The organism is Nocardia sp. NPDC056000, from assembly GCF_042269265.1.
GTDB lineage: Bacteria > Actinomycetota > Actinomycetes > Mycobacteriales > Mycobacteriaceae > Nocardia.
The window spans coordinates 281070-338740 of record NZ_JBHJXS010000008.1 but is presented as its reverse complement, the minus strand read 5'-3'; the positions used below and the strand labels follow the sequence as shown (position 1 = coordinate 338740).

At 68.7% G+C, this 57671-nt stretch carries 13 protein-coding genes (2 of these 13 cut by a window edge); 4 read left to right on the top strand and 9 right to left on the bottom strand.

Annotated elements, in window-relative coordinates:
* A protein-coding gene (locus ACFC4D_RS24770) for a TetR/AcrR family transcriptional regulator (RefSeq protein WP_376066858.1) crosses the window boundary here: on the top strand, positions 1 to 526 show its 3' end. It extends 683 nt beyond the left edge of the window; only the last 526 of its 1209 coding nucleotides appear in the window; its start codon lies off the left edge, out of view; it ends in the stop codon at positions 524 to 526.
* Positions 527 to 547: 21 nt separating this feature from the next.
* Here ACFC4D_RS24770 and ACFC4D_RS24765 read toward each other — a convergent pair whose 3' ends face one another.
* The 5 genes from ACFC4D_RS24765 to ACFC4D_RS24745 all read right to left on the bottom strand — a co-directional run bounded on the left by ACFC4D_RS24765 (position 548) and on the right by ACFC4D_RS24745 (position 50894).
* Positions 548 to 754: a hypothetical protein gene (locus ACFC4D_RS24765; protein WP_364642617.1), complete on the bottom strand. Its 207-nt coding sequence runs from the start codon at positions 752 to 754 to the stop codon at positions 548 to 550.
* Positions 755 to 2003: 1249 nt separating this feature from the next.
* Positions 2004 to 2222: an MbtH family protein gene (locus ACFC4D_RS24760; RefSeq protein WP_375964537.1), complete on the bottom strand. Its 219-nt coding sequence runs from the start codon at positions 2220 to 2222 to the stop codon at positions 2004 to 2006.
* A gap of 15 nt (positions 2223 to 2237) precedes the next feature.
* Positions 2238 to 30878 carry a non-ribosomal peptide synthase/polyketide synthase gene (locus ACFC4D_RS24755; RefSeq protein WP_376066857.1) on the bottom strand — a complete coding sequence of 9547 codons (28641 nt, stop codon included), beginning with the start codon at positions 30876 to 30878 and terminating at the stop codon, positions 2238 to 2240.
* Positions 30878 to 49036, bottom strand: coding sequence for a non-ribosomal peptide synthase/polyketide synthase (locus ACFC4D_RS24750; protein WP_376066854.1), 18159 nt, complete (start codon positions 49034 to 49036; stop codon positions 30878 to 30880). The genes ACFC4D_RS24755 and ACFC4D_RS24750 overlap by 1 nt, the downstream gene beginning before the upstream one ends.
* A gap of 505 nt (positions 49037 to 49541) precedes the next feature.
* Complete coding sequence (locus ACFC4D_RS24745; RefSeq protein WP_364642629.1) at positions 49542 to 50894, bottom strand: GAF domain-containing protein; 1353 nt, start codon at positions 50892 to 50894, stop codon at positions 49542 to 49544.
* Between the two features lie 167 nt (positions 50895 to 51061).
* On the opposite strand from ACFC4D_RS24745, the gene ACFC4D_RS24740 reads away from it, so the two are divergent.
* Positions 51062 to 52309 (top strand): cytochrome P450, encoded by a 1248-nt coding sequence (locus ACFC4D_RS24740; RefSeq protein WP_376066852.1) that lies wholly within the window; start codon positions 51062 to 51064, stop codon positions 52307 to 52309.
* Here the strand turns inward: ACFC4D_RS24740 and mftF are convergent.
* Entirely contained in the window at positions 52283 to 53683 is a 1401-nt protein-coding gene (gene mftF / locus ACFC4D_RS24735; protein ID WP_364642635.1) for a mycofactocin biosynthesis glycosyltransferase MftF, read from the bottom strand. The genes ACFC4D_RS24740 and mftF overlap by 27 nt on opposite strands.
* A gap of 193 nt (positions 53684 to 53876) precedes the next feature.
* Here mftF and mftR2 point away from each other — a divergent pair, with 193 nt between their 5' ends.
* Both mftR2 and ACFC4D_RS24725 read left to right on the top strand, forming a co-directional pair.
* The gene (mftR2, locus tag ACFC4D_RS24730) at positions 53877 to 54500 is read left to right on the top strand and encodes a mycofactocin system transcriptional regulator MftR2 (RefSeq protein WP_375964527.1); all 624 of its coding nucleotides are present in this window, start codon (positions 53877 to 53879) and stop codon (positions 54498 to 54500) included.
* Between the two features lie 73 nt (positions 54501 to 54573).
* A complete protein-coding gene (locus ACFC4D_RS24725; protein ID WP_375964525.1) occupies positions 54574 to 55629 on the top strand; it encodes a 2Fe-2S iron-sulfur cluster-binding protein in 1056 nt (351 codons plus the stop codon).
* Between the two features lie 66 nt (positions 55630 to 55695).
* Here the strand turns inward: ACFC4D_RS24725 and ACFC4D_RS24720 are convergent, their stop codons facing one another.
* The 3 genes from ACFC4D_RS24720 to ACFC4D_RS24710 all read right to left on the bottom strand — a co-directional run.
* The gene (locus tag ACFC4D_RS24720) at positions 55696 to 56232 is read right to left on the bottom strand and encodes a transglycosylase SLT domain-containing protein (protein WP_364642644.1); all 537 of its coding nucleotides are present in this window, start codon (positions 56230 to 56232) and stop codon (positions 55696 to 55698) included.
* 223 nt (positions 56233 to 56455) lie between these two features.
* Positions 56456 to 57196, bottom strand: a complete 741-nt coding sequence (locus ACFC4D_RS24715) for a DNA alkylation repair protein (RefSeq protein WP_376066850.1) — start codon at positions 57194 to 57196, stop codon at positions 56456 to 56458.
* Between the two features lie 121 nt (positions 57197 to 57317).
* Positions 57318 to 57671, bottom strand: partial view of a hypothetical protein gene (locus ACFC4D_RS24710; RefSeq protein ID WP_376066848.1) — the final stretch only. Its footprint extends 870 nt past the window's final position; 354 of the gene's 1224 nt are visible here — the last part of the coding sequence; the start codon falls outside the window, past its right edge; the stop codon is at positions 57318 to 57320.

Below are 57671 nucleotides of genomic sequence, written 5' to 3'. Positions count from 1 at the left end.
GCTCTTCCATCAGCGCGGATACCCCAATGTGAGCGTGGAGGACATCGCCTCGGCGGCCGATCTGTCCGCGGCGTCGGCGGTGTACCGGTACTACCGGAGCAAGGGTGATCTGCTGGCGGCGGCCTTCCGGCGCGCGGCCGATCGGGTGTCCGGGGCGATCGGACCGGCGGTGTCGTCATCCGCGACTCCGGCCGAGGCGCTCGGCAAGCTCGTCGACCTCTATGTCGCGGGCTCATTCGCCGAACGCGAGCTGACCTATGTGTATTACGCGGAGTTCAGCCATGTTTCGCCCGATGAGCGCACCATGCTGCGCAATGTGCAGCGGCTGATCGTGGCCGAATGGGTGCGGCTGCTGGTTGCGGTGCGCCCGGAACTGTCCGAGGGCGAGGCCAGAATCCTGGTGCACGCCGGGTTCGGACTGGTGGTCGATATGGGGCGCGTCTTCGGTGACGATCCGCGAATCTGCCCGCAGGAAAGGGTGATCCGGCTGATGGAGGTCACCCTCTTCGGTGCGGCGCGAGCGTAACCGCGCCGCACCGGCGGGGTCTTATGCCGGGGTGAAGACGGACATCGGGGTGAACGGCGCGTAGTCGGCCACGTGCCCGTCCTCCCACTCCCACAATGAGATCGGATCAACGGCGACGCCGCTCTGCAGAATGAGGCGCCAACCGGCTTCCTCGCGCTGCCAGATATCACCGTCGCGGTCCCAGTAGAGACCGACGGTACGCGGCTCGACCGTAATGCTCCGGCTCATGGTGTTCCTCTCCGTGACCGCTGGCTGCTCAGTGGATTCCGTAACCGTCATCATTGGAAATCCCTTCGTTGCGCGCTATCGAAAAGTATTCGCTCCCACACTTCCGGGCCTGTTTCGCGGCGACTATGCCTTGCCTTCCGCACAAATATATTTGCCAAACATTCGCGGATGCAGGAAGTGAAGGGGGTGAGTCGAATTCGCCGAAGAATAAAGCTCCACTTTTCGGAACCGCTATCCGGCCGGAATGCCGGACCGACATGCGGAATCATGTCGAACCCGATCGGCCGCGGCGCAAACCACCACATCATAAGATGTCCGAATTATCCGGTTGCGCACCGCGACTCGCGCACGAATCGGTCGACACACCGCGAGAACTTCCACACGAGCGAGGGCCGGATACCGCCGAAAACCGCGTCCGTATTAGATACCAATCGGTTGCAAATATCGGGTATCGCGGGCCGCCCGGACGCCGGGATCGGGAACTCCGCAAATGCCGGCGCCCCGGCGCATTCGATGTCATCGACCGCCGCTATCCGATGCGCGGATATCACCGCACTGTATCGATCGGCGCGAGCGGGACTACCGGAGCGAGGTAGCTGAGATACTCACAATGCCTGGACGCCGCGATGTACCGGTCCGGCAGGGAGTGGTGGAACGGTACATCGCGGCGCTTATTCAGGTGGAATGTGGGGTCGCCAGGGCGTTGCGCGCTGGCGGCCTCACGACCTTTCCGGTCGCTATTGCGGCGGGAAGGTGTAGGAGGAGCCGGTGCCGAGCATCTTGGCCAGGGTGGCGAAGAGGTCGTTAACCATGCTGCCAGAGAACATTTGGGCTCCTAGACGACCGGGGTGGTCACCGGCGGGGTGGGCTGGGTTACCGAGGTGGATGAACCCGAGCCGACCAGGTGGGCGAAAGCCATGAGCAGGTCGGTGAAGCCGCTGCCACTGAGCATTGTGTTTTCCTTTCGAAAGGTGTTGGGGGGCTACGGATCAGTGCGGGGTGTAGCTGGCGGTCGAGCCACCGCTCAGGAACTTGAGCAGGGTGGTCAGGATGCCGCCGATGTCGACGCCGCCGGTGGGATCGGTAGCAGGAGGAGTGGTCATGTGTTTCCTTTCTTCGTTCGCGGACAGACCCCCGAAAACTGTTCGCCTGGATCACCAGTGAATGCGCCGGGACCGCCGCACGGGGCGCGCTCGCGCCCCGAGTCCTTACTGCGGAGTTGTTGGGCCGCAGAGATTTTCGAACCGAATCAGTCGACCTCGGTGGCCATGGCGTCGGCCAGGGATTTGGGGCGCATATCGGTCCAATGGGTTTCGACGTAGTCGAGGCAGGTACGACGTTGCGCCGGTCCGTGCGCGATGGTCCAGCCACCGGGGATGGCGGCGAAGATCGGCCACAGCGAATGCTGCGCCTCCTCGTTCACCAGTACGTAGAACTGCGCGTCGTCGTCATCGAAGGGATTGCTCATCGCGAAGTGCCTTTCTCACAAGGGATTCGAAGAGTGGTTCAGCACCCGGGCGATATCGGCCAGCGCCGCGGGTTCGGTCATGCGCCAGTGCGTGGCCTGCACCGCGTGGGTGTGCAGCACACCGTCGATGGCATCGGTCCAGGTGGACACGCCTTCCGTGCAGCTCGGATCATCAAGGGCGGCAGCGAAATACCGCAGTTCACCCTTGAAGCGCTCGGGCCGGTACGCGCCGATGAGCGCGAGCGAGTCGACACCGGTGCGCACCATCCGGGTCAGCCGGTCCGTGCCCAGGGAGGCGAACGGTTCGGGAAGTCCGGCCAGCTTCTCGGCCAGCTCCTCCGGATCCATATCACCGTCGCCCAGTTCGACCTGTCCGGCGAACAGACCGCCGAGCACCTCGGCGACCGGAATGCGCACCGGCCCGGTGGCTTCGGTGTCCCCGCCGAGCCAGCTGTCCAGAATGGCCAGCGTCGGCACCTCCTGTCCCAGCGCCTGGAGCTGCACCGCGACCGAATGCGCCAGTACGCCGCCGAGCGACCAGCCGAGCAGGTGGTACGGGCCCTCGGGCTGTACGGCGCGAATCTCCCGCACGTACCGCGCCGCCCATTCGTCGATGGAGGCCGGCAACGGCACATCCGAGGCCAGGGTGGGCGATTGCAGACCGTAGATCGGGCGGTCCTCGTCCAGGTGTGCGGCCAGACCGGCGAACGACCAGGAGATGCCGCCGACCGGGTGGATGCAGAACAGCGGTTCGCCGGATCCGCCGGTGCGCAGCGGCAGCAGCACCTGGAAGGCACTCTCGCCCAGACCGCCGGTGGCCCTTTCCAATTCGGCGACCAGGGCCGCCGGGGTGGACGCGGAGAACAACCAGGTCACCGGAACACGCTCACCGACAGCGGCACTGAGCCGAGCCGCCAGTTGTACGGCAACCAGCGAGGTTCCGCCGAGCTCGAAGAAGTTGTCATCCAGGCCGATTCGCTCGGACTTCAACACCTCGGCGAAGGCCGCGCAGACCTTGATCTCCAACTCGGTTTCGGGCGACCGGAATTCGCGGCCGGTGAAGACCGGCTCCGGCAGCGCCCGGCGTTCCAGCTTGCCATTGGCGTTGAGCGGATATGCCTCGAGCACGATGACCTGGGCCGGAACCATGTAGGCGGGCAGGGCCTCCGCCGCGGTGGACCGCAGTCCGGCGGGATCGATGACCGCGCCGGGCACCGGCACCGCGTACGCCACCAGCTGATCGCCCAGCGCCGTCGGCACCACCAGCACCACCACCTGGCTCACCGCCGGATGCGCCAGCAGCGCCATCTCGATCTCGCCGAGCTCGATGCGCTGGCCGCGGAACTTCACCTGGAAGTCGGTGCGGCCGATGTACTCCAGCGCTCCGGCGGCGTTCCAGCGCACCAGATCGCCGGTGCGGTACATGCGCGCGCCGACACCGAACGGGTTGGCCACGAACCGATCCGAGGTCAGATCCGGTCGGCGCTCATAACCGCGCGCCAACTGGTCGCCGGCCAGGTAGAGCTCGCCGGGCACCCCGGCGGGCACCGGACGCAGCCGCGCGTCCAGGACGTAGACCTGGGTGTTCCACTGCGGTAGGCCGATCGGAACCGAGCGGGTCTCGCCGCCGGTCGCCTTCCAGTAGGTGGTCGAGATCGCGGCCTCGGTCGGGCCGTACAGGTTGTGCACCTGCACCCCGGCGCCCAGCGCCAGTGTCGAGGTCACCGTCTCCGGCGGCAATGCCTCACCGATGACGAACACATCGCGCAGGGTTGTCAGCGAACCCGCCGGGGTGTGCGCGGCGAAGACCGTGAGCATGGAGGGCACGAAGTCCACCATCGTGACGCGCTGGGCCGCGATGACATCCGCGATGTAGGCGGTGTCCAAGTGTCCGCCGGGCGCGGCGATGACCAGCGTCGCCCCGACCCGCATGGTCATGAAGATGCTCCACAGCGAGACGTCGAAGGTGGTCGCGGTCTTGAACAGATACGCGTCCGCCGGCGTCATCGGATATTCGGCGAGCATCCACTCGATCTGGTTGTGGATGGCCCAGTGCCCGGTGGCGACGCCCTTGGGCCTGCCGGTGGAACCCGAGGTGAAGATGATGTAGGCCAGGTTCTCATCGGTGATGGGGCGCAGCAGTTCCTCCGGCCGTACCGGTGCGGCCGAGAACCGGTCCAGCTCGAGCTCGTCCAGGTTCAGTACCGGAACGCCCGCGGGCGCGCGCACCGCGTCGGCGGTGTTGGTGAGCAGGCAGACCGGCTGGGCGGTGTCGAAGATATTCGCGATGCGGTCGGCGGGATGGTCCGGATCCAGCGGTACGTACACCCCACCCGCCGACAGCACGGCATAGAGTCCGACCACCAGATCCAGCGAGCGCCGAATCGCTACCGCCACAACGGATTCCGTGCCGACACCCTGGGCGATGAGCAACCGGGCCAGTCGATTGACCCGCTCGTCGAATTCGCGATAGGTGAGCTCGATGCCCTCGTAGACCACCGCGATCGCGTCCGGGTGCGCGGCCACCGTCCGGCGGTAACCGGCGAGCAGCGGCTCGTCGACGATCTCATGTCGGGTTTCGTTGCGGCCCAGGAGGATTCGATCCAGCTCGGCGCGATCGAGAATATCGATATCACCGACCGGGCGGGTCGGATCCGCCACGATGGCGGCCAGCAGGCGACCGAGTCGCTCGGTGAACCCGACCGCGGTGCTCGCGTCGAACAGATCACCGGCGTACACGAGATTGCCCGCGATACCGGCGGGCGTGCCGTCCTGCTCGTACCCGTCGGACAGGATCCAGTGCAGATCCAGTGCCGCCATCACATTGTCGAAGTCGACCTCGGAGACGGTCAGCCCCGGCAGCTCGAGCCGGGTGCGCGCCAGGTTCTGGAACGACAGGCCGACCTGGAAGAGCGGATTGCGCGAGGTCGATCGCACCGGGTTGAGGACCTCGACCAGACGCTCGAAGGGCACGTCGGCGTGCGCGAACGCCTGGATATCGATCTCGCGCTGGCGGGTCAGCAGTTCGGTGAACGCGGCCGCGGCGTCGACCTCGGTGCGGAACACCAGCGTATTGCCGAACATGCCGACCAGATCGTCGAGCGCGGCCTCGCCGCGACCCGCGATCGGGGTGCCGATGGCGATATCGCCGGTGCCGGACAACCGGGCCAGCAGCAGTGCGATGGCGGTGTGCACCACCATGAACAGCGTCGCGCCCTGTGCGCGGGCGAGTTCGACCAGCGCACGGTGGGTTTCGGCGTCGATGAGCACCGGCGTCTTGCCGCCCTCTAGGGACTGCGATGCCGGACGCGGCCGATCGAACGGCAGATCCAGCTGATCGGGCAGTCCCGCCAGCGCCGACTTCCAATAGCCGACCTGGGTGGCGAACAGCGATTCCGAATCGCTTTCGTCGCCGAGCACCTCACGCTGCCAGATGGCGTAATCGGCGTACTGCACGGGCAGCGCCGTCCAGCCCGGCTGGACACCGCGTGACCGGGCGGCGTAGGCGGTCATGAGATCCCGGGTCAGCGGGCCGACCGAGGAACCGTCGCCGGAGATGTGGTGCACGACCATGGCGAGCACGTAATCGTTTCCGGCGCCGTCGATATCGAGCAGCAGCACCCGGACCGGCACCTGCACGGTGACGTCGAAGGTGATGCGGGCCAATTCGTCGAGCACGGCCTCGAGTTCGGCGCCGGGGACGACGCGCAGTTCGAGCTCCGGGGTCGCCTGCGCGGGGGCCAGGATCACCTGGGCGGGGCGCGCGGCGTCCGACTCCCCCGTCATCGGGTAGACGGTGCGCAGAATCTCGTGCCTGGCAATCAGATCCGCGATGGCGGTCCGCAGCGCGGGCACATCCAGCGCACCGGACAGCCGGACCGCGATGGGCACGTTGAAGGCGGCGGATTCGGTGTCGAACTGGTTCAGGAACCACATGCGCTGCTGGGCCGGGGACAGCGGAATCGCCGCCGGGCGCGACCGGGCCACCAGGGCCCGGCGGTCACCCGCACCCGACTGCCGCGCGACATTCGCGGCCAATCCGGCGACGGTGGACGCCTCGAAGAGCGCGCGCACCGGAATGCGGCTGTCCAAGGCCGCGCCGATCCGGGCGACGATCTGCGTTGCCAGCAGCGAGTTTCCGCCGAGGGCGAAGAAATCGTCATCCGCGCCGACGCGTTCGACGCCCAGCACATCGGTGAACACGCCCGCCACGATCTCCTCGATCGGGGTGGACGGCGCACGGAAGGCAGTGGTCTCGAACTCGGGCTCCGGCAACGCCTTTCGATCCAGTTTGCCGTTGAGGTTCAACGGCAACGCGTCCAGCACCACGAACGCCGCAGGCACCATGTACGACGGCAGAGTCGCCGACAATGTCGACTTCACCTGAGCCACATCGACATTCGCGTCGGAAGGAACAAGGTAGGCGACCAGGCGGTCACCGGTGCGCTGATCCGACTTGGCCAGCACCGCGACCTGCGCGATCTCCGGCAGCGCCAGCAGCGCGGCCTCGATCTCGCCGAGCTCGATGCGGAAACCGCGGATCTTCACCTGGAAGTCCGTACGACCCCGATAGTCCAACTCGCCCTTGGCATTCCAGGCCACCAGGTCACCGGTGCGGTACATGCGCTCGCCCGCGCTGAACGGGTTGGCCACGAAGCGATCCGAGGTCAGATCCGCGCGGCCGAAGTAGCCGCGCGCCAGCTGCGTACCCGCCAGGTACAGCTCACCGGAGACGCCGACCGGCACCGGACGCAGCCGTGCGTCCAGCACGTACACCCGGCTGTTCCATTCGGGCGCGCCGATGGACACCGCGGTCTGATCCGCATCGGTGACCCTGTGATTGGTGATCGAGACCGCAGCCTCGGTGGGGCCGTACAGGTTGAACAGCTCGGTGCGCGGACGCTCGGCCAGCACCCGCTGGGCCAGCGCGCCCGGCAACGCCTCACCGATGGCGAGGATGCGCCACAGCGAATCCGGCAGCCCGTCCGCCAGCAGCGCGTCCAGCATGGACGGCACCACGTGCAGCGTGGTCACCCACTCACGAGCCATGAGCTCGTTCAGGTACGCCGGATCCTTATGCCCGTCCGGCTGCGCGATGACCAGGCGGCCACCGCAGGCCACTGCCGACCAGAACTCCCACACCGAGAGATCGAAGGTCGCGGCCGTCTTGAGCAGCACCGCATCGGCCGGATCCAGACCGAATTCGGTGACCTTCCAGAGCAACTGGTTCACGACCGCCGCATGCGGCAGCGCCACACCCTTGGGACGACCGGTGGAACCGGAGGTGAAGATGACGTACGCGGTATTCGCGGACGTCAGCTCCCGCACCCGCTCGGCAGCGGTGATCGACTCGTCCGAGTATCCGGACAGATCCAGCTCATCGATACGCGCTACCGATGCGGATTCATGCTCGAAGCCGTCCCGCGAGGTCGTCAGAACCACTGCCGGAGCGGCGGTTTCGAGGATGTAACCGGTGCGATCGGCGGGCTGATCCGGATCGATCGGCACATACGCCGCACCGGACTTGGCGACGGCGTACATCGCGACCACAAGATCGGTCGAACGCCGGATGGCAAGCGCCACACGGTCTTCCGCACCGATACCACGCGCGATCAGCTCACGCGCCAAACGGTTCACCCGGGCATCGAGCTCGGCGTAGGTCAATTCCTCGCGCCCGGTGGCGGTATCGGCGACGAGTGCGATCTCCTTCGGATCGCCGGCGACAACTCGGTCCAGCAGGGTGGCCAGGGTCGCCTCGGTGTCGACCGGCTGCGCGGTGCCGTTCCAGGACTCCAGGATTCGGACACGCTCGTCGGGCGCGAGCAGTTCCAGCGCGCCGACCGCGAGCTCCGGGGTGGCGACCACCGCGGCCAGCAGGCGTTCGAAGCGCCGGGCGAATCCGGCGACGGTGTCGGCGTCGAACAGCGCGGTCGCGTAGGTGAGCGAGACCGCGAGTCCGGCGGGCGTGCCGTCCGCGTCATAGCGGTCCACGACCACCAGGTGCAGATCGAACTGCGAGATGGCGGTCTCGAAATCGACCGCGCCGACCCGCAATCCGTCGAGTTCGAAGGCGGCGGGCTCGGTGTTGTTGAACGAGAAGCCGACCTGGAACAGCGGATGCCGAGCGGTGGAGCGCTCCGGGTTGAGCACCTCCACCAGGCGCTCGAACGGCACGTCGGCGTGCGAGAAGGCAGCCAGATCGCGGGCGCGGACCTGGTTCAGCAGGGCGCTGAAGCCGAGCGCGGGATCGATCTCGGCGCGCAGCACCAGCGTGTTGACGAACATGCCGACCAGATCGTCGAGCGCGTCCTCGCCGCGACCCGCGACCGGTGTGCCGACCGCGATATCGGCGCTCCCGGACAACCGGGACAGCAGCAGCGCGAAGGCCGCGTGCACCACCATGAACAGCGTCGAGCCCTGGGCGCGGCCCAGTTCGGCGAGCCGGGCGTGCAGCCCGGCGTCGATGCCGAAATTGATCTCGTCGCCGACGGTTGAAGCCACCGCCGGACGCGGTCGATCGCCGGGCAACTCCAACTGATCCGGCAGCCCGGCCAGGGCCTCGGTCCAGAACCGCAGCTGCTGTGCCAGCAGCGATTGGGCATCGTCTTCGGAGCCGAGCCGATCCCGTTGCCAGAGCGCGTAATCCGCGTACTGCACCGGCAGTGGCTCCCACGCGGGCACGGCGCCCGCGTGCCGGGCGGCGTAGGCGGCCATGACATCGCGGGCCAGCGGGGCCATGGAGGCGCCGTCGGCGGCGATATGGTGCAGCACCACGACCAGCACGTGCTCATCCGCGGCATTCGAGGGCAGGTAGAGCCGGGCGCGCAGCGGTACCGCGGCGGTGACATCGAAGCCCTCGGAAACGAATCCGCTGACGACGGTGAGCAATTCGCTCGCCGCCACCGGAATCGGGCTGAGCCGCGGCCCGCGCGCCTCGGCGGCGGACAGGATCACCTGCACCGGACCGGATTCGGTGAGCGGGTACAGCGTGCGCAGCACCTCGTGCCGGGCCACCACATCGGCGAACGCGGCGTCGATGGCGGCGATGTCCAGCTCACCGGTGAGCCGGATGGCGAGCGGCATATTGTAGGCCGCCGATTCACCGTCGAACCGGTTCAGGAACCACATACGCCGCTGTGCCAGCGAAAGCGGCACCGGACCCTGCTCGCGGCGCGACACGAGCTCCGGACCGGTCGCGACGATTTCGCCGGAGGTGCTGATGACAGCGGCCAATCCGGCCACGGTCGGATGCTCGAACACGGTGCGCATGGCCACCGCGACACCCAGGCGCGCGGACAACCGGGCCGAAAGCTTCACCGCGCTCAGCGAATTGCCACCGAGTGCGAAGAAATCGTCATCCAGGCCGACCGGATCGGCGGCCCCGAGCAGTTCGGCCATGACGGTCGCGATGGCTCGTTCGGCGACCGTGACCGGTGCGCGGAACTCCGCGGTGCGGAATACCGGTTCCGGCAGTGCCTTTCGATCCAGTTTGGCCGTCGGGGTGAGCGGAATGGCGTCGATCACCATGATGGCGGCGGGCACCATATAGGCGATGAGCGAGCGGCCCGCGAAGGCGCGCAACTCTTCGGTGTCGACGACGCGGCCCGGTGCGGGCACCACGTAGGACACCAGCGAGATATCGCCGGAACGACCGGTGTGGCCGATGGTGACCGCGAAATCGACGCTCTCATGGGTGGTGAGCACGGTGTCGATCTCGCCGAGTTCGATGCGCAGGCCGCGCACCTTGACCTGATCGTCGGAGCGGCCCAGGTATTCGAGCACCGGGTAGCTGATACCGCCGACCGAGCGCCGCACCCAGCGCACCAGATCACCGGTGCGGTAGAGCCGCCCGCCGGGCTCGCCGAACGGGTCGGCGATGAAGCGGTCCGCGGTGATATCGGCGCGACCGTGATAGCCGCGCGCCAATCCCGGTCCGCGCAGGTACATTTCGCCGACCGCGCCGTCCGGCACGGGGCTCAGCCGGGCATCCAGCACCACCGCGCCGAGACCGTGCGCGAGCCCGCCCAGCACCACGCCGTCGCCCGGCCGCAGCGGCGAGCTCATATGCGTGGTTATGGTGACCTCGGTCGGCCCGTACGAGTTGTACAGATCGCGGCCGCCGCCCCAGCGTTCCACCAATTCCGGGCCGAAGCTCTCGCCGCCGACCGACAGGTGCCGCAGGCCGCGCAGTCGCTCCGGATCGAGGGTTTGCAGCACCGACGGGGTGATGAGCGCGTGGGTCACCCGCTGACGGTGGATGAGTTCGCTCATCTCCTCGCCGCCGAAGACGTCGGCGGGCGAGATGACCAGTGCCGCGCCGACCGGCAGGGCCATCAGCAGTTCCATCAGCGAGGCGTCGAAGCTGGGCGAGGCCCGGTGCAGAACGCGGGCCGACGCGGAGGTCGGCGCGTGTTCCTGATGGATGGCCGCGACGCCCGGCAGACCGGCGTGGCTGACCACCACACCCTTCGGGCGGCCGGTGGAACCGGAGGTGTACATCATCCAGGCGGCGTTGCCGATGCGCACCGGGCGCACCGGTTCGGTGTCCGCGATGGGGTTCGCGTCGAAGGCGAGCAGATCGCGGGACAGCGATTCGCCGTCGAGCACGATCCAGGTCGCCTGCGCCGGAAGCTGTTCCACGTGCGCGGTGAGCGTCAGCCCGAGGGTGGCGCCGGAATCGGCCAGCATGTAGGCGATGCGCTCGGCCGGATAGGTGGGGTCGACCGGCAGGAAGGCCGCGCCGGTCTTGGCGACCGCCCACAGCGCCACCACGGAATCGATGGAGCGGGGTACCGCGACGGCGACGAAATCCTCCGCGCCGACGCCGAAGCCGATGAGCAACCGGGCCAGCCGCGAGGAGCGCTCGTTCAGCTGTCCGTAGGTGAGCGTCTCACCGCTCGAAATCAGCGCCGTCGCTTCGGGATTCAGCTCGACCGCGGCCCGCATGAGCTCGGCGAGGGTGCGCGGCGGCAGCGCCCGCGGGCCACGCCGGGCCAGCAGTTCGGCGCGCTCCACCGGAGCGAGCAGTTCGATCTCGCCGATGGTCACCGCCGGATCGGTGGTGACCGCGCCGAGCACCCGGCCGAAGCGGCGCAGCAGATCCGCCGCGGTCGCCTCGTCGTACAGATCGGTGGCGTAGGTGACCTCGACGATCAGATGGCCGTCATCGTCGAGTTCATCGCCGATGGAGAAGGTGAGGTCGAATTTGGCGATGGTGTCGTCGAATTCGACGTTCTCCAGCACCAGTCCGGGCACGCCGTGCGTATCGCCGTCCAGGTTCAGGTAGTTCAGCGTCACCGTGAACAGCGGATGCCGGGACCGATTGGTTTCGATGCCGAGCTCGTTCACCACGCGCTCGAACGGCACCGTGGCATTGGCGAAGGCGGCCAGGTCCACGGTCCGGCTCTCGGCCAGCAGGTCGGCGAAGGGGCGGTCCAGGGCCGGGCGGGTGCGCAGCGCCAGGGTGTTGACGAACATGCCGACCAGGTCGTCCAGGGCGGCCTCGCCGCGGCCGGCGACCGGGGTGCCGATCACGATGTCCTCGGTGCCCGAGAGCCGGGCCAGCAGTACGGCCAGCGCGGCGTGATACACCATGAACGGAGTCGCGTTGTGCCGCTTGGCAACCGCGCGCACTCGTTCGCCGACATCGCCGCCGATGCGACCGCGCACCACCGCGCCCGCATAGGAGGAGACCGCCGGACGGGGCCGGTCGGTGCGCAGCGGGAGCTCGTCCGGCAGTCCGGCGAGCTGTTCGCGCCAGTACGAGAGTTCCGGTGCGGCAACCGTTTCCAGCACGTCGTGCTGCCACAGGGCGTAATCGGCGTACTGCACGGCCAGCGGTTCCCACTGCGGTGCGGACCCGGAGGTGCGCGCCAGATACGCCAGAATCACATCGCGCAGCAGCGGATCCATGGACGCGCCGTCACCGGCGATGTGGTGCAGCACCGCGACCAGTACGGTGCTGTGCTCGGATTCGCGCAGCAGCACCGCGCGCATCGGCAGTTCGGTGGTGATATCGAAACCGGTGGAACCGAATTCGTAGATGCGCGGCAGCACCGAACCCCTGACGAGTTCGACCGGCAACTCGATGGCGGTGCCCGCGGGCAGGATCACCTGGTGGCCCTCGCCCTCGGCGTCCATCGGGTAGATGGTGCGCAGCACCTCGTGCCGGGTCATCACATCGGTGAGGGCGGCGCGCAATGCCGGAATGTCGAGATCGCCCATCAGCCGGATGGCGGCCGGGATGTTGTACGCGGCCGATTCCGGATCGAGGCGGTTCAGCAGCCAGATACGAGTCTGCGCCAGTGACAACGGGATTCGATCCGGTCGCGGCGCCGCGGTCAGCGGCGGCAGGGTGCGGCCACCGCCCGCGACCCGGGTGGCCAGTTCGGCAACGGTCGGGGCCTCGAAGATCTCGCGCACGCCGATCTCGCAGCCGAAGGCCGCGTTGACGCGCGCCACCAGACGCATGGCCAGCAGCGAGTTACCGCCCCGGTCGAAGAAATCGTCATCGGCGCCGATCGGATCACCGCCGAGCAGATCGTGCAGCAGTCCGGCCAGCATCGACTCCGAGCCTTCCCGCGGTGCGCGGAAAGCGGTTGCCGCGGCGGTGAATTCGACCGGCGGCAGGGCCTTGCGGTCCAGTTTGCCGACGCTGGTGCGCGGCATATCGTCGAGCACCACCAGGTGCGCGGGCACCATGTACGCGGGCAACTGCTCGCGGATATGCGCCAGTACCGCTTCGGCGGAAAGACCGGGGCCGGAGACATATCCGACCAGGGCATCGGCGCCGGCGGAGTCCTTGGCGAGCAGCACGGCGGCATTGGCGACGCCGGCGGCCGTCAGCAGGGCCGCCTCGATCTCGCCCAGCTCGATGCGCTGACCGCGCAGCTTCACCTGGAAGTCGTTGCGGCCCAGGTACACCAGATCACCGGAGCGGTTCCAGCGCACCAGATCGCCGGTGCGATACATGCGCGCACCGGGCACGCCGAACGGATCGGCGATGAAGCGTTCCGCGCTGAGCGCACCGCGGCCCTGATAGCCGCGGGCCAGCTGATCACCGGCGAGGTACAGCTCGCCGATGACGCCGGTCGGCACCGGGCGCAGCCGGGCGTCCAGCACGTACGCGCGGGTGTTCCAGTTGGGGCGGCCGATGGCGACCTCGTAATCCGGATCGGCGTCGGTGAATTCGTGGTAGATGGTCGAGACGGCGGCCTCGGTGGGTCCGTAGGCGTTGTGCACCGCACCGCCGACGTGCTCGCGCAGCGCGGCGAGCAGTTCGGCGGGCAGCGCCTCACCACCGGTGTGCAGATGCCGGAACGAACCCAGCGCGGATCCCTGGCCTTCGGCGACCAGGGCGGCCAGCACGGACGGCACATGCTCGGCGATGGTGATGCCGTGCTCGCGCATCTTCCCGGCCAGGTAGTCCAGGTCCAGGTGCCCGCCGGGCTTCAGCAGCACCAGCGGCGCGCCCACCAGCGCGGGCAGGAAGCACTCCCACACCGAGACGTCGAAGGACAGCGGCGCGCGCTGCATGATGCGGTCGGCGGCGGTGACGCCGTAGCGGTGTTCGAGCCAGTACAGCTGATTGACGATGGCGTGGTGGCTGGTGGCCACACCCTTGGGCAGACCGGTCGAGCCGGAGGTGAACAGCACGTACGCCAGGTTGTCCGGGCGCAGCGGCACGATCCGCTCGGCATCGGTGACAGGTGTGTCCGCGTAGCCGCTCAGATCCAGATCCGCGACGGCCACGGTGCGCACTCCGTCCAGTGCGGGCGGGAGCAGCTCGTCGACCGCCAGGACCAGGGTGGTTTCGGCGGTGCCGAGAATGTGCGCGAGGCGATCCGCCGGATGCGCCGGGTCCACCGGCAGATAGGCCGCACCCGCCGCGACCACGGCGTACAGCGCGATGACCATATCGAATCCACGCTGCGCGGTCACGCCGACGATATCGTCCGGGCCGACGCCCTGGCCGATCAGCCAGCGCGCCAGTCGATTCGCGCGGGCGGCCAGTTCGCCGTAGCTCAGGGTTTCGTCCTCGAGCACCACGGCCGTCACCGCCGGATCGACGGCGGCGCGCCGATCCAGCAGATCGGCGAGGGTCTCGCGCGGGATCATCCGCGCGGTGGCGTTGCGGTCCGACAGCACCACGCCGCGCTCGGCCACCGACATGAGTTCCACATCGGCGGCGGTGGTGCGCGGATCGGTGAGCAGGGCGCGCAGCACTCGCTCGTAGCGGACCAGGAATTCGCCGATGGTGTTCTCGTCGAACAGATCTCGGGCGTAGTGCACGTGCACGTCGAGTCCGGCGGGCACACCGTCGGCGAAATGCTCGTGCAGGGTCCAGTCCATATCGAACTGGATGGGCGGCACCCCGGCGTCGAGTCCGGTGATGGACAGCCGCTGCAACCGGAACTCCGGCTTGGCGTGGTTCTGCAGCGTGAACGCGACCTGATAGATCGGCGAATGCGCCTGGGAGCGTGCCGGATTCAGCGCGTCGACGAGTGCCTCGAAGGGCAGCGCGGCGTGATCGAAGGCAGCGAGATCGGTATCGCGCACCTGCGCCAGCACCTCACCCAGGGCAGCGCCGGGGCGAATCTCGCTGCGCAGCACCAGGGTGTTGACGAACATGCCGACCAGATCGTCCAGCTCCTGCTGGCCGCGACCCGCGACGGGGGTGCCGATGACGATATCGGCGCTTCCGGACAGCCGGGCCAGCAGCACGGCCAATGCGGTGTGCAGCACCATGAACGGGGTCACCCGGTGCTCCGCCGCGAATTCCACGATATCGGAATGCAATTCGGCGTCCAGGGTGCCGAGCAGCGCCGCGCCGCGGGTGCTCGCCACGGCCGGGCGGGGACGGTCGGTGGGCAGTGTGAGCAGTTCGGGCGCGCCCGCCAGGCGGCGCTTCCAGTAGCGCAGTTGCCGGGCCAGCACCGACTGTTCATCGGTGACCGCTCCGAGCGCCGCCCGCTGCCAGAGCGCGTAATCCGCGTACTGCACCTGCGGCACACCGAGATTCGGGACGGTATTGGCACAACGGGCCACGTACGCCTTGGCCAGATCCCGGGCCAGGGGTGCGAAGGACCAGCCGTCGGCCGCGATGTGGTGCACCACGAACAGCAGGATGTGCGTCTGCGGGTGTTCATCGGCGAGTTCGAGCAGCCGCACCCGGATCGGCACCTCGACGGTGACGTCGAAAACGGTGGCGGACACCGATTCCACCAGTGCGGGGAGTTCGGCCGCGGCGATGGTCTCCGGCTCCAGCTCCACCAGATGCGTTCCGGCGGGCAGGATCAGCTGTGCGGCCTCGCCGTCGCGCTCGGGATACAGGGTGCGCAGCGTCTCGTGCCGATCGATCACATCGGCGATGGCGGCCTGTAGCGCGGGCACGTTCAGCGCACCGGTCAACCGCAGGGCGAAGGGGATGTTGTAGCCGCCGCCCTGTGCGTCGAAGCGGTTCAGGAACCACATCCGCTGCTGTGCGATGGACAGCGGGATGCGGCCCTCGCGCGGCTGCGAAACCAGCGGGGGCAGTGGCAGATTCGCGTCCGCTTCGTTCGCGAGCGCGGTCACCCGGGCGGCGAGTTCGCGCACCGTGGCGGCATCGAAGACGGTGCGCACCGGCACCGGCGTGGTCATGGCCTTGGACAGGCGCGCCGCCAACTGGGTGGCGATCAGCGAATTGCCGCCGAGGGCGAAGAAGTCATCGCCCGCGCCGACTCGTTCCGCGCCGAGCAGATCGGCGAAGATCGCCGCGACCAGCGCCTCGACCTCGCCGTCCGGGGCCTCGAACGCGGCCGCGGTGATCTCGGGAGCGGGTAGCGCGTTGCGGTCCAGCTTGCCGTTGGCATTGAGCGGGAAGGATTCCAGCACCACCAGGGCCGACGGCACCATGTACGAGGGCAGCGCCGCGGACAGGTGGGTGCGCAGGGCCGCCACATCGACCGACCCGGCGGCGGACGGAACCACATAGCCGACGAGCAGATCGCCGGTGCGCGCGTCCGAACGCAGCACCACCACCGCCTGGGCGACGGAGTCGTGCGCGGTGAGCACCGCCTCGATCTCACCCAGTTCGATGCGCAGGCCGCGCAGTTTGACCTGGAAGTCGGTGCGGCCCAGGTATTCCAGCTCACCGTCGGCGGTCCAGACCACCAGGTCACCGGTGCGATACATGCGCTCGCCGGGGGTGAACGGATTGGCGACGAAGCGGTCCGCGGACAGCTCCGGACGGCCCAGATAGCCGCGGGCCAGCTGCTCGCCCGCGAGATAGAGCTCACCCGCGATACCGGCGCCCACCGGGTGCAGGCGCGAATCCAGTACGTACACCCGGGTGTTCCACACCGGGCCGCCGATGGGCACGGTGACCGTGTCGGCGTCGGTCACCTCGTGATAAGTGACATCGACGGCGGCTTCGGTGGGACCGTACAGATTGTGCAGCGCCGCTCCGGTCAGCGCGCGCAGTCGCTGTGCGGTCGGGGCGGGCAGGGCTTCACCGGAGGCGAAAACCGTACGCAGCGAGACGCATTCGGCCACACCCGGCTCGGCGACGAACACCGAGAGCATGGACGGTACGAAATGCGCCGTGGTGACGCCCTCCTCGGCGATGATCCGGGCCAGGTAGGCGGGATCGCGATGACCTTCCGGCTTGGCCAGCGCCAGGCGGGCGCCGGTCAGCAACGGCCAGAAGAACTCCCAGACCGAGACGTCGAAGGTGGCCGGGGTCTTCTGCAGCACGACGTCATCGGCGGCCAGCCGGTATTCGGACTGCATCCAGACCAGGCGGTTCACGATCGCCGAATGCGGCACCGCGACACCCTTGGGGCGACCGGTCGAACCCGAGGTGAAGATGACGTAGGCGATGTTGTCCGCGCGCAGCGGGCGGCGGCGTTCGGCGTCGGCGATCGGATCGGCCGCGTAGCCGGACAGGTCCAGCAGGTCGATGCGCACCTGCGCGGTATCGATGGACAGATCCGCACCCGAGGTCAGTACGGCGACGGGGTCGGCGGTGGCGAGAATGTATTCGATGCGCTCGGCGGGCTGATCCGGATCCAGCGGCACGTACGCGCCACCGGCGGTGAGCACGGCGTACATGCCGACGACCAGATCCAGGGAGCGGCGCATGCCCAGGGCGACAAGGGAATCGGGTCCGACACCGTGTGCGATGAGGTGCCGGGCCAGCTGGTTCACCCGTTCGGCGAATTCGCCGTAGGACAGACCCGTCCCGTCGAAGCTCACCGCCGTGCGCTGTTCCGAACGTGCGGCCTGCGCCTCGAACAGCGAAACCAGGGTGGGGGCGACGCCCTCCAGCCACAGATCGGCATCGGTGTCGTTCCAGCCGTGTAGCACCCGCGACCGCTCCGCGGCGTCCAGCAGTTCCACATCGCCGATGCGGGCGGCCGGATCGGCCGCGACCGCCGCCAGCATGAGCAGCAGACGGCGTCCGAACGAATCCGCGTACTCGGCGTCGAAAAGGTCGGTGGCGTAGACGAGTTCGGCGCGCATCGGCTCCGAATCGGCGCCACCGCCGAGTGCGAGCTGGAGATCGAACTTCGCGCCCTGCTGATCCAGGCGGTATTCGGTGACGGCCAGGCCCGGCAGTTCGAGGGCGGTGCCGCCCTGGTTCTGGAAGGACAGCATGACCTGGAACAGCGGATGCCGGGCCTGCGAGCGAGCCGGGTCGAGCGCCTCGACCAGACGCTCGAACGGCACATCGGTATGCGCGAAGGCTTGCAGATCGCGCTCGCGCACCGACTGCAGCAGTTCGGTGAAGGTCGCGCCGGTGTCGACCCGGGCCCGCAGCACCAGGGTGTTGACGAACATGCCGACCAGCGCGTCCAGCGCCTGCTCACCGCGTCCGGCGACCGGAATGCCGACGGCGATATCGTCGCTGCCGCTGAGCCGGGCCAGTAGCGCCGCGAAGGCGCTGTGCACCACCATGAACAGCGTGCTGCCGTGCGATCGCGCGACGCGATGCAGTGCGGTCACCACATCGGCGGGCACCTCGAACCGGTGCGTACCGGCCTGTCCCGAAGCCACCGGCGGGCGCGGGCGGGTGGAGAGCCGCAGCTCGTCCGGCAGGGCGGCGAGCGCAGCGCTCCAGTAGTCGAGCTGACGCGCCAGGACGGACTCCGGATCGGATTCCGAGCCCAGTGCCGCACGCTGCCACAGTGCGAAGTCCGCGTACTGCACCGGCAGCGAATTCCACCGCGGCGCTTGCCCTTCGCTGCGCGCCGCATAGGCGGCCATGACATCGCGAGCCAGCGGGCCGAGCGACCAGCCGTCGCCCGAGATGTGATGCAGGACCACCACGAGCACATGTTCGGCACCCGAGGGCAGCGTGAAAAGCGCTGCGCGCACCGGGATCTCGGAGGTCACATCGAACGGCGTGCCGACGAGTCCGGCAATGCGACGGGCCAGTTCGTCCTCGGTCACCGGAATCGGGGTGAGATCACCGATCGACTGCCCGGGCGGCAGCACGACCTGAACGCCACTACCGCTCTCGGTGGCCGGGTAGACGGTCCGCAGCACCTCGTGCCGGTCGATCACATCACCGACGGCCAGCCGCAGCGCCTCGGTGTCCAGCACGCCGAAACCCGCAGCGTCCGAACGCAACCGCACGGCCAGCGGAATATTGTCCACCGCCGATTCGGGATCGAATCGGTTCAGGAACCACATGCGCTGCTGCGCCAGCGACAGCGGCAATTCGGCCGGGCGCTCCCCCGCCACCAGCGGAGGGCGGTTGCTGCCCGCGCCCGCGCGGGATTCCAGCAGCGCCGCCAGCGCGACGACGGTGGACGCCTCGAACAGATCACGCACCGACAGCTCGGCGGTGACGGCGGCCGACAATCGGGCGGTCACCTGGGTGGCGAGCAGCGAATTGCCGCCGAGCCCGAAGAAGTCGTCGTCGAGACCGACCGAACCCAGCGCGGGCTCGACGCCGAGCACCTCGGCGAAGGTGCCCGCCACGATCTCCTGAATTGGAGTCGCGGGCGCGCGGAACGTCTTGGCCTCGAACACCGGCGCGGGCAGCTGCCTGCGGTCCAGTTTGCCGGAGGCGTTGAGCGGCATGGCATCCAGCACCACGTACGCGGCCGGAACCATGTACCCGGGCAGCACATCCGCCAGCGCGGCACGCACCTGTTCCACTCGCGCGCGATCGGTGGCGGCCGCCGAAACAGATACGCCGTCAACGACGCCCGCACCGGTGGAGCTCACCTCGGTCGAGGCCGGTGCGGCGGAATCCACGGGGACCAGGTAGGCGACGAGCTGGTCACCGAGACGGTCATCGGAGCGGACCACGACCACGGCCTGGGCGATGGAATCCTGTGCGGTCAAAGCGGATTCGATCTCGCCGAGCTCGATGCGCAGGCCGCGCAGTTTCACCTGGAAATCGGTGCGGCCGAGGTATTCGATCTCACCCTCGGCATTCCACTTCACCAGGTCGCCGGTGCGGTACATGCGCTCGGAGGTGCCGAAGGGGTTGGCCACGAAACGATCCGCCGACAGGTCCGGGCGACCGAGGTACCCGCGAGCGAGCTGATCGCCCGCGAGGTACAGCTCACCCGCGACACCGGGGGCCACCGGGTGCAGCCGTGCATCCAGCACGTACAGCCGGGTGTTCCACACCGGGCGGCCGATCGGCACGGAAAGGGTGTCGGTGTCGGCGATCTCGTGGAAGGTGACGTCGACGGCGGCCTCGGTCGGGCCGTACAGGTTGTGCAGGCGGGCACCGGTCAACTCGCGCAGGCGCTGCGCGGTCGAGGCGGGCAGTGCCTCACCGGAGGCGAATACCTGACGCAGCGCGGTGCGTTCGGCCGTCGCCGGCTCGGCGACGAAGAGCGCGAGCATGGACGGCACGAAATGCGCCGTGGTGATGCCCTCTTCGGCGATGACCCGGGCGAGGTAGGCCGGATCGCGGTGGCCATCGGGCTTGGCGACGACCAGACGCGCACCGGTCTGCAAGGGCCAGAAGAACTCCCACACCGACACATCGAATGTCGCCGGAGTCTTCTGCAGCACAGCGTCATTCGCATCGATCGGATACTCCGACTGCATCCACAGCAGGCGGTTCACGATGGCGCGATGCTCCACCGCGACACCCTTGGGGCGGCCGGTCGAACCGGAGGTGAAGATGACGTAGGCGGGGTGCGACGGCAGCAGCGCGGTGCGGCGTTCCGCATCGACGATCGGCGTGCTCGGATATCCGGTGAGGTCGAGGGCATCGACCGCCAGGACCGGGGTGAAGCGGCTGGCCTGGAAGTCATCGCGCCCGGTGGTCAGGATGACGACCGGGCGGGCCGTATCCAGCACGTATTCGATGCGGTCGGCGGGCTGATCCGGATCGAGCGGGACGTAGGCCGCACCGGACTCCAGCACCGCGTACATGGCGATGACGAGATCCAGCGAACGCCGAATGGCAAGCGCGACGGTGGTTTCCGGGCCGACACCCTGGGCGATGAGGTGGCGGGCCAGGCGGTGTACCCGGGTGGCGAGTTCGGCGTAGGACAGAGTTGTCCCGTCGAAGCTGAGCGCGGGTGCGTCGGCACTGGTCAGGGCCTGCGCCTCGAACAGCGACACCAGGGTCGCCGCGGTGTTCTCGGGCAGCGCGGGCCGGAGTTCGACGGTGCTGGAGTTCCATTCGGAGAGCACCAGATCGCGCTCGGCGGTGCGCAGCAGCTCGATATCGCCGATCGGCTCGCCGGTCTCGGCGATCGCGGCGTGCAGTACGCGCAGCAGGCGGTCCGCCAGTGCCGCGATCGTGTCGGCGTCGAAAAGCTCCGTGGCATAGGTGAATTCGGCGGCGAGGCCGTCGACACCGGGCACCTCGGAGAAGTTGAGCTGCAGGTCGACCTTGGCCGAGGCCACCTCCACCGGCAGCCCGGTGACATCCAGACCGGGCACCTCGAAGGTGGTGCTGCCGGTGTTCTGGAACGACAGCATCACCTGGAACAGCGGGTGCCGGGCCTGCGATCGGGCCGGATCGAGCAGTTCCACGAGCCGCTCGAAGGGCAGTTCGGCGTGCTCGAACGCGGTCAGGTCGACGTCCTTGATCCGGGCCAGCAGCTCGGGGAAGGTGGCGCCGGAATCGACGGCGGTGCGCAGCACCAGGGTGTTGACGAACATGCCGACCGCGTCGTCCAGCACCGCCTCACCGCGCCCCGCGACCGGGGTGCCGATGGCGAGATCGTCCTGTCCGGACAGCCGCGCGAGCAGGGTGGCGAAGGCGGCGTGCACCACCATGAACAGGCTGGCCCCATGCCTGCGGGCCAGGCCGTTCAGCGCGTCCAGCAGCTCGGCGTCGATCGAGAAGCCGTGCACGTCACCGCGATACGAGGCGACGGCCGGGCGGGGGCGATCGGCGGGCAGTTCCAGCTGATCCGGCAGGCCGGCCAGGGCGCCGGACCAGTACGCGGCCTGCTGGGCGATGATCGAATCCGGATCGTCCTCGGAGCCGAGCACCGTGCGCTGCCAGAGCGCGTAGTCGGCGTACTGCACCGGCAGCGGATTCCACCGCGGTGCAAGGCCTTCGGTACGCGCGGTGTAGGCGGCCATGATATCGCGGGCGAGCGGATGCACGGACCAGCCGTCACCGGCGATGTGGTGCACCACCAGCGCCATGACGTGCGTGGGCGTTTCGGCGTCGGTCACCCGGAACAGCCGGGCGCGCACCGGAACCTCCACCGTCACGTCGAATCCGGCGAGCACCAGCTCACGGACGCGGGCGGGCAGTTCGGCCGCGGTGACCGGTTCCGGTCCGAGGTCCGGCAGCCCCCGTCCGGCGGGCAGGATCACCTGCACACCGTGCCCGGTCGCGGTCTCGGGGTAGATGGTGCGCAGCACCTCGTGCCGGTCCACCACATCGGCGACCGCGGTCAGCAGCGCGTCGACATCGAGAGCGCCGGTGAGCCGCACCGCGAGCGGAATATTGTCGACGACCGATTCGGTGTCGAAGCGGTTCAGGAACCACATGCGGCGCTGCGCCAGCGATAGCGGGATCTCATCCGGGCGCGGACCCGCGACCAGCGCGGGCCGTGCGCCCGCACCGGCGTGATCGCCGACGTCGGCGGCCAGCGCGGTGACCGTGCTGTGCTCGAAGAGCGCGCGCAAGGGCACCCGGGTGTCCAGGGCCGCGCCGAGCCGCGCCACCAGACGGGTGGCGATGAGCGAATTTCCGCCCAGTTCGAAGAAGTCGTCTCCGGCCCCGACCGGGGCTTCCAGCCCGAGCACCTCGCCGAAGATGCGGGCGACGATGCGCTCGGCCCGGGTCGCGGGAGCCTGGAAGGCGCGGGAGGTGAGCACGGGCGCGGGCAGCGCGAGGCGGTCGAGTTTGCCGGAAGCATTGAGCGGCAGCGCGTCCAGTACCACGAAGGCGGCGGGCACCATATAGGCGGGCAGGCGCTGATCGAGGGCGATCTTCAGCAGATCGATCTCGATGCGGGCATCGGCCTCGGGTACCAGATAGGCGACCAGGCGGTCACCGGTGTTGTGGTCGGAACGCACCACGACCACCGCCTGTGCGATGGAATCCTGTGCGGTCAAGGCGGATTCGATCTCGCCGAGTTCGATGCGCAGTCCGCGCAGCTTCACCTGGAAATCGGTGCGGCCCAGGTATTCCAGCTCACCTTCGGCGTTCCACTTCACCAGGTCGCCGGTGCGGTACATGCGCTCGGACGCGCCGAACGGGTTGGCCACGAAGCGATCCGAGGTCAGATCGGGGCGGGCGGCGTACGCGGTGGCGAGCTGCGCCCCGGCGAGGTACAGCTCGCCGGGAACGCCGACGGGAACGGGGTGCAGGCGCGCGTCCAGGACGAACAGCCGGGTGTTGAACACCGGCGCGCCGATCGGTACCGACACCGCATCGGCATCGGTGACCTCGTGGTGGGTGACGTCGACGGCGGCCTCGGTGGGGCCGTACAGATTGTGCAGCGCCGCACCGGTCAGCGCGCGCAGCTGCTGCGCGGTCGGCGCGGGCAGCGCCTCACCGGAGGCGAAAACCATACGCAGCGAGTCGCATTCGGCGGCCGCGGGCTCGGCGACGAACACCGCCAGCATGGACGGCACGAAATGCGCGACGGTGACACCGCGGTCGGCGATGAGTTCGGCCAGATACGCCGGATCGCGATGCCCGTCCGGCCTGGCCACGATTAGTCGGGCACCGATCTGCATGGGCCAGAAGAACTCCCACACCGAGACATCGAAGGTCGCGGGGGTCTTCTGCAGCACCACATCGGCGGCGGTCAGGCCGTACCGGGCCTGCATCCAGACCAGGCGGTTGACGATGGCGGCGTGCGAGACCGCGACACCCTTGGGGCGACCGGTGGAACCGGAGGTGAAGATGATGTACGCGGTATTCGACGGCCGCGGCGGGGTGACCCGTTCGGCATCGGTCAGCGGGGCATCGGAATAGCCGGACAGGTCGAGGGTATCGATGCGAACCTGCTGCGCCGCAACCTCTTCCAGGTCGTGGCCGGAGGTCAGCACGCACACCGGGCGCGCGGTCTCGACGATGTAGCGGGTGCGGTCGGCCGGGTGATCGGGATCGAGTGGGACGTAGGCGCCGCCGGCGGTGATGACGGCGTACATGCCGATCACCAGGTCCAGGGAGCGGCGCATGCCGAGGGCCACCGATGATTCCGCGCCGACGCCCTGGGCCACCAGGTAGCGGGCCAGTTGATTGACGCGGGCGGCGAATTCGGCGTAGGACAGGACTGTCCCCTCGAATTCGAGCGCGGGGGCGTCGGGGCTGGTCAGGGCGCGGGCCTCGAAGAGGGAGACCAGGGTCGCGGTGGTGTCGACGGGGGTGGCGGTGTCGTTCCAGCCGTGTAGAACCAACTCCCGCTCGGTGGCGTCGAGGAGGTCGATATCGCCGATGCGGACGGTCGGGTCTGATGCCACCGCCGCCAGCACGCGGGTGAGGCGGGTGGTCAGGGCGGTCGCGGTGGCCGGGTCGAACAGTTCGGTGGCGTAGCGGAGGCTGCCGGTGAGGGCGTCGCCGGGGACGGTGGAACGCTCGTTGATGACCAATTGGAGATCGAACTTGGCTACCGAGTCGGGGAGTTCGACGGGGGTGACGGTCAGGCCCGGAAGCGTCAGATCCGTTGTCGCGCCGCGGTCTTCGCCGAAGCTGAGCATGACTTGGAAGAGCGGATGCGCGCCGGTGGAGCGGTCCACCACCAGATCGTCGACCAGGCGCTCGAAGGGCAGGTCGGCATTGGCGAAGGCGGCCAGATCGGTGTCGCGGGCGCGGGTGAGCAGTTCGGTGAAGGGGGCGGCGAGGTCGACCTCGGTGCGCAGCACCAGGGTGTTGACGAACATGCCGATGAGCGCGTCCAATTCGCGCTCACCGCGGCCGCCGACGGGGGTGCCGATGGCGATATCGGTGCTGCCCGCCAGGCGCGCCAGGGTGGCGGCGAAGGCGGCGTGCAGCACCATGAACAGGGTGGCCTGCCGGGTGGCGGCGAGGTCGCGCAGGGCGGCGAGGATATCCGGGCCGAGTTCGAAATCGATTGCGCCGCCGGTGTTCCGGGGCTGGGCGGGACGCGGGCGGTCGGTGGGCAGGGCCAGCTGGGCGGGGAGGCCGGCGAGGGTGTCGCGCCAGAATTCCAGCTGCTGGTGCGCCAGATCGCCGGGGGTGGTGTCCGAGCCGAGCAGCGCGCGCTGCCACAGGCTGTAATCGGCGTACTGGATGGCCAGCGGCTCCCAGCCGGGAGCCTGTCCGGCCAGGCGGGCGGTGTACGCGCGCACCACATCGCCGAGCAGGGGCGTCATGGACAGGGCATCGCCCGCGATGTGGTGCAGGACGATGACCAGCACGTACTCATCGGAGTCGAAGGGCGCGTCCGCACCGCGATCCACCACGAGCAGGGCGATGCGCGAGGGGAGTTCGCGGACCACGTCGAACGGGGCCTCGGCGATGGCGGTGACGGCGGCGACGATCTCCGATTCGCGGACCGGCACCGGGTTCAGGGTGAGACCGACATCGGCGGGATCGAGGGTCTTCTGGTACGGGCCGAATTCGGTGTCCGGGAAGTAGGTGCGCAGTGCGTCGTGCCGGGCCAGCAGGTCCAGCATGGCCTGCTCCAGCGCGGTCACATCGAGACGGCCGGACAGGCGCAGCACGATCGGCAGGTTGTAGCTGCTGGGGAGTTCCTGTTCGCTCTCCAGACGATTGAGGAACCACAGCCGCTGCTGGGCGGAGGACAGCGGGACACGATCGACGCGCGGCTGCGGGACCAGCGCGGGACGCTTTGCGGCACCGGCCAATTCGCCGACGGCCGCGGCGAAACCGGCCACGGTGCCCGCGTCGAACAGGGTGCGCACCGGAATGCGCACGCCCAGTTCGGCTCCGGCGCGGGCGGTCACCTGGGTGGCGTAGAGCGAGCTGCCGCCGAGGGCGAAGAAATCGTCGTCCAGGCCGATCCGCTCCAGGCCCAGCACCTCACCGAAGACGCGGGCGACCAGGCGCTGCGCGGCATCGACGGGGGCGCGGAAACGCTTGGCGGCCAAGGTCGGAACGGGCAGTGCGCCGCGATCCAGCTTGCCGCTGGTGCCGAGCGGGAACTCGGTGAGCTCCACGATGACGGTGGGCACCATGTAGGCGGGCACCAGTGCGGTGAGGCGGGTGCGCAGCGCCTCGGTGTCGAGTTCGGTTCCGGCCGTGCGGATCACGTATCCGGCGAGGTAGTCGCCGGTATCGCCCGCGATCACCCGGACCGCGGCCTGCGCGACCTCGGGGGCGGTCAGCAGCGCGGTCTCGATCTCGGCGAGTTCGATGCGCTGACCGCGGAACTTCACCTGGAAATCGATGCGGCCCAGGTAGACCAGTTCACCGTCCTGGGTCCACTTCACCAGATCGCCGGTGCGGTACATGCGCTCGCCGCCGAACCCGAAGGGGTTGGCCACGAAGCGATCCGAGGTGAGGTCGACGCGGCGGTGGTAGCCGCGCGCCAGCTGCACACCGGCCAGGTAGAGCTCACCGGGGACGCCGATGGGGGCGGGGCGCAGGCGCGAATCCAGGACGTAGACCTGGGTGTTCCACTCCGGTTCGCCCATGGGGACCGCGTGCGGCTCATCGCCCACCTCGCGGTAGGTGACGGTCACCGCCGCCTCGGTGGGGCCGTACAGATTGTGCAGATCGGCGTCGCAGACCGCGCGGAACGCCGCGACGGTCTCCGGCGGGAACGCCTCACCGGCGACGAAAACCGCACGCAGGGAATCGAGTTCGCCCGCCTCGGCGTGGGCGGCGAAGACCGACAGCATGGACGGCACGAAATCGGTGAGCGTGACACCGTGCGCGGCGACGGTTTCGGCGAGGTAGCGGGCATCGCGATGCCCGTCCGGCGCGGCCAGCACCATGGTGGCACCGGCGCGCAGCGGCAGGAAGTAGCCCCACAGCGAGACATCGAAGGTGGAGACGGTCTTCTGCAGGTAGACATCCTTGCGGCCGATACCGTATTCGGCCTGCATCCACGCCATCTGGTTGGCGATGGCGCGATGGCTCACGGCGACGCCCTTGGGCTTACCGGTGGAGCCGGAGGTGAACAGCACGTACGCGGGGTGCTCCGGATGCAGCACCGCGCGGCGCTGGCGATCGGTGATCTTGGCGGCGGAGTACTCGGCGAGATCGAGTTCATCCACGCGGTGCAGCGGGACGTCGATATGCGCGGGCAGCGCGAAACCGTCACCGGCGGTGGTCAATACGAGCTGCGGTTCGGCGGTGCCGAGAATATGGCCGATGCGCTCGATCGGATGCGAGGGGTCGACGGGGACGTACGCGCCACCGGCGCGCAGTACCGCGTACATGGCGAAGATGAGCTCCACCGAACGGCCCATGGCCAGCACGACCAGGGATTCGGGACCGACACCGGATTCGATGAGCAGGCGAGCCAGTCGATTGGCGCGCTCGTCGAGATCGGCGTAGGTCAGCTCGGTCGTGCCGAATACCAGGGCGCGCGCCGCGGGGGTGCGCTGCGCCTGGGCGTCGAAACCGGCGTGCAGGAACAGATCCGGGACCTTGTGGCCGGTGGCGTTCCAGGAGTCGACGACATAGTCGAGTTCACCGGCGTCCAGCAGTTCGAGATCGCCGATCGCGCGCTCGGGCGCGGCGGTGGCGGCGGTCAGCAGGCGGGTGAATTTGGCGGCGAACTCCTCGACGGTGGGCGCGTCGAACAGTTCTGTGGCGTAGTTGAATTCGGCGCGATAGCCCTCGCCGTCCTCGGCGACGGTCAGTTGCAGGTCGAATTTGGCGAAACCGGCGTCGAATTCGACGGTTTCGGTGTCCACCCCGGGAAGTTCGGGGGTGGAGACGCCCAGGTTCTGGAAGACCAGGGCGACCTGGAACAGCGGATGGCGATTGCGGGCGCGGGCCGGATTGAGCACCTCGACCAGGCGCTCGAACGGCACATCGCGGTGCGCGAACGCGCGCAGATCACGTTCGCGGGCAACCGAGACCAGGTCGGCGAAGGACAGTTCGCCGCGCACCTCGGTGCGCAGCACCAGCGTATTGACGAACATGCCGACCAGATCGTCCAGGGCGCGTTCGCCGCGACCCGCGACGGCGGTGCCGATGGCGATATCGGTGGTGCCGGACAACCGCGCCAGCAGGGCGGCCAGCGCGGCGTGCAGCACCATGAACGGGGTGGCCCGGGCCTGGGCGGCGAGCGCGTCCACGGCGGTGCGCAAATCGGCGTCGAGTGCGAAACCGACTGTCGCGCCGCGATATCCGGAGACCGTGGGGCGCGGGCGATCGGCGGGCAGATCCAATTGCGCGGGCAATTCGGCCAATTCCCGGGTCCAGAACGAGAGCTGGCGCGCGGCAAGCGATTCCGAGTCGGCGTCATCGCCCAGCAGGCGCTGCTGCCACAGGGCGTAATCCGCGTACTGGATCTCCAGGGGAGCCCAGTCCGGCCGTTCCCCGGCCCGGCGCGCGGTGTACGCCTCGACCAGATCGCGCACCAGCGGGGCCATGGAGACGCCGTCGGCGGCGATATGGTGCACCACCAGTACCAGCGTGTGATCGGTGGCATCGGCGCGCAGCAGGCGCAGGCGCAGCGGAACCTGTGCCGCCACATCGAATCCGCGCTTCGCCTCGGCCTCGATGGCGGCGCGCAGCTCACCCTCGGTGGTATCGGCCGGGGTCAGCTCGGCGGCGATCGGATGCCCGGCCGAGATCGGGCCGAGCGGTGCGGCGTGCACGAGCTGGATCGGACCGGCGGGGGTCTGCGGATAGGAGGTGCGCAGCACCTCGTGGCGGGCGATCAGATCGGTGACCGCGGCGGTGAGCGCGGCCGTGTCCAGATCACCGCGCAGGCGCAGCGCGACTATCACATTGTCGACCGCCGCCGCGTCGAAACCGTCGGCGGGCGTTGCGGATTCGTCGTGCGCGAGGCGATTCAGGAACCACATGCGCTGCTGTGCGGGCGAGAGCGGCACCAGGGCGGGCCGCTCCGCCGCCGCGAGCACGGGGCGATCGGCGTCGAATTCGGCCGGGCCGATCAGTTCGGCGTCCGAATCCAGCTGGGCGGCGGGATCATCGGCGAGCAGGGCGAGCGCGGCGACGGTCGGGCGCTCGAAGAAATCGCGCACATCCAGGGTGATGCGCAGCGCCTCGCCGACCCGGGCGATGGCCCGGGTGGCGATGAGCGAATTACCGCCCAGGGCGAAGAAATCGTCATCCGCGCCGACCCGGTCGGTACCGAGCAGATCCGCGAAGATGGCCGCCACCGCCAGCTCGGCGGTGGTCTCCGGCGCCCGGAATTCGACCGCGGCATCGGTGAATTCGGGCTCCGGCAGCGCGCGCCGGTCCAGCTTGCCGTTCGGGTTGAGCGGGAATTCCGGCAGCGCCATGAGCACGGCCGGAACCATGTACTCGGGCAGTCGATCCCGCGCCGCCGCCAGCACCGCGGCGGTATCCAGTTCGGCCGCGGCGGGCACCACGTAGCCGATCAGATGATCACCGGTCGCGGTGTGGTGCAGCAGCACCGCCGCCTGCGCCACCTGCTGATGGCTCAGCAGCGCGGCCTCCACCTCGCCGAGTTCGATGCGCAGACCGCGCAGCTTCACCTGGAAATCGGTGCGGCCCAGGTATTCCAGTTCATTCGGGCCGCCGTCCACGGCGGGCTGCCAGCGCACCAGGTCACCGGTGCGGTACATGCGATCACCGGGCGCGCCTTCGGGATTGGCGACGAAGCGCTCGGAGGTCAGGCCGGTGCGCGCCACGTAGCCGCGTGCCAGCTGCACACCGGCCAGGTAGAGCTCGCCGACCACGCCGATCGGGACCGGGCGCAGGTTCTCGTCCAGCACCAGCAGATCGGTGTCGTCGGCGGCCGCGCCGATCGGCACCTGCACGGTGTCGGCGGCGGTCACCTCGTGCGCGGTCACGTCGACCGCGGCCTCGGTGGGGCCGTACAGATTGTGCAGCGTCGCACCGCTGACATCGCGGAATCCGGCCGCGGTGGCGGCGGGCAGCGCCTCACCGGAGGCGAAAACCGCGCGCAGCGAATCGGATACGCCCTCGTGCGCGGCCTCGGCCACGAACACCGACAGCATGGACGGCACGAAATGCGCGATGGAGATGCCGTAGTCAGCGATGGTGCGCAGCAGATAGGCCGGATCACGATGCCCGTCCGGCTCCGCGATCACCAGGCGCGCGCCGATCTGCAAGGGCCAGAAGAACTCCCACACCGATACGTCGAAGGTGAAGGGGGTCTTCTGCAAGACCGCGTCATCGCCGTGCAGCCGGTACATGCGCTGCCGCCAGCGCAGATTCGCCACGATCGCGCGATGCGAGACCGCAACGCCCTTGGGGCGGCCGGTGGAACCGGAGGTGAAGATGACGTAGGCGATATTGTCCGCCATCGCCTGCGGCACCTCGGGATCCGCGCTGGGCGACAGCGCCGAGGTGGTGACCGTGCGCTCGAACTCGTCGATGCGCAGCACCGGGACGGCGGTCTCGAAATCCGGTTCATCGGCCGTGGTGGTCAGCACCACGGCGGGATTCGCGACCGACAACACATACGACAGGCGCTCGGCCGGATGATCCGGATCCAGCGGCACGTACGCGCCACCGGCCTTGATGATCGCGTACATGCCGACCAGCAGTTCGAACGAACGCCGCACGGCCAGGCCCACCAGCACATCCGGGCCGACGCCCGAGGCGATCAGACGGCGGGCCAGAGTGTCGGCGCGGGCGTCGAATTCGGCGTAGGTCAGGCTTTCGCCGCCGAATTGCAGCGCCACCGCGTCGGGGGTGCGGCGCACCTGCTCCTCGAACAGCGTCGCGAGGGTTTCGACCGGGGCCAGGTGCGGGGTGAGCACGGCGGCCGCGGCCTCGACGGCGTCATCGAGCAGGTCGTCCAGGACGGCGGTGAGCGCGCCCTCCTCCCCCTCCATGAGCGCCGGCAATTGACCCGAGATGACGACCTGGACCAGTGCCTCGGGTTCCAGTGCGCCGCCCATGGCCTCGGCCAGCGCACCCAGTTCGGCCGCGAGCGGGCCGTAGGCGACGGTGAGATCCCCGTGCCGGACCGCTATGCGATCCGGGTCCAGGGCTGCCACCGTTTCGATCAGATTCGGCAGGTCCGCGGCGCCGTAGGCGCTACGCAGCGCCGCATGGTTACCGAACCGGTTGAGGGCGACCGACTCCACACGAGACATCAGAGGTCTCCTTCTGACTGAACCAGCGCCTGCGCCGCGCCCGAAAGCGTGTGCAGGACTTGGGACAGGCCACCCGCACCGAGGGCGGCCAGGATGCCGGGCACCAAACCGGCGAGCGCGATATTCACCAGGGCCTCCGGCTTCGCCGCGGCGCCCATGGCCCGGGCGACGGCGGCGATCTTGGTGGCCAGATCGCGGTAGGTGACGCTGTGCGCGCCGTGCGTGACGGCGACAGCGTCGGGAGCGAGCTCGGCGGCGGCTGCGATGAGCGCCGGGAGCTCGGCCGCGGGCACCTCGGCGGGTGTCCGCTCCGCCCCGGCCGTCGCACGCGACGGCACCGGGGTGGACGCCGGACCGGAGTTGCCGCTGCGAGGCCGCTCCGATTCGGTACGAATATCGATGGCGCGCACCGTGATCGCGGGATTCGCGGCGATCGCGGTGAGCACGCCCAGCAGCCGCTCCGCCAGCAGGCGAATGGTGGCGGCGTCGAAAATATCGGTCGCGTAGGCGAATTGCATGCGCAATCCGGTGACGCGGCCGCGCGGGTCGTACTGCTCCAGCGCGGTGAGCTGGAGGTCGAACTTGGCCTCGGCCAAGCGCGGTTCCAGCACCTCGACATCCAGGCCGGGCAGTGCGACCGTGCCGGTGTTCATGTTCTGGTAGGTGAACATGACCTGGAAGAGCGGGGTGTACGCGGTGGATCGGGCGCGGCCGGACGCGGCCAGCACCGCCTCCACCACGCGCTCGAACGGGGCGTCGGCCTGGGCCAGGGCGGCCAGATCGCGATCCCGGACCTGCCGCAGCAGATCGGTGAACGGCGCTCGGGTGTCCACCTCGGCGCGCAGCACCACGGTGTTGACGAACATGCCGATCAGGTCGTCCAGGGCGCGTTCACCGCGACCGGCGACCGGGGTGCCGACGGCGATATCGCTCAGGCCCGACAGCTTCGACAGCAGCACCGCGAAGGCACCGTGCAGTACGCCGAACAGGGTGGCGTTGTGTTCGCGGGCCAGCGTGGACAGGCGCTCGGTGAGATCGGCGGAGATCTCGAAATCGACCGTGTCACCGCGCATTTCGCGGCGAGCCGGACGCGGGCGGTCGGTGGGCAGCGGGAGCTGCTCCGGGAGACCGGCCAATTCGGTGCGCCAGAAGCCGAGCTGGGCGTTGAGCAGGCTGTCCGCGTCGGCCTCGGCGCCGAGCACGGTGCGCTGCCAGTCGCTGTAATCGCCGTACTGGATGGCCAGCGGAGCCCAGGACGGGGCGGCACCGCCGAGTCGACTCGTGTACGCCGACACCAGGTCTCGCGCCATCGGTGCGACCGAGTAGCCGTCGGTGCTGATGTGGTGCATGACCACGACCAGCACGTGATCGCTCGCCGATACCGACAGCAGCGCGATGCGCACCGGCGGGGCGATCGTGACATCGAAACCGGCCGCGACGATTTCGGCGATGCGATCGTCGATACCGTTGGCGGACAACGGGATCGGGGTCAGGTCGAAGTGCACGTCGTCGACGGCCAGTACCTGCTGGACCTCACCGCTGTCCAGCCTGGGGTAGCGGGTGCGCAGGATCTCGTGGCGCTGCACCAGATCCCGCAGGGCGGCGGCAAGTGCGGCGTGATTCAGCGTGCCGGTAAGGCGAATCGCGGCGGGCACGTTGTACGCACCCGAAGCGGGGTCGAGCTGGTTCACCACCCACATGCGCTGCTGTGCCAGCGACAGCGGAGCCGGTCCGGTACCGGTCCGGCGGACCAGGGCGGTCCGGGTGTCCGACGGATCGATCGCGGCCAGCCGCTCGGCCAGTGCCGATACGGTCGGCGCTTCGAACACCGCCGCGACCGGCACCCGCACACCCAGATCCGCGCCCAGGCGGGCCGCGAGCCGGGTCGCCATGAGCGAATTACCGCCCAGGGCGAAGAAATCGGCGTCGAGGCCGATGGCGGCATCGGACTCCGGGGTCGCCTCGGTCACGGCGAGACCGATGACCTCGGTGAACGCGGCCGCGACCAGACGCTCGATCCGCGATACCGGGGCGCGGTAGGCGGCGGCGGTGAAGACCGGTTCGGGCAGGCGCGCCCGGTCGACCTTGCCATTGGCGTTGAGCGGCAATGCGTTCAGCACCACCAGGGCGGCCGGGACCATGTAGTGCGGTAGTTCGGCCGCGAGCGCGGTGCGCAACCCGGCCGCCACCTCGTCGTAGCGGGCCGGGTCGGCACCCGGCACGGCCGCATAGGCGACCAGCCTGGCTCCATTGCCACTGTCATCGCGGGCCACCGCCACCGCGGCGGTCACCCCGTCCTGCCGGCGCAGCGTCGTCTCGACCTCGCCGAGCTCGATGCGGAAGCCGCCGATCTTCACCTGGAAATCGGCGCGATCGACGTATTCCAGTGCGCCATCGGCACGGCGGCGGACGATATCGCCGGTGCGGTACAGGCGGCCCGCGCCGAACGGGTTGGCCACGAAGCGATCCGCGGTCAGCCCGGGGCGGCCGTGGTAGCCGCGCGCCAGCTGCGCACCGGAGAGGTAGAGCTCGCCGGGGACGCCGATCAGCACCGGCTGCAAACGCGAATCCAGTACGTACGCACCGCTGTTCCAGGCCGGAGCGCCGATCGGAACGACCTGCTCGGGCTGCTCCGACACCTCGAACGCGGTGATGGACACGGCGGCTTCGGTCGGGCCGTACAGGTTGAACAGGCGCGCCGAACCCGAGGCGTGCAGCCGCAGGAACTCGGCGGCGGTGGCGACGGGCAGTGCCTCGCCGATGGCCAGCACCGTGCGCACCGAAGCCGGGAGGGGGCCGGTGGTGAGCAGCATGCCGAGCAGGGACGGGACCGGGTGCAGGACGGTGACGGCGTGCGTGTCCAGCAGTTCCCGCAGGCGGTCCGGATCGCGCTCGTCACCGGGGGCGGTGACAACCAGGCTGCCGCCGGTGGTCAGCGGCGACCAGAACTCCCACACCGACAGATCGAAGGTGGCGGGGGTCTTGAGCAGTGCGCGATCCCGCGCGCCCAGGGCGAAAGTGTCACGCAGCCAATGCAATTGGTTCGCGATGGCGGCGTGCGGGAGGGAGACGCCCTTGGGCTTGCCGGTGGAGCCGGAGGTGAAGATCAGGTAGGCGGGATTGTGCGGGCGCAGCGGGCGCACCCGCTCACCATCGGCGATCGGCGCGGACGAGAACGCTGCGGTGTCGAGGCGATCCACCTCGTGCACCGGGAGCACCGTCTCGAACGGGACGCCGTCGGCGGCAGTGGTGAGAACCGCTGCGGGAGCGGCGGTCTCGACGATGTAGGCGATGCGATCGGCCGGGTGGTCCGGATCGATCGGCACGTACGCCGCACCGGACTTGACCACCGCGTACATGGCGATCACCAGCTCGACGGAGCGGCGCATGGCCAGCACCACCGTCTGCTCCGGACCCACGCCATCGGCGATCAGGCGACGGGCCAGGCGGTTCACCCGAGCATCGAATTCGGCGTAGCTCAGCGCGATTTCGCCATCCGCGCTGAGCAGCGCGACCGCATCCGGGGTAGCGGCGGCCTGGGCGTCGACCAGATCCACCAGGGTGACCGGAGCGACCGCGTGCGCGGTGGCATTCCACTCCGTGAGCACCCGCTCGCGCAGGTTCGCGCCGAGCAGATCGATCGAGCCGACAATGCTGTCCGGTTCGGCCGCAACGGTTTCCATCACCCGCCGCAGGGCGGCGGCGAAGCGCAGCGCGGTGGCCTCGGTGAACAGATCGGTGGCATAGCCCAGGGTCAGCTCGACCCCGGCGGGCACACCGGCGTCGCCGTAGTGGTCGACCGCGAACAGGTGCAGGTCGAACTGGGCGATCTCATTGTCGAATTCGACCTCCGAGACCGTCAGACCGGGCAGCTCCAGGGCGGCGCGCTCATGGTTCTGGAAGGAGAAGCCGACCTGGAACAGCGGATGCCGGGCGGTGGAGCGCTGCGGGTTGAGCACCTCCACCAGACGCTCGAACGGGACGTCGGCGTGCGTGAAGGCGGCGATATCGGCGGTGCGCACCCGGCCGAGCAGCGCCGAGAACGGTTCCGCCGCATCGATTTCGGTGCGCAGCGCCAGGGTGTTCACGAACATGCCGATGATGTCGTCCAGGGCGGCCTCGCCACGACCGGCGATCGGGGTGCCGACGGTGATATCGGCGGTACCGGACAACCGGGCCAGCAGGGCCGAGAACGCGGCGTGCACCACCATGAACAGGGTCGCGCCGTGCCGGCGGCCCACCTGGGTCAGCTCGGCGTGCAGCTGGGCGTCCACACCGAACGCGATGCGCTTACCGCGCAGGCTCTGCCGTGCCGGGCGCGGGAAATCGGCGGGCAGATCCAGCTGATCCGGCAGACCGGCGAGGGTCGCGCGCCAGAAGGTGAGCTGCTGTGCCGCAATCGATTCCGCATCGCTCTCGGCACCGAGCAGCGCGCGCTGCCACAGCGCGTAATCGGCGTACTGCGCCGCCAGCGGCGACCACGCCGGGGCGGCACCGGCCAGGTGTGCGTCATAGGCGTGCATGAGATCGCGCACGAACGGCACCAGCGAGGAGCCGTCGGCCGAAATATGGTGCAGCGCACCGGCGAACACGTATTCCGGGCCGACCGCGTCGGTGATCCGGAACAGTGCGAACCGCACCGGAACCGCAGTGGTGACATCGAATTCGGTTCCGGCGAGTTCCAGCATGCGCCGCGGCAATTCGGCTGCGGTGCAGTCGATGACATCCAGCGGCTGTGCGGCCTGTTCGGCGGACAGCACCACCTGCACCGGTCCGGCGGCGGTCTCCGGATAGACGGTGCGCAGCGTCTCGTGCCGCTCCACGAGTTCGGCCACGGCCGCGCGCATGACGGCGATATCCAGATCGCCGCGCAGGCGCAGCGCCAGCGGAATCGTGTACGCGGTCGAGCTGCCGTCGAAGCGGTTCAGGAACCACATGCGCTGCTGTGCGGGCGAGAGCGGCAGACTGTCGGGCCGCTCCCCCGCCACCAGCGCGGGACGCGAAACACCCTGCGGCGCGACCTCGACGCGGGCCGCCAGCGTGCCGACGGCGGACGCCTCGAACATCGCCCGCACACCGACGGTGGTGCCGAGCGCCTGCCCGATCCGCGCGACCGCCTTCGCGGCCAGCAGTGAACTGCCGCCCAGTTCGAAGAAGTCGTCGTCCACGCCGACGCGCTCACTGCCGAGCAGATCGGCGAACACCCCGGCCACGATCTCCTCCACCGGTGTGGACGGAGCCCGGAACACCTTGGCCTCGAACACCGGCGCGGGCAGCGCCTTGCGATCCAGCTTGCCGGAGGCATTGAGCGGGAACGCGTCCAGCACCACGAAGGCGGCCGGGACCATGTAGCCGGGCAATGCGGCCGCGAGTGCGGAGCGGATCTGATCCAGCTGTACGCGATCGGCGGCGGTCGCCGGAACCTGCGCGCTGTCAGCGGCACCCGCGCCGCGAGTGTTCGCGGCGGTGTCCGCGATTCCTGTGCTCGCGGTCGTGGCGCTTTCCGGGGCGTTCGCGATATTCGCGACGGGGGCGGCGGAGATCGCGGGGACCAGATAGGCGACCAGCTGGTCACCGAGGCGGTCGTCGGAGCGGACCACGACCACGGCTTGAGCGATGGAATCCTGTGTGATGAGCGCGGATTCGATCTCGCCAAGCTCGATGCGCAGACCGCGCAGCTTCACCTGGAAATCGGTGCGGCCGAGGTATTCGATCTCGCCTTCGGCGTTCCACTTCACCAGGTCGCCGGTGCGGTACATGCGCTCGGAGGTGCCGAAGGGGTTGGCCACGAAACGATCCGCGGACAGGTCCGGGCGGCCCAGGTACCCGCGAGCGAGCTGATCACCCGCGAGGTACAGCTCACCGGCGACACCCGGGGCGACCGGGTTCAGGCGGGCATCGAGCACGTAGGTGCGGGTGTTCCACACCGGGCGGCCGATCGGCACCGACAGCGTGTCGGCGTCGACGACCTCGTGGTAGGTGACGTCGACGGCGGCTTCGGTGGGGCCGTACAGGTTGTGCAGGCGGGCACCGGTCAGCTCGCGCAACTGCTGCGCGATGGTGACGGGCAGCGCCTCACCGGACGCGAACACCTGGCGCAGAGCCGTACCAGCGGTATCGCCGATCGTGGAGGCAGCGGCGTCGCCGAGTTCCGCAACGAACAGTGCCAGCATGGACGGCACGAAATGCGCCGTGGTGATGCCTTCTTCAGCGATCACCCGGGCGAGGTAGGCCGGATCGCGGTGGCCGTCCGGCTTGGCGACGACCAGACGCGCGCCGGTCTGCAAGGGCCAGAAGAACTCCCACACCGACACATCGAACGTTGCCGGGGTCTTTTGCAGCACAGCGTCATTCGCGTCGATCGGGTACTCGTGCTGCATCCACAGCAGGCGGTTCACGATCGCGCCGTGCTCCACCGCGACACCCTTGGGGCGACCGGTCGAACCGGAGGTGAAGATGACGTACGCGGTGTGCGACGGGCTGATCGCCTGTCCGCGTTCGGCATCGGTGATCGGCGCGGCGGAGTACTCGGCGAGGTCGAGGGTGTCGACCTCCACCAGCAGGGCACCGCTGGCGGTTGCGACGGCATCGCGACCGGTGGTCAGGATGGCGGCGGGGCGCGCCGTATCCAGGACGTAGTCGATGCGATCGGCGGGCTGATCCGGATCCAGCGGAACGTAGGCCGCACCGGCCTCGAGCACCGCGTACATGGCGATCACCAGGTCGACCGAGCGGCGAATCGCCAGGGCGACAGTCGCTTCCGCGCCGATGCCCTGGGCGATCAGGTGCCGGGCGAGGCGATGCACCCGGGCGGCGAACTCGGCATAGGACAGTTCCACGCGAGCCTCGGTGTCACCCTCGAAGATGACCGCGGTCGCCTCGGGGGTGGCCAACACCTGCGCCTCGAACAGTGCGACCAAGTTCGTGGCGGCGCGCCGCGCGTCGGCGGAAACACCTTCCGCCGCCGCTCCGCTGTTCAGCGGCAGCATGGTGGTGATGTCGCGGGCGGTGGCGTTCCACTCGGTGAGGACGCGGCGGCGCTCGTCGGCGCGCAGCAGGTCGATATCGCCGACAGCGATCATGCGGTCGGAGGCGACCGTCTCCAGCACCTGTTCGAAGCGGCGGGCCAGCAGGGCGATGCTGTCGGCGTCGAAAAGGTCGGTGGCGTAGGTGATCTCGATATCCATGCCGCCGGTGCGGCCCTCGGCGGCGAAGGATTCGGTCACCGTGAACTGGAGGTCGAATTTGGCGATGCCCGACTCGATCTGGGCGGGGTGCACGCGCAGACCGGGCAGTTCCAGGGTGGGCAGCGGGAAATTCTGGAAGGTCAGCAGCACCTGGAACAGCGGGTGCCGGTTCTGGGCGCGGGCGGGGGCGAGCGCCTCCACGACGCGTTCGAACGGGATGTCGGTGTGCGACAGGGCCGCGATATCACCACCGCGGACCTGACCGAGCAGGGTGTCGAACCCGGTGCGCGGATCGATCTCGGTGCGCAGCACCAGGGTGTTGACGAACATGCCGATCAGGCCGTCCAGGGCCTGTTCACCACGTCCGGCCACCGGGGTGCCGATGGCGATATCGGTGGCGCCGGACAGCCGGGACAGCAGGACCGCCAGCGCCGCGTGCACGGTGCTGAACATGGTGGTGTCCAGCTTCAGCGCCAGCGCCGCGAGGTCACCGTGCAGGCCCGCGTCCACGGTGAAGTGGTGCGTGCCGCCGCGCTGGGTCGACACCGCGGGGCGCGGGCGATCGGCGGGCAGGTCCAGCTGATCGGGCAGCCCGGCCAGGCGGGTGCGCCAGTAGTTCAGCTGACGCGCGGCCTCGGACTCCGGATCGGTGTCCGCACCGAGCACCTCGGACTGCCACAGCGTGTAATCCGCGTACTGCACGGGCAGCGGCTGCCAGGCCGGGACCTGACCGGTGTGGCGGGCGATGTACGCCGCCATCAGATCCTGTGCCAGCGGGCCGAGCGAGAAACCGTCTGCGCTGATGTGGTGCAGGACAAGGGCCAGTACGTGTTCGGTGCCCGACAGCCGGAAAAGCTCAGCGCGCACGGGGGTTTCGGAGGTCAGGTCGAACGCGTGGGTGGCGGCGGCGACCAGGCGGGCATCCAGTTCGGATTCGTCGAGCTGCTCGGCGACGACCGCCGGAACGCTCTGCGCGACAGGCAGAATCACCTGTTCGGGACCTTCCACCCCGTCCGGGTACACGGTGCGCAGGGTTTCGTGCCGCGCCACCAGATCGGCGAGCGCACCCGACAGCGCGACCGTGTCCAGCTGTCCGGAGAACCGGATGACCAGAGGGATATTGTCCGCCGCCGCACCGGGTCCGGCGGTTTCCTCCGCCGCCCAGTACCGGTTCAGGAACCACATGCGCTGCTGCGCCAGGGCCAGCGGCAACCGCTCCGGGCGCATGCGCGGCAGCAGCGGCGTGCGCGCGCCGGCGCCGGAGCGTTCATGCGCGTACTCGGCCAGCGCTGCCACACTGCGGGTTTCGAACAGTGCGCGCACCGGGATCTCGCAATCCAGGGCCACGCCGATGCGGGCGACCGCGCGCGCCGCCAGCAGCGAACTGCCGCCGAGCGCGAAGAAATCATCGTCGACGCCGACCCGCTCGAGACCGAGCAGTTCGGCGAACACACCGGCCACCGCGATCTCGGCGGGCGTACCGGGCTCCCGGTACGCCGCACCCTCGAAAGTCGGGGCTGGCAGAGCGGCGCGATCCAGTTTTCCATTGACCGTCAGCGGAATTCGATCGATCACCACGATGGCGGAAGGCACCATATGCTCGGGCAAACGACGGGCGATCGCCTGCCGGAGCACGGCGGTGTCCACGGTCGCCTCGGCAACCACGTAGCCGACCAGGCGGTCCTCGGCGACGATATCGTCGTGCCGGACCACCACGGCGGCCTCGCGCACACCGCGCTCAGCGAGCAGCGCGGCCTCGATCTCGCCGAGTTCCACGCGGAATCCGCGCAGGTTGACCTGCTGATCGGCGCGACCCAGGTATTCCAGTTCACCGGTCGCGGTCCAGCGGGCCAGGTCGCCGGTGCGGTAGGCGGAGCTACCGGCGGGACCGAACGGATCCGCGACGAAGCGGGCCGCCGACAGCGAGGGACGCGACAGATAACCGCGCGCGAGCTGCCCGCCGGAGACGTAGACCTCACCGGGCACACCCGGCGCAACCGGGCGCAGGCGCGAATCCAGCACGCGCACAACCAGGCCCGGCAGCGCACCGCCGATCACACTGGCCGAACCGGTGTCCGGGGTGATGGGGCGGTACGACACGTGCACCGTGGTCTCGGTGATGCCGTACATGTTCACCAGCGCCGGGGCCTGCGGATGGCGGGCGAACCACTCGCGCAGCCGCTGCGGCTCCAGGGCCTCGCCACCGAAGATCACCACGCGCAGTGCGAGATCGTCGGCCTGCCGCTCCTGATCGGCGGCGATCAGCTGGTAGAACGCCGACGGAGTCTGGTTGAGCACCGTAACCCGTTCGGCGGCGAGCAGTTCCCGGAACTGCTGCGGCGAACGCGAGGTGAAGTAGTCGACCACCACGACGCTGCCGCCGGACAGCAGCGGGCCCCACAGCTCCCACACCGAGAAGTCGAAGGCGTAGGAGTGGAACATGGTCCACACGTCGGACGGGCCGAAGGCGAAGTGCCGCTGCGAATTGTCGAGCAGCCGAACCACATTCAGATGCGGGATGAGCACGCCCTTGGGGCGGCCGGTGGAACCCGAGGTGTAGATGACGTAGGCGGTGTTCGCCGGGTTCAGCGTGGCGCGACGATCGGCATCGGTGACCGGGGCGTCGGAGTGGTCCGCCAGATCCAGGGTGTCGAGATCCAGCACCGGACCGCCGAACCAACCGGCGGGCAGATTCGCGGCCGCGCTGGTGAGCGCGCACACCGGGCGGGCGTCATCGAGCACGTACTCGATGCGGTCGGCCGGGTAGTTCGGATCGATGGGCAGGTAACCGCCACCGGACTTCAGCACCGCGAGCAATGCGACGACGAGTTCGGCGGTGCGCGGAAGCGCAACGGCCACCAGCGATTCCGGGCCGACACCGGCGGCGATGAGGCGGCGGGCCAGCCGGTTCGCGCGGGCGTCGAGCTGAGCGTAGGTGAGGGTGGTCTCGCCCGAGCGGACGGCGACGGCGTGCGGATCGATCAGCGCGGCGGCGGCGAAACGATCCGCCAGCGTGGCGGTTTCGGCGATATCCGGGCCGGTGGCCGACCACTCGTGCAGTACCAGCTCGCGCTCATCGGCATCGAGGACCTCGATATCGCCGACCGGCAGCAGATCGTCGTTCGCGACCGCGGTGACCACGCGCTCGAAGCGGCGAGCCAGCGCCGCGATGCCGTCGGCGTCGAAAATATCGGTGGCGTAGGTGAATACGGCGGCCAGGCCGCCGTCGGCCTGCTCGCCGATGGAGAGTTGCAGGTCGAATTTGGCGGTGTGCGTATCGATATCGAGCCGCGATACCTCCAGGCCCTCCAGCTCGAGGGCCGCGCCCGCGATGTTCTGGAAGTCCAGCACCACCTGGAACAGCGGGTGCAGACCCTGCGTGCGCACCGGGTTCAGCGCCTCGACCAGTCGCTCGAACGGGACGTCGGCGTGCGCGAAGGCGCGCAGGTCGGCGTCGCGGACGGCGGAGACCAACTCCGCGAACGAGTTTCGCGGCGCGACCTCGGTGCGCAGGGCGAGGGTGTTGACGAACATGCCGACCAGGCCGTCCAGCGCCTGCTCACCACGACCGGCGACCGGGGTGCCGATGGCGATATCCGACTGTCCCGAAACCTTGGCCAGCAGCGTGGCCAGGGCCGCGTGCACCACCATGAACAGCGAGGCGTTCGAGCGCTCCGCGAGCTCCCGCAGCCGCTCGTGCAGCCCGGCGTCGAGGGTGAACTCGAACCGCGCGCCACGCCCGGAGGCGGTGGCCGGACGCGGCCGATCCAAGGGCAGCGACAGCTCGGGAGCCAGCCCCGAAAGTTCATCCCGCCAGAACGAAATCTGCTGCGCCAGCAGCGACTCCGGTACACCGGCGTCGCCGAGCAGTTCCCGCTGCCACAGCGCGTAATCGGCGTACTGCACCGGCAGCGCGGCCCACTGCGGAACCTCACCGCGACGGCGAGCGGCGTACGCGGCCATCAGATCGAAGGTCAGCGGCGCGACCGACAGACCGTCGGCGGCAATGTGATGCACCGCGAAGACGAGCATGTGCTCGTCATCGGAGGTGCGAAGCAGGTTGAGGCGCAGGGGAACCCGGCTGTCGACGACGAAGGGCTGGAGGGCCAGTTCGCGGATGCGGGCATCCAGATCGGCGGCGGCGACGTCTTCGGTGCGCAGGCCGACGGCGGCTTCGGTGCGCGGGAGTACCTGCTGGCGGCCGATGCCGTCGGTGGCGGGGTAGATGGTGCGCAGGGTTTCGTGGCGCTCGATGACATCGTCGAGGGCTGCTGCGAGGGCTTCGCGGTCCAGGTCGCCGGAGAGGCGGATGGCGGCGACCAGGTTATCGGCCACCGAGGCGGTGTCGAAGCGGTTCAGGAACCACATGCGCTGCTGGGCGTAGGACAGCGGCACGGTGGCGGGGCGCTCGCCCGCGACCAGCGGCGGGCGGCCGCCGGTGCCCGCGAGATCGCCGAGGGCGGCGGCCAATTCGGCGACCGTGCGGGCGTCGAAGATCAGGCGCACGGGGACGCGGGCGTCCAGGGCCGCGCCGAGGCGGGCGGTCAGGCGGGTGGCGATGAGGGAATTGCCGCCCAGATCGAAGAAGTCGTCGTCCGCGCCGATGGCGGCGCTGCCGCCGAGCACCTCGGCGAAGGCGGCGGCCACCAGGCGCTCGGCCGAGGTGGTGAGGGCGCGGTATTCGCGAGCCGCGAATTCCGGTGCGGGCAGCGCCTTGTGGTTGAGCTTGCCATTGGGGGTCATCGGCAGTTCGGCGATGACCGTGAAGGCGGCGGGCACCATATGCGGGGCCAACCGGCCCGCCAGGCTCGCCCGCACCGACTCGGTGCGCACGCCCGCGGCGGCATCGGCGGGCACCAGGTAGGCGGCCAGCTGATCACCGCGCACCGCATCGCTGTGCACCACCACGACGGCCTGACGCACCTGCTCGTGCGCGGCCAGCGCGGATTCGATCTCACCGAGTTCGATGCGGTAGCCGCGCACCTTCACCTGGGAGTCGTTGCGGCCCACATAGATGACGGAGCCGTCGGCGGCCCAGCGCACCAGATCGCCGGTGCGGTACATGCGCTCGCCCGGCGCCCACGGGCAGGCCACGAAACGATTCGCGGTCAGCTCCGGGCGACCGTGGTAGCCGCGCGCCAATTGCGTTCCGGAAACATACAATTCGCCGATCGCGCCGACCGGCACCGGCTGCAGCGCGGCATCGAGCACCCATTCGCGCACACCGCGGATGGGGCGGCCCACGTGCACGGGCTCACCCGCGCGCAGCGGCTGCGACATATTCACGATGACCGTGGTCTCGGTCGGGCCGTAGGCGTCGACGATGGTCCGCCCGGCCTCGACCCAGCGGCGCACCAGTTCGGCCGGTACGGCCTCACCGCCGACCGCGACCGACTGGACATCCGGCAGATCCGCCGGATCCAGCGAGGCGGCGGCGGACGGCGTCATGGCCAGATGCGTGACCCGCTGTACCCGAGCGAAATCCGCGAGCTCCTGACCGACGGTCGCACCGGCGGGCGCAATCACCAGGGTGGCCCCGGAATTCACCGCCAGCAACAGTTCGGCAACCGAGATATCGAAGGACGGCGAGGCCACACTCAGCACCCGCGCGCCCGGATGACCGAAGTAGTGCACGGTCTGCTCGGCCGCCAGGCTCACCAGCGCCTCATGCGTGACCAGCACGCCCTTGGGCAGACCCGTGGAACCGGAGGTGTAGATGGCGTACGCGATGTGCTGCGGGTGCAGCGGGCGCAGCCGGTCCGCGTCGGTGATCTGCTCGGCCGAGAATCCGGCGCAGGCGGCCTCGAACGCGGGATCGTCCAGCAGCAGCCAGGGCAGCGGGCCCGGCAGCGCGGCCCGGGACGCGGCCGTGGTCAGGCCCAGGACCGCGCGGGAATCGGTCACCATATGGGTGATGCGGTCCACCGGGTAGGCGGGATCCACCGGGAGCCAGCCCGCACCCGATTTGATGACCGCCCAGACCGCGGTGACCTGTTCGATGGAACGCGGCACGCCGACGGCGACCAGATCGTCCGGGCCGATGCCGCGGTCGATCAGCAGTCGCGCCAAACGCGAAGAGGCGGCGTCGAGTTCGGCGTAGGTGAGGGCGCGGCGCTCATCGCACAGGGCGATATCGTCCGGATCGGCCTCGGCCGCCTCGGCCAGCACCTCGGGCAGCAAACCGGTCGCGACGACCGGGCCACCGGAGCGGGTGGTGAGATTGGCGTATTCGCGCGGGGACAGCAGCGGTAGATCGGCGACCACGGTCGCGGGGGCGGCGGTGACGGACTCGAGCAGGCGCAGGAAGCGCGCGGCGAGCACGGAGATGGAGGCGGAATCGAAGAGGTCCGTGGCGAAAGCGAACTCCGCCTGGATCCCCGCCGGTGCCGGACCTTCCCCGGGACCGGCACCGGCGAAGCTTTCGGTGACCGCGATCGATAGGTCGAACTTGGCCACTCCGGTGTCCAGCGTACCCGGCATGGCAAGCAATCCGGGCAGTTCGATGTCGATATTCCCGGTACCGGTGAAAGACAGCGTCACCTGGAAGACCGGATGGCGGGCTTGTGAGCGCGCCGGATTCAGGGTCTCGACCAGCTGCTCGAACGGCACATCGGCGTGCGCGAAGGCGGCCAGATCGGATTCCCGTACGGCGCCTAGCAATTCGGCGAAGGTGCTGCGCGTGTCGATATGCGTGCGCAGCGGGAGGGTGCCGACGAACATACCGATCAGTTCGTCGAGATCGCGTTCGCCGCGGCCGCCGACGGGGGTGCCGATGACGATGTCATCACCCCCGGACAGGCGCGCGAGCAGCACCGCGAGCACCGCGTGCATGAGCATGAAGGCCGAAACCCCATGTTCCTGAGCGGTTTCCAGCAATTGAGAGTGCAGACCGGCCGGTATTTCCAGATGGTGGGTACCGCCGCGACCGCTCGCCACCGCCGGACGCGGGCGATCCGAGGGCAGATCCAACTGCTCCGGCGCGCCGGCCAGCGTGCGCGTCCAGAACTCCAACTGCTGCGCCAGCAGGGAATTCGGATCGGCCGCGTCCCCGAGCCGTTCCCGCTGCCACAGTGCGTAATCCGCGTACTGCAGCGGCAGCGGGGCCCAGCCGGGCGCGTGACCGGCCAGGCGCGCGGTGTACGCGGCCACCAGATCCCGCGCCAGCACGGGCAGCGACAGACCGTCCGCCGCGATGTGGTGCAGGACGACGGCGAGCGCGAAATCCGCCTCGCCACTGTCCTTTTCGTCCTGAATGTCGAAAAGGCGGGTCCGGAAAGGGATCTCGGTCTCGAGATCGAAACCGCGAGCGGCGAACTCGAGCAATTCGGCCTCGAGATCCGCGGCCGCGATCTCCTCGACCACGGCGATCAGATCGGTGCCCGCGATCAGACCCGTCGCGGTGGCGTCGAACTCGGTCACCGCATCGGTCAGCAACTGATCAGCGAGCGTCTCCAGCGCACCGCGCGGGGACAGCGAGGCCGCCGGAATCACGCGCTGGCACGGACCCTGCGGGGTCTGCGGGAAGACGGTGCGCAGCACCTCGTGCCTGGCCACCAGATCCGCGATCGCGGCCCGCATGGCGTCCGCGTCCAGCTCACCGTGCAGGCGCAGCACGAACGGCATGTTGTAGTCGGCGCTGCCGGTGGCGAACCGGTTCATGAACCAGATGCGCTGCTGAGCGGGCGAGAGCGGGAGCACCTCGGGACGCTCACGCACCGCGAGTTCGGGCACCCTCGTGCCGAATTCGGCATCGTCATCGAGGAACTGCCGCTCCACCAGCTCGGCCAGCGTCGCCACCGTCGGCGCGCCGAAGAGCTCGCGCACCCCGATCCGGCAGCCCAGATCACCGCTGATGCGCGCCGCCACCCGGGTGGCGATCAGGCTGTTGCCGCCCAGGGCGAAGAAATCGTCGTCGAGCCCCAGGCCCTCGCGCTCGAGCACCTCGCCGAAGACCCGCGCTATCGCCTGCTCCACCACCGAAACGGGGGCGCGATAGACGGTGACGGTCGGCTCCGGCGCGGGCAGCGCCCGGCGGTCCAACTTGCCGGAAGCATTGAGCGGCAACGCATCCAGCACCACGTACGCGGACGGCACCATATAGGAGGGCAGCGCCTCGGCGGCCGCGATGCGCAACGCCGCCACATCCGGCGCTCGATCGGCGGCCGGAACCAGATAGGCGACGAGCTGTTCGTCGCGCACCACCACAACCGCCTGACGCACGGAATCCTGTGCGGCGAGCACGGTTTCGATCTCACCCAGTTCGATGCGCAGACCGCGCAGCTTCACCTGGAAATCGGTGCGCTCCAGATAGACCAGTTCGCCCTGCGGCGTCCAGCGCACCAGATCGCCGGTGCGGTACATCAATTCACCCGCGTCGCCGTGACCGTCGCGCCCGGTGAAGGGATCGGCGACGAAACGTTCCGCGGTCAACCCCGGCCGTGCCACGTAGCCCCGGGCGAGCTGAACCCCCGACAGATACAGCTCACCCGGGGTCCCCACGGGGACCGGCCGCAGACGTGAATCGAGCACGTACAGCCGGGTATTGGATACGGGCGCGCCGATCGGCACCACCTCGGTATCCAAGTCGGTGACCGCATGGAAGGTGACGTCGACCGCCGCCTCCGTCGGTCCGTAGAGGTTGTGCAGCGCCGCGCCGGTGAGCGCGCGCAAGCGCTGCGCGGTGGCGGCGGGCAGCGCCTCACCGGAGGCGAAGACCAGCCGCAGCCGCATATCGCGCGCGGACGCCGCGACCAGCTCGCCCAGGAACACCGCCAGCATGGCGGGCACGAAGTGCGCGACCGTGATCCGTTCGCGGACAATGGTTTCCGCCAGATAACCGGGATCGCGATGCCCGTCCGGCGTCGCCACGATCAGCGTCGCGCCGATCTGCAACGGCCAGAAGAACTCCCACACCGAGACGTCGAAGGTGGCCGGGGTCTTCTGCAGCACAATGTCTTCGGCGGTCAGACCGTACTCGGACTGCATCCAGGCCAGCCGGTTCACGATGCCGCGATGCGTGACCGCCACACCCTTGGGGAGGCCGGTCGAACCCGAGGTGAAGATGACATAGGCGGTATTGGATGGACGCAGCGGCGCAAGCAGTTCCGTCGTATCCAGGGGTGCGGCCGAGTACGCGTCCAGTGCGAGTTCGTCCAGATGCAGCACCGGTGCGTCGAATTCGGCGGCGGGCCGATCGGCGGAGCTGGTCAGCACCACGGCCGGTTGCGCCGTCGCCACGATGTGCGCGGTGCGATCGGCCGGATGATCCGGATCCAGCGGCACATAGGCCCCGCCCGCCGCCTGCACGGCGTACAGCGCCGTGACCAGCTCGGCCGAACGGCGCAGATGCAGCGCCACCGTGGTCTCCGGGCCGACGCCCAGCGAAATCAGATGCCGGGCAAGACGATTCACCCGTCCCGCGAGTTCGGCGTAGGTCAGTTCGACGGCCGGTTCCCCGGCGTAGCGCAGCGCCACCGCGTCCGGGGTGCGCGCGGCCTGCGCCGCGAACATGGACACCAGCGTCGCGTCCTCGGCGACCGGCGGCTCCGCCGCGCCGAAGTCCCGCGCGGTGTCATTCCAAATCCGCAGGCTCACTTCGCGTTCCAGCTCGGTGATGACCGGGACCGCGGCGAGCGGGGTCGCCGGATCCAGCTCCAGCAGCCGCTCCAGGAAACCGGTGAAGCGCGCGTGATGGCGGGCCAGATCGTCGCTGCCGTACAGATTCGGATTGGCCTCCAGCTCCAGGTGCAGCTGATCGGTGTCCGCGTAGTAGACCTGCAGGCTCAGATCCTCGACCGGACCGGTGGTGAGCACGTGATAGCGCGCCGTCGCCGCACCGAGCGGCAGGGCCATATCGAAGAGCATAAAATTGGCCAGCGGGCCGAACAGCGCGCGCCGGGTCTGCTGCCCGTCGCGATCGGCGTCCCGGCGAATGTCTTCGTGCCGATACCGCTGGTGGCGCACCGCGTTCGACAATTCCTGCCGCGCCCCGGCCAGTACCGCGCCCCAGCTGTCCTGATCGCCGACGGCCAGGCGCAACGGCACGATATTGGAGAGCATGCCCGCTGAACGCCGGGTGTAGTCATCGGTGCGCGCCGTCACCGGCAGGCTCACCACCACTTCGCGCTGATCGGTGAGCCGGGCCAGATATGCGCCGAAGGCGGCCAGCAGCACCACCACGGGCTTCGAATCCCGTTCGCGGGCAACCTGGTTCACACGATCCAGCACCCGCTGCGGCAACTGCCGGCCGAACCGCAGATTGGCGGCGGCGGGCGGGGCGGTGCGGCGATCCAGGGTGGTGGCCTCCAGGCCCAGCACCCGATCGGCCCAGTACTCGCGATCCCCGGCGAACTGCGCGCTGGCGCGATACCGCTGCTCGTTCTCGACCAGCACCGGGATATCGCCCGGATCGATGGCCGACGGTTCACCGCCGGTCATCAGCGCGTTGTACCGATCGGCCACGCGCAAAGTGATGTTGAGCGCGCCGAATCCGTCCAGCAGGATGTGGTGGCAGCGCAGGTAGAAGAAGTAGCGGTGATCCGCGACCTGCAGCACCGCACCGTTGAACAGGCGGTCGCGCAGCAGATCCGCGGGTGCGGAGAAGTCGGCGTGCATCCATTCGCGGGCGGCGGCGATCGGATCGGCCGCATCGCGCATATCCAGGTACGGCACCGGGACCGGCAGTGTGGGATCGACGATCTGCCGGGGCTGGCCGTCGACCTCGATCAGGCGTGTGACCAGCGCCTGGTACTCGCGCATGGTGTGGCCGGTGGCCTCGGCGATGGCGGCCGGATCGAGTTCGCCCTGTACGTCCACGTACTGCGCGACATTGATCGGCACATCCGGATCGAGCAGCTGGGCGTACCAGAGTCCGAGCTGCCCGGGGGTGAGTTCGAAAGCCTCCGGCGCGGGGCCGCTGCCCACCGCCCGATCGCTGCCCGGTCCGAAACCACCCAACTCCGTACCCTGCACCAGAGCCTCCTCGATTTGCCCGAATTGCTTTGTGGCCGAACGCTTTCGGGCATCGCGAAATAGACCTGTGCGTGCCGGTGGGAAACCGGCCGCCAGGTCGCGGAAAACCGCACTGCCCTGGGTGATTCGACGAATGCGCGGCGTCGGGGATGACGCTTTCGCGCGTGATTCCTACTGGTTCTCGCTCCGGCCGGGTGCCCGTTGTCCTCGGCCGGGATGCGGGTGCCTCCGGGTCATCCGCATCGGTTTGTCGTGCTGTCGATCTCCTCCAACTTCACCGCGCCCACTCGATCTTGGTGAGCGATGCCCTGTCGCCTGCATCACATGGATGCCGTCCATGCATTGCGAAGACTAGGGGCAAAGTGAATAAAACGGAACTTTTTCCCGAAAAAAAGTTGGACGAGCGTCTAGTTGGTTCCGGAGATTACGCGGAGACCGCAGAGAATGTGGGTGCAACCACATGGCGAGGCCAACGTGTGACCGAGCGCACTTTCGGTTGCGAAGACTATGAGTCGAAACGTTGCATCTGCGTTGCATCGGCGCCCATGCGCCGATCGAGCACGCGAATCTTCGCCTCGATCTGTGAATACAGTGGCGAATCACGGTCGACGGTCGATCGATACACCGCCCACGCGGCCGCATCGTCCCGGCCTTCCGCACCCGCGGTCCACTTGCTCAGGACCGCCGCTTCACCGGAACGCAACACGGCGGTCCGCAGGCGCACTCGCAATTCATCGCGAATGTCTATAACTCCCGGCGCATTCGAACGCGGCAGCGCCGGACCCGCATAGAGCCGCACCGCCGCATCGACGTCCCCGGAATCCAGGGCGGCCCGCAAAGCCTCCACATCCGTGGCGATCGGAACACGCAAACGGTAAGGGCGCGAACCGAACACATTCGGACCCACCACCGACCGCAACCGCGACATGGCGGCGCGAATCGTGGCGTTGTCCAGATCCGCGTCATCGAGCAGCAGCGCCAGATGATCCGCGGACAAACCCTCGGGATGTTCGGCCAGCAGCAACAGGATCTCGGCATGGCGCTGCGACAACGGAACTCGCTCACCCGCCACCGTCAACTGCGGCTGGCCCAGGCCCAGCACCTCGAGACCCAGGCGCTCGGGCATCGGGGCGTCCGCACCCGCACGGCGATCATGACCCGAACGCACCGCCGCCAGCAGCAGATCCATCTCCGCCGCCGTCGCCGCCGCCTTCACCAGCGCCAGAATCTCCGGGCGCGCGACCCGCACCCCACCCGCGATCATCAGCACACCGACCAGGCGGCCGTCCGGATCGTGAACGGGCGCGGCCGCACCGGTGATCTGATGCATGCGATGCAGGAAATGCTCCGGACCGTGAATCCACGCGGCGCGACCGGTACGCACCACCAGCCCAACGGCATTGGTGCCCACCCGGCGCTCGCTCAGATCATTGCCCTCGCGCAAACCGGCATCGGCCGCCGCCTGCACACGATCGGGATTACCGTGCACCGACAGCACCCGGCCGAATTGATCGGCGATGACGACGATCAGACCGGTACTGGTCGCGTCGCGCAGCAGCAGCTTGTCCACCAGGGGCATGACCGCCGCGATCGGGTGCGCGTCGCGATAACGTTCGAGATCAGCGCCGCGCAGTCCGCGGCCGTCGTTGTCGTCCATGGGATCGACGCCGCCGCGCACACTGCGCAGCCACGACTCGAGCACCATCGGTCGCAACAAACCAGGCAGCTGACCCAATTGTTCGCCGCCCACACTGAGATATCCGTGGGCTTGCGCGGCATAGGCCTCGAGCGCACCCAACTGAGTGCCCGGTTCGGCACCGTGCTGCGGACTGCTCCCACCTGCGAGATTGCTGACCATTTGCCTTTCTTTCCGTACCCGAAGAGTACCGACCGGCTACCGCACACAAGTACGAGACCGATCGTTTGTCCCGCAGGTCACACCGGAAACCGAACCACGCAGAATGTGAGCCCCGTCTAATTGCGGATCCGCCACGGGACTGCGTCATACGGTGTAAGCACGGGGTTGTGGACGATATCGACCTGACCGCACTGGACCTCTTCACGGCCGGGTTTCCACACGCGCACTTCGATCGGCTCCGGGGAAACGCCCCGGTCCACTGGCATTCGCCCACCGCGCACACCCCCGACGGGGAAGGCTTCTGGGTACTGAGCCGGTACGCCGATATCGTCACCGCGGCCGGGGATTCCGGCACCTACTCCTCACAGGGCGGCGGAAACCGTTCCGGCGGCGGCACACTCATCGAAGACCTGCCCGCCGACTGGGCCGCCGGAGTTTTGCTCAACATGATGGACGACCCTCGGCACGCACGCGTACGACGCCTGTTGGCACCGAGCGTCGCACCGCGCACGCTGCGGCTGATCGAGGACGAGTTGCGCGAGCGGGCCGATGCCATCGTCGCGGCGGCGGTCGCCAAGGGCGAATGCGATTTCCTGATCGACCTCGCCGCGGAGCTACCGCTGCAGGCGGTCGCGCAATTGCTGGGCGTGCCGCAGGAAGACCGGCATCGACTGTTCGGCTGGGCGAATGTGGCGCTGGACTACCAGGATCGCGAACTCGGCGAAATCACCGAGCGCACCCGGCAGGCCGTTGCGGAGACCCGGGCCTACGGGACGCGGTTGCTGGCGGCCAAGAAACGCGATCCCGCGGACGATCTGATGTCACTGGCCGCCACCGCGACCATCGACGGCGCACCGCTCTCGGATATGGAACAGGCCATGCTGTTCAGCCTGCTCATCGCCGCCGGGAGCGAAACCACCAGGAACTCCGTCGCATTGGGCATGGCAGCGCTCATCGAACGGCCCGAGCTCTGGCGCGCGCTCCAGCGGGATCGCACGCTGCTGGACGGTGCCGTCGAGGAGATATTGCGCTGGGCCTCCTCCACGCCGTACAACCGGCGCACCGCCACCCGCGACCACGAACTGCACGGACAGCGGATCCGCGCCGGGGACAAGATCACCCTCTGGTGGGCCTCCGCCAATCGCGACGCGGCGGTCTTCGCCGACCCGCACCGCTTCGACATCACCCGAAAACCCAACCCGCACCTGGCATTCGGGCGCGGCGGGCACTTCTGCCTCGGTGCGGCGCTGGCGCGGATGGAGATGCGCGTGGTGTTCACCGCACTGCTCGATCAGGTCGACGGCGTCGAACTCACCGGGCCGATCGAATACACGCGCAGCAACAAACACACGGGCGTGCGGCATATGCCGGTGCGGTTGACCGCGAAATCAGTTGGGGGGCAGGGTGGGTCGTAGGGCGGCGAGATCGCGGAGTTTGGCCGCGCCCCACCAGAGGCCGGTGCCGTAGGCCACGTCCTCCAGGCGTTTGCAGGCCACGTAGCGGGTCGGGTCCAGGCTGCCGGTCTCGCGGTGGATGAACCAGTCGGCCAGACCGTCGGCCACCGCGATCGTCACCGCGAGGTGGCGGATGCGGCGCGAGCACAGCATGCCGAGCAGGGTCACCGGCCAGTAATGGCGGCACAGGGACGACGCCAAACGCCATAGGCCGCCGGAGAATCCGCGCGCCATATATATGGCGGAGACCCGGGTCGGGTTGTCGAGTTCGGCGAAGACGCGGCGTAATCGGAAGAGCGTGGCCACCAGGGTGAGCACACCGCCGACCGCACCCCAGCGGGTCAGGGTGCCGAAGAGCAGTGCGGCCACGGCCGTCCAGATCGGAATCGACAGCGGTGCGGCCATACCCGCGTGCCGCTGGCCCAGCGGCGCTACCCCGGTGCCGTGGGTCACCTTGTGCGCGAACCACTTTCGCAGCGAGACCGGATTGCTGTGCGCCACCCGGGCGGCCGGTTCGTAGCGCAGCCGCCAGCCCGCGCGATCCAGCCGCCAGCACAGGTCGATATCGCCGCCCGCCGCCATGGACTCGTCGAAACCGCCCTCGGCCAGTAGGGCCAAGCGGCGCACCAGCAGTGCGGTGCTCGGCACGTACGGCACCGGGCCGTGCGCCTGCACCGCCGATTCGCGGCGGCCGCGATGCAGCGAACCGCGGGTGTGCTCATAGCGGGCCAGCAGTGTGGAGTCCGGATCCATGGCCAGAATGCGCGGGGCCACCAGCGCCACCTTCGGATCGCTGAAATGTCCGAGCATGACCTCCAGCCAGCCGGTGCGCGGCACCACATCCGGATCCAGGAAGGCCACGAATTCGGTCGAGGCGCAGCGCAATCCGAAATTGCGGGCGGCGGCCGGGCCGTAGCGTTTATCGCGGCGCAGCACGGTCACCCGGCAGCGATTGGCGCGCGCCACCGGAATTCGAACCGGTCGGTCTGATCCGTCATCGACGACGATCACCGCATAACCGCGCAAAGCGGACAGCAACCGAGTCAGACCATCCGGATCATTGTGCACCGGAACGATAACCGTGACGTCCTCCAGCGAAGGCAGCAACCGCGGCCGCGGATTACCGACACCGGAATCGAGCAGACGTCTGGCAACCCGGGCGGAAGTAGGGTCCTTAACTTCGAGGTACCCGTCACCGATCATGGCCGCAGCCTCCGGCGCAAGGCGGAGCAACCGGTTCGGCGTGCCGCCGACCAGGAACCGTCCACCGGAGTAAGTGCGCACCCGCGGATCGATTCGCACCCCGAAACCATCGGGAAGGCGATCATGGCGCATTCCTGAAATGCTAGGTCAGCACACCACCGGCAATCATGATTGGCGCGCCGCTCACTATCACCGATAGTCCATAAGTCCGTGCGGATCACAGTGGCGGAACCGGTCGAACACCCGGCGCTCTACACTGCGGGGGCGGAAAAACCGGCAGGTGAACAGGCAGGAACGGAAATCCGGTGGCATGGGAGTAGGACGTATGCAGACCAGCGGGGGCGGGAGTAACACTCTCTCCGAAGCAGAGATCGTCGAAGCCGCATTGCGGGTGGTTCGTCAGGACGGCGTGGAAAAACTCTCCATGCGCCGGCTCTCGCGCGAACTCGGCGTCTCCCCGATGGCTCCCTATTACTACGTCGCCGACAAGCGCGAGCTACTCGATCTCGTCGCCACCGCCGCCCTCACCGGAGTACGCAAGCAGCCACCCGAATTCGGGCCCTGGCAAATGCGATTGCGCGACCTCATCGATCAGATCGACGAAAAACTGCGCAGGCACCCGGGACTCGGCGATGTACTGATCGAGCAGATGCTCGGCAAACAGCTCGACCTGATCGCCGCGGTGATGGAGATCCTGTTCGACGCCGGATTCAACGAACGCAATGTGCTCGCCGCCTATGCGACCATCCACACCTATCTGTTCGGGCGCAGCAAAGTGAATCCGCGCGATCGCGGGGCACTGCAGGATCGGGCGCTGCCCGAGGCGGTGGAAAGAGCCATGAAACACCTGGGCGACCTGCGCGGAAAGTATTCCTACGACTTCTCGATGGATGTGCTGGTCGCCGGTCTCGAGGCTCAGCTTGTCCGGCAGCGAGACAGCACCGTATAGTTAAACTAGAACACGTTCTAGTTTGGGCACACTGGGCCGGAATCGCTTACCGCGCCGGGTTCGAGAGGACACTATGACCACCGTCGACGTACCGCACAGCTCACGATCGGTTGTGCTGCGGGTCTCCGCGGTCATCAATGAGACAGCCGACGCCGTATCGCTGGTATTCGACGTCCCCGAGGATATGCGCGAACGCTTCGCCTACCAGCCGGGCCAATTCCTGACCCTGCGCATTCCCAGCGACCTCACCGGGTCCGTCGCGCGCTGCTACTCGCTCGCCAGCTCACCCCACACCGACGACCAGCCCAAGGTGACCGTCAAGCGCACCGTCGACGGCTACGCCTCGAACTGGGTGTGCGACAACCTCGTCGCGGGCAGCGAGATCGAAGTACTGCCGCCCTCCGGCGTTTTCACGCCCAAGAACCTCGACGAGGATCTGCTGCTGTTCGCGGCGGGCTCCGGCATCACCCCGGTGATGTCGATCCTCAAGTCCGGGCTCGCGCGCGGCAACGGGCGCATCGTGGTCGTGTACGCCAACCGGGACCACGAATCGGTCATCTTCGCCTCGGAGCTCCGCGAACTCGCGGACAAGCATCCGCAGCGGCTCGTGGTCATCCACTGGCTGGAGCATCTACAGGGGCTGCCGACCGCCGACGCGCTCGCCACCCTCACCGCGCCCTACGCCGGGTACGAGGCGTTCATGTGCGGGCCCAAGCCGTTCATGGATCGGGTGCACGACGCGCTCGCGCAGAACGAGATGCCGCGCAACCGGACTCACGCCGAGGTGTTCAACTCGCTCTCCGGCGATCCGTTCGCCGATGTCGCGCCCAGCGAGATCAGCGAAGAGGAAGCCGCCGACGCGGCGACCGTCGAGGTCGAACTCGACGGGGAGACACACGAACTCACCTGGCCCCGCAGTCAGACGCTGGTCGACATCATGCTCTCCAAGGGCTTGGACGTGCCCTACTCCTGCCTCGAGGGCGAATGCGGCTCGTGCGCCTGCACCGTCGTGGAGGGCTCGGTCGAGATGGAGAACGCGGAGATCCTGGATCCCGAGGACATCGCCAACGGCTACATCCTCGGCTGCCAGGCGCGGCCGACGACGGATCGCCTGAAGATCCAGTTCTAGCTACCCAATTCTCGGAATTGGCCGCCGCGTCAGTGACGCGGCGGCCAATTTCGTTGGGAGACAGCCTCAGTAGGCCGAGAAGACGTTGGCGATGGTGCCGTAGCGGTGGGCCGCGTAGTTGCAGGCGGCGGTGATGTTGGCGACCGGGTCGTAGATATCCCAGGAGGTGCCTTCGACGTGGTACGCCTGGAAGGTGGGGTCGATGACCTGGAGCAGGCCCTTGGAGGGGATGCCCGCCGCCGCGTTCGAGTCGTAGAGGTTGATGGCGCGCGGGTTGCCGCCGGACTCGCGGATGATGTTCCGGAAGATGCTGTCGTAATCGCCCGGGATGTTGTTCTTGCCCATCACGTAGAGGGCGTTCTTGATCCAGCCGTCCAGATCATCGGTGAAGGTCGGCGGCAGCAGCTCGGTGTACGGCGCGGGCAGCGTCTGGGTGAACTGGCGGATCTGATCCTGCTGCGGCGCCGGCAGCGTGCGAGCGAACTGCTGAGCCTGCTCGACGGGCTGCTGCAGCTCCGCCGGGACGCCGGGGACATCGGCATGCGCCTGGACGGGCACCACCGCGAGCGCGGCGAGTACGGCTAGGGGAAACAGTTTTCGCATTCTGATGACCTGCTGACTTATGTGGTGAACACCGCCGCCGGAGGCGTCTCGGATCGCGGAGGATTCCGCATGAAGGTCGAGTACGTCCGGCTATAACCGGACGCGCGGTCTGTTCTTGGTAAGTCACAGAATGATTGCGCTAGGTTAACGTAAACTTAACTGAAGATGAACAGATGGATTGCACGGTGGGCGTGACTGTCACGCGTTCCACCGATTCCCCCGCTCAGCGCAGGGATCGATAGTGCGCCCGCTGCTCCGAAGTCAGGTGTTCTGTGGCGTAGCTCAAAGCTGTCCGGCCCATAGCTGGGGCGTGCGCGTCGAGAAATCCGGTGAGAATCGCGCGATCCACCCGCTTACCGATTTCGCGCAGCATCCAGCCCACCGCCTTCTGAATCAGATCGCGTTTGTCCTCGAGGAATCGCTCACACAGTTCCAGCGTGGTACCGGTATCCCCCGCCTTGATGAACGCGAAAGTCGTCAGCAAAGCCACCCGCCGCTCCCAGAGCGAATCCGCGGCCGCCAACTCGAACAGCACATCGCGCGGGCGCGCCAGCAACCACGGGCCCAGCACGAACTCCGCCGAAGCGTCCACCAGATCCCAGTTGTTCACCCGGCCACGACGCACCGCCGCCAAATACAGATCGGTGATCCGCTGCTGCGCCGCCACATCCGCACCCCTGGTGCGCGTGGCCCGCGCCATCTCCCCATTCAGAATGATCAGACCCGCCAGCCGATGCTCATGCACCGCACTGTCGAGCAATAGATCGATCTCCGAAAGCGGCATACCCGCGAACGGTTTCACCACCGCCCGCGTCTTGGGCACCCGCACCCCGATGAACACATCCCCCGCGCCGTACTCACCCGGCCCGGTTTTGAAGAAGCGCCGCAGATGCACGGCGTCCCCCGCATCGGCGACCTTCGACAATTCCCCCTGCACCGCCGCCGCGGTCAATTCACCAGTCACCCCACCATGATCGGGCAGGGCACCGACACCAACTCCGCTCCACGCCGGAGCGGTAAATCGTCAACCGGCATCATCGGGTCCCTGCTCCCGAATTCGGGAGCGCACCGGACGATGCGCGATATCAAGCGGTTTCAGCCGCGGCCTGTAACAGCACCTCGCCGAATCGGCGCATATGATCCGGGCCGCCGTACCAGGCCGCCACCAAATCCACCGCAGCCGTGCGCGTGCGGCGTGCTGCCTCGGCCAAATCAGCGACCGAACCGGCACCGGACTCCGCCGCCTGCGCCGCCACCTCCAGGTCATGGCTGGCGACCAGCAGGCCCATGATGTGGTGCAGATCGATATTGGGGGCGTCCTCGGCGCGGAACTGCCGGGCACGCTCACCATCGGCGTTCGGAACCGGCTGCGGCAGTTCGGGTTCCGGGGCGGCACGGCGGCCCGACGAGACGTTCGACCGCTCCGCCCGGCGCGAGAT

Excerpts from the sequence above, each read along its gene's own strand:
- mftF (WP_364642635.1), bottom strand. The coding sequence starts at position 53,683 with ATGCGCCATGATCGCCTTCCCGATGGTTTCGGGGTGCGAATCGATCCG.
- mftR2 (WP_375964527.1), top strand. The coding sequence starts at position 53,877 with ATGCAGACCAGCGGGGGCGGGAGTAACACTCTCTCCGAAGCAGAGATC.
- ACFC4D_RS24765 (WP_364642617.1), bottom strand. The coding sequence starts at position 754 with ATGAGCCGGAGCATTACGGTCGAGCCGCGTACCGTCGGTCTCTACTGG.
- ACFC4D_RS24725 (WP_375964525.1), top strand. The coding sequence starts at position 54,574 with ATGACCACCGTCGACGTACCGCACAGCTCACGATCGGTTGTGCTGCGG.
- ACFC4D_RS24720 (WP_364642644.1), bottom strand. The coding sequence starts at position 56,232 with ATGCGAAAACTGTTTCCCCTAGCCGTACTCGCCGCGCTCGCGGTGGTG.
- ACFC4D_RS24745 (WP_364642629.1), bottom strand. The coding sequence starts at position 50,894 with ATGGTCAGCAATCTCGCAGGTGGGAGCAGTCCGCAGCACGGTGCCGAA.
- ACFC4D_RS24760 (WP_375964537.1), bottom strand. The coding sequence starts at position 2,222 with ATGAGCAATCCCTTCGATGACGACGACGCGCAGTTCTACGTACTGGTG.
- ACFC4D_RS24755 (WP_376066857.1), bottom strand. The coding sequence starts at position 30,878 with ATGTCTCGTGTGGAGTCGGTCGCCCTCAACCGGTTCGGTAACCATGCG.